The 57,671-nt window shown below is 30.7% G+C and carries 65 protein-coding genes (2 of these 65 cut by a window edge); 51 read left to right on the plus strand and 14 right to left on the minus strand.

The genetic code is table 11. The features are described from left to right. Both JAO71_RS10785 and JAO71_RS10790 read right to left on the minus strand, forming a co-directional pair. A protein-coding gene (locus JAO71_RS10785) for a hypothetical protein (RefSeq protein WP_028289818.1) crosses the window boundary here: on the minus strand, nt 1-60 show its beginning. The gene continues 315 nt to the left of window position 1, outside the view; the window shows 60 of its 375 coding nt (coding positions 1-60); its start codon is at nt 58-60; its stop codon lies off the left edge, out of view. Nucleotides 61-297: 237 nt separating this feature from the next. Then, nucleotides 298-744, minus strand: a complete 447-nt coding sequence (locus JAO71_RS10790) for a helix-turn-helix domain-containing protein (protein ID WP_054850936.1) — start codon at nt 742-744, stop codon at nt 298-300. A gap of 313 nt (nt 745-1,057) precedes the next feature. Between JAO71_RS10790 and JAO71_RS10795 the strand changes: the two genes are divergently transcribed. The 3 genes from JAO71_RS10795 (at nt 1,058) to JAO71_RS10805 (ending at nt 3,341) form a co-directional block, all read left to right on the plus strand. Next, nucleotides 1,058-2,194: a M14 family zinc carboxypeptidase gene (locus JAO71_RS10795; RefSeq protein WP_203000777.1), complete on the plus strand. Its 1,137-nt coding sequence runs from the start codon at nt 1,058-1,060 to the stop codon at nt 2,192-2,194. Nucleotides 2,195-2,267: 73 nt separating this feature from the next. Further along, nucleotides 2,268-2,747 (plus strand): Lrp/AsnC family transcriptional regulator, encoded by a 480-nt coding sequence (locus JAO71_RS10800; RefSeq protein ID WP_028289815.1) that lies wholly within the window; start codon nt 2,268-2,270, stop codon nt 2,745-2,747. 78 nt (nt 2,748-2,825) lie between these two features. After that, nucleotides 2,826-3,341 carry a DinB family protein gene (locus tag JAO71_RS10805; RefSeq protein ID WP_116822689.1) on the plus strand — a complete coding sequence of 172 codons (516 nt, stop codon included), beginning with the start codon at nt 2,826-2,828 and terminating at the stop codon, nt 3,339-3,341. Here JAO71_RS10805 and JAO71_RS10810 read toward each other — a convergent pair whose 3' ends face one another. Continuing rightward, nucleotides 3,342-3,638 (minus strand): hypothetical protein, encoded by a 297-nt coding sequence (locus JAO71_RS10810; RefSeq protein ID WP_203000779.1) that lies wholly within the window; start codon nt 3,636-3,638, stop codon nt 3,342-3,344. A gap of 85 nt (nt 3,639-3,723) precedes the next feature. Then, a complete protein-coding gene (aroB, locus tag JAO71_RS10815) occupies nt 3,724-4,788 on the minus strand; it encodes a 3-dehydroquinate synthase (RefSeq protein WP_203000781.1) in 1,065 nt (354 codons plus the stop codon). 95 nt (nt 4,789-4,883) lie between these two features. On the opposite strand from aroB, the gene JAO71_RS10820 reads away from it, so the two are divergent. After that, nucleotides 4,884-6,059 (plus strand): proline dehydrogenase family protein, encoded by a 1,176-nt coding sequence (locus JAO71_RS10820; protein ID WP_203000783.1) that lies wholly within the window; start codon nt 4,884-4,886, stop codon nt 6,057-6,059. Between the two features lie 40 nt (nt 6,060-6,099). Here JAO71_RS10820 and JAO71_RS10825 read toward each other — a convergent pair whose 3' ends face one another. The 6 genes from JAO71_RS10825 to porX all read right to left on the minus strand — a co-directional run bounded on the left by JAO71_RS10825 (nt 6,100) and on the right by porX (nt 10,747). Next, nucleotides 6,100-6,483 carry a DUF4258 domain-containing protein gene (locus tag JAO71_RS10825; protein ID WP_116822693.1) on the minus strand — a complete coding sequence of 128 codons (384 nt, stop codon included), beginning with the start codon at nt 6,481-6,483 and terminating at the stop codon, nt 6,100-6,102. 24 nt (nt 6,484-6,507) lie between these two features. Beyond that, nucleotides 6,508-7,707, minus strand: a complete 1,200-nt coding sequence (locus JAO71_RS10830) for an alanine dehydrogenase (RefSeq protein WP_028607446.1) — start codon at nt 7,705-7,707, stop codon at nt 6,508-6,510. Nucleotides 7,708-7,962: 255 nt separating this feature from the next. Continuing rightward, entirely contained in the window at nt 7,963-8,484 is a 522-nt protein-coding gene (locus JAO71_RS10835; RefSeq protein WP_236011255.1) for a hypothetical protein, read from the minus strand. Continuing rightward, the gene (locus tag JAO71_RS10840; RefSeq protein WP_162874822.1) at nt 8,447-8,590 is read right to left on the minus strand and encodes a hypothetical protein; all 144 of its coding nucleotides are present in this window, start codon (nt 8,588-8,590) and stop codon (nt 8,447-8,449) included. The genes JAO71_RS10835 and JAO71_RS10840 overlap by 38 nt, the downstream gene beginning before the upstream one ends. A gap of 169 nt (nt 8,591-8,759) precedes the next feature. Further along, on the minus strand, nt 8,760-9,173 hold the full coding sequence (gene tsaE / locus JAO71_RS10845; protein WP_116822695.1) for a tRNA (adenosine(37)-N6)-threonylcarbamoyltransferase complex ATPase subunit type 1 TsaE: 414 nt from the start codon (nt 9,171-9,173) through the stop codon (nt 8,760-8,762). A 20-nt stretch (nt 9,174-9,193) separates the two neighbouring features. Beyond that, nucleotides 9,194-10,747, minus strand: a complete 1,554-nt coding sequence (gene porX, locus JAO71_RS10850) for a T9SS response regulator signal transducer PorX (protein WP_203000785.1) — start codon at nt 10,745-10,747, stop codon at nt 9,194-9,196. 37 nt (nt 10,748-10,784) lie between these two features. On the opposite strand from porX, the gene JAO71_RS10855 reads away from it, so the two are divergent. From JAO71_RS10855 to JAO71_RS10965, 23 genes are all read left to right on the plus strand, one after another. Next, complete coding sequence (locus tag JAO71_RS10855; protein ID WP_203000787.1) at nt 10,785-12,014, plus strand: HD domain-containing protein; 1,230 nt, start codon at nt 10,785-10,787, stop codon at nt 12,012-12,014. Nucleotides 12,015-12,039: 25 nt separating this feature from the next. Beyond that, nucleotides 12,040-13,068, plus strand: coding sequence for a UDP-3-O-(3-hydroxymyristoyl)glucosamine N-acyltransferase (gene lpxD / locus JAO71_RS10860; RefSeq protein ID WP_028289804.1), 1,029 nt, complete (start codon nt 12,040-12,042; stop codon nt 13,066-13,068). Next, on the plus strand, nt 13,055-14,461 hold the full coding sequence (locus JAO71_RS10865; protein WP_028607440.1) for a bifunctional UDP-3-O-[3-hydroxymyristoyl] N-acetylglucosamine deacetylase/3-hydroxyacyl-ACP dehydratase: 1,407 nt from the start codon (nt 13,055-13,057) through the stop codon (nt 14,459-14,461). The genes lpxD and JAO71_RS10865 overlap by 14 nt, the downstream gene beginning before the upstream one ends. Before the next feature lie 10 nt (nt 14,462-14,471). Further along, nucleotides 14,472-15,257, plus strand: a complete 786-nt coding sequence (lpxA, locus tag JAO71_RS10870) for an acyl-ACP--UDP-N-acetylglucosamine O-acyltransferase (RefSeq protein WP_028289802.1) — start codon at nt 14,472-14,474, stop codon at nt 15,255-15,257. Nucleotides 15,258-15,278: 21 nt separating this feature from the next. Further along, nucleotides 15,279-15,845 carry an elongation factor P gene (efp, locus tag JAO71_RS10875; RefSeq protein WP_028289801.1) on the plus strand — a complete coding sequence of 189 codons (567 nt, stop codon included), beginning with the start codon at nt 15,279-15,281 and terminating at the stop codon, nt 15,843-15,845. A gap of 11 nt (nt 15,846-15,856) precedes the next feature. Next, nucleotides 15,857-16,792, plus strand: coding sequence for a UDP-3-O-(3-hydroxymyristoyl)glucosamine N-acyltransferase (locus tag JAO71_RS10880; RefSeq protein ID WP_054850946.1), 936 nt, complete (start codon nt 15,857-15,859; stop codon nt 16,790-16,792). Then, a complete protein-coding gene (locus JAO71_RS10885) occupies nt 16,793-17,182 on the plus strand; it encodes a nuclear transport factor 2-like protein (protein ID WP_203000789.1) in 390 nt (129 codons plus the stop codon). A 98-nt stretch (nt 17,183-17,280) separates the two neighbouring features. Then, entirely contained in the window at nt 17,281-18,153 is an 873-nt protein-coding gene (gene sucD, locus JAO71_RS10890) for a succinate--CoA ligase subunit alpha (protein ID WP_028607438.1), read from the plus strand. A 106-nt stretch (nt 18,154-18,259) separates the two neighbouring features. After that, on the plus strand, nt 18,260-21,229 hold the full coding sequence (locus tag JAO71_RS10895) for a M16 family metallopeptidase (protein WP_203000791.1): 2,970 nt from the start codon (nt 18,260-18,262) through the stop codon (nt 21,227-21,229). Nucleotides 21,230-21,391: 162 nt separating this feature from the next. Beyond that, nucleotides 21,392-22,138: a 3-oxoacyl-[acyl-carrier-protein] reductase gene (gene fabG / locus JAO71_RS10900; protein ID WP_028289796.1), complete on the plus strand. Its 747-nt coding sequence runs from the start codon at nt 21,392-21,394 to the stop codon at nt 22,136-22,138. Between the two features lie 286 nt (nt 22,139-22,424). Further along, complete coding sequence (locus JAO71_RS10905) at nt 22,425-22,610, plus strand: hypothetical protein (RefSeq protein ID WP_203000793.1); 186 nt, start codon at nt 22,425-22,427, stop codon at nt 22,608-22,610. Between the two features lie 269 nt (nt 22,611-22,879). Beyond that, nucleotides 22,880-23,419 (plus strand): hypothetical protein, encoded by a 540-nt coding sequence (locus tag JAO71_RS10910; protein ID WP_203000795.1) that lies wholly within the window; start codon nt 22,880-22,882, stop codon nt 23,417-23,419. After that, nucleotides 23,419-25,452: a VWA domain-containing protein gene (locus tag JAO71_RS10915; protein WP_203000797.1), complete on the plus strand. Its 2,034-nt coding sequence runs from the start codon at nt 23,419-23,421 to the stop codon at nt 25,450-25,452. Before JAO71_RS10910 ends, JAO71_RS10915 begins: the two co-directional genes overlap by 1 nt. Nucleotides 25,453-25,466: 14 nt before the next feature. After that, a complete protein-coding gene (locus tag JAO71_RS10920; protein ID WP_203000799.1) occupies nt 25,467-26,279 on the plus strand; it encodes a prohibitin family protein in 813 nt (270 codons plus the stop codon). A gap of 269 nt (nt 26,280-26,548) precedes the next feature. Then, on the plus strand, nt 26,549-27,406 hold the full coding sequence (gene hisG / locus JAO71_RS10925; protein WP_054850949.1) for an ATP phosphoribosyltransferase: 858 nt from the start codon (nt 26,549-26,551) through the stop codon (nt 27,404-27,406). After that, nucleotides 27,407-28,690 carry a histidinol dehydrogenase gene (hisD, locus tag JAO71_RS10930; RefSeq protein ID WP_203000801.1) on the plus strand — a complete coding sequence of 428 codons (1,284 nt, stop codon included), beginning with the start codon at nt 27,407-27,409 and terminating at the stop codon, nt 28,688-28,690. It begins immediately after the preceding gene. 160 nt (nt 28,691-28,850) lie between these two features. Continuing rightward, complete coding sequence (gene hisC / locus JAO71_RS10935) at nt 28,851-29,897, plus strand: histidinol-phosphate transaminase (RefSeq protein ID WP_203000803.1); 1,047 nt, start codon at nt 28,851-28,853, stop codon at nt 29,895-29,897. 33 nt (nt 29,898-29,930) lie between these two features. After that, complete coding sequence (gene hisB / locus JAO71_RS10940) at nt 29,931-31,070, plus strand: bifunctional histidinol-phosphatase/imidazoleglycerol-phosphate dehydratase HisB (protein WP_203000805.1); 1,140 nt, start codon at nt 29,931-29,933, stop codon at nt 31,068-31,070. Further along, the gene (gene hisH / locus JAO71_RS10945) at nt 31,070-31,651 is read left to right on the plus strand and encodes an imidazole glycerol phosphate synthase subunit HisH (protein ID WP_203000807.1); all 582 of its coding nucleotides are present in this window, start codon (nt 31,070-31,072) and stop codon (nt 31,649-31,651) included. Before hisB ends, hisH begins: the two co-directional genes overlap by 1 nt. Nucleotides 31,652-31,794: 143 nt before the next feature. Continuing rightward, entirely contained in the window at nt 31,795-32,529 is a 735-nt protein-coding gene (gene hisA, locus JAO71_RS10950) for a 1-(5-phosphoribosyl)-5-[(5-phosphoribosylamino)methylideneamino]imidazole-4-carboxamide isomerase (RefSeq protein ID WP_203000809.1), read from the plus strand. A gap of 1 nt (nt 32,530) precedes the next feature. After that, nucleotides 32,531-33,286: an imidazole glycerol phosphate synthase subunit HisF gene (gene hisF, locus JAO71_RS10955; RefSeq protein ID WP_203000811.1), complete on the plus strand. Its 756-nt coding sequence runs from the start codon at nt 32,531-32,533 to the stop codon at nt 33,284-33,286. 118 nt (nt 33,287-33,404) lie between these two features. Beyond that, nucleotides 33,405-34,007 (plus strand): bifunctional phosphoribosyl-AMP cyclohydrolase/phosphoribosyl-ATP diphosphatase HisIE, encoded by a 603-nt coding sequence (gene hisIE, locus JAO71_RS10960; RefSeq protein WP_203000813.1) that lies wholly within the window; start codon nt 33,405-33,407, stop codon nt 34,005-34,007. 43 nt (nt 34,008-34,050) lie between these two features. Next, nucleotides 34,051-35,466 carry a right-handed parallel beta-helix repeat-containing protein gene (locus JAO71_RS10965; protein WP_203000815.1) on the plus strand — a complete coding sequence of 472 codons (1,416 nt, stop codon included), beginning with the start codon at nt 34,051-34,053 and terminating at the stop codon, nt 35,464-35,466. A gap of 69 nt (nt 35,467-35,535) precedes the next feature. On the opposite strand, the gene JAO71_RS10970 is transcribed toward JAO71_RS10965, so the two are convergent. After that, nucleotides 35,536-35,952, minus strand: coding sequence for a hypothetical protein (locus tag JAO71_RS10970; RefSeq protein WP_028607429.1), 417 nt, complete (start codon nt 35,950-35,952; stop codon nt 35,536-35,538). 52 nt (nt 35,953-36,004) lie between these two features. Between JAO71_RS10970 and JAO71_RS15865 the strand changes: the two genes are divergently transcribed. The 8 genes from JAO71_RS15865 to JAO71_RS11005 all read left to right on the plus strand — a co-directional run bounded on the left by JAO71_RS15865 (nt 36,005) and on the right by JAO71_RS11005 (nt 39,959). Next, entirely contained in the window at nt 36,005-36,148 is a 144-nt protein-coding gene (locus tag JAO71_RS15865) for a hypothetical protein (RefSeq protein WP_236011257.1), read from the plus strand. Then, a complete protein-coding gene (locus tag JAO71_RS10975; protein WP_236011258.1) occupies nt 36,141-36,824 on the plus strand; it encodes a tRNA pseudouridine synthase A in 684 nt (227 codons plus the stop codon). Before JAO71_RS15865 ends, JAO71_RS10975 begins: the two co-directional genes overlap by 8 nt. A gap of 177 nt (nt 36,825-37,001) precedes the next feature. After that, nucleotides 37,002-37,505 (plus strand): Dps family protein, encoded by a 504-nt coding sequence (locus JAO71_RS10980; RefSeq protein ID WP_028289782.1) that lies wholly within the window; start codon nt 37,002-37,004, stop codon nt 37,503-37,505. Between the two features lie 44 nt (nt 37,506-37,549). After that, nucleotides 37,550-38,455, plus strand: coding sequence for a mechanosensitive ion channel family protein (locus JAO71_RS10985; RefSeq protein ID WP_116822708.1), 906 nt, complete (start codon nt 37,550-37,552; stop codon nt 38,453-38,455). Between the two features lie 51 nt (nt 38,456-38,506). After that, nucleotides 38,507-38,668 carry a DUF1328 domain-containing protein gene (locus JAO71_RS10990; RefSeq protein ID WP_028289780.1) on the plus strand — a complete coding sequence of 54 codons (162 nt, stop codon included), beginning with the start codon at nt 38,507-38,509 and terminating at the stop codon, nt 38,666-38,668. Between the two features lie 96 nt (nt 38,669-38,764). Beyond that, entirely contained in the window at nt 38,765-38,974 is a 210-nt protein-coding gene (locus tag JAO71_RS10995; protein ID WP_116822709.1) for a hypothetical protein, read from the plus strand. A 53-nt stretch (nt 38,975-39,027) separates the two neighbouring features. Continuing rightward, nucleotides 39,028-39,168 (plus strand): hypothetical protein, encoded by a 141-nt coding sequence (locus JAO71_RS11000; protein ID WP_162874823.1) that lies wholly within the window; start codon nt 39,028-39,030, stop codon nt 39,166-39,168. Nucleotides 39,169-39,287: 119 nt separating this feature from the next. Further along, nucleotides 39,288-39,959, plus strand: a complete 672-nt coding sequence (locus JAO71_RS11005) for a DUF2461 domain-containing protein (protein WP_116822710.1) — start codon at nt 39,288-39,290, stop codon at nt 39,957-39,959. Nucleotides 39,960-39,989: 30 nt separating this feature from the next. Here JAO71_RS11005 and JAO71_RS11010 read toward each other — a convergent pair whose 3' ends face one another. Continuing rightward, nucleotides 39,990-40,406, minus strand: a complete 417-nt coding sequence (locus JAO71_RS11010) for a glyoxalase (protein WP_116822711.1) — start codon at nt 40,404-40,406, stop codon at nt 39,990-39,992. A gap of 118 nt (nt 40,407-40,524) precedes the next feature. On the opposite strand from JAO71_RS11010, the gene JAO71_RS11015 reads away from it, so the two are divergent. Continuing rightward, nucleotides 40,525-40,914, plus strand: a complete 390-nt coding sequence (locus JAO71_RS11015) for an acyl-CoA thioesterase (RefSeq protein WP_028289776.1) — start codon at nt 40,525-40,527, stop codon at nt 40,912-40,914. A 2-nt stretch (nt 40,915-40,916) separates the two neighbouring features. On the opposite strand, the gene JAO71_RS11020 is transcribed toward JAO71_RS11015, so the two are convergent. Next, nucleotides 40,917-41,192, minus strand: coding sequence for a DUF3817 domain-containing protein (locus tag JAO71_RS11020; protein ID WP_028289775.1), 276 nt, complete (start codon nt 41,190-41,192; stop codon nt 40,917-40,919). Between the two features lie 92 nt (nt 41,193-41,284). Here JAO71_RS11020 and JAO71_RS11025 point away from each other — a divergent pair, with 92 nt between their 5' ends. After that, entirely contained in the window at nt 41,285-42,226 is a 942-nt protein-coding gene (locus JAO71_RS11025; protein ID WP_116822712.1) for an EamA family transporter, read from the plus strand. Between the two features lie 185 nt (nt 42,227-42,411). Continuing rightward, on the plus strand, nt 42,412-42,867 hold the full coding sequence (locus tag JAO71_RS11030; RefSeq protein WP_028289773.1) for a cold-shock protein: 456 nt from the start codon (nt 42,412-42,414) through the stop codon (nt 42,865-42,867). Nucleotides 42,868-42,932: 65 nt separating this feature from the next. On the opposite strand, the gene JAO71_RS11035 is transcribed toward JAO71_RS11030, so the two are convergent. After that, entirely contained in the window at nt 42,933-43,664 is a 732-nt protein-coding gene (locus JAO71_RS11035; protein ID WP_203000817.1) for an NUDIX hydrolase, read from the minus strand. 261 nt (nt 43,665-43,925) lie between these two features. Between JAO71_RS11035 and JAO71_RS11040 the strand changes: the two genes are divergently transcribed. From JAO71_RS11040 to JAO71_RS11100, 13 genes are all read left to right on the plus strand, one after another. Continuing rightward, nucleotides 43,926-44,744 (plus strand): hypothetical protein, encoded by an 819-nt coding sequence (locus JAO71_RS11040; protein WP_236011259.1) that lies wholly within the window; start codon nt 43,926-43,928, stop codon nt 44,742-44,744. 55 nt (nt 44,745-44,799) lie between these two features. Then, nucleotides 44,800-45,858, plus strand: a complete 1,059-nt coding sequence (locus JAO71_RS11045) for a substrate-binding domain-containing protein (RefSeq protein ID WP_116822715.1) — start codon at nt 44,800-44,802, stop codon at nt 45,856-45,858. A 10-nt stretch (nt 45,859-45,868) separates the two neighbouring features. After that, nucleotides 45,869-47,392 carry a sugar ABC transporter ATP-binding protein gene (locus JAO71_RS11050; protein ID WP_203000819.1) on the plus strand — a complete coding sequence of 508 codons (1,524 nt, stop codon included), beginning with the start codon at nt 45,869-45,871 and terminating at the stop codon, nt 47,390-47,392. Nucleotides 47,393-47,412: 20 nt separating this feature from the next. Continuing rightward, on the plus strand, nt 47,413-48,381 hold the full coding sequence (locus tag JAO71_RS11055) for an ABC transporter permease (RefSeq protein ID WP_028289768.1): 969 nt from the start codon (nt 47,413-47,415) through the stop codon (nt 48,379-48,381). Nucleotides 48,382-48,395: 14 nt separating this feature from the next. Further along, nucleotides 48,396-49,880 (plus strand): mannitol dehydrogenase family protein, encoded by a 1,485-nt coding sequence (locus JAO71_RS11060; protein ID WP_203000821.1) that lies wholly within the window; start codon nt 48,396-48,398, stop codon nt 49,878-49,880. A gap of 12 nt (nt 49,881-49,892) precedes the next feature. Next, nucleotides 49,893-50,780, plus strand: a complete 888-nt coding sequence (locus JAO71_RS11065; protein WP_203000823.1) for a carbohydrate kinase family protein — start codon at nt 49,893-49,895, stop codon at nt 50,778-50,780. A gap of 138 nt (nt 50,781-50,918) precedes the next feature. Beyond that, nucleotides 50,919-52,259, plus strand: coding sequence for a DEAD/DEAH box helicase (locus tag JAO71_RS11070; protein ID WP_203000825.1), 1,341 nt, complete (start codon nt 50,919-50,921; stop codon nt 52,257-52,259). A gap of 2 nt (nt 52,260-52,261) precedes the next feature. Continuing rightward, nucleotides 52,262-53,572: a DEAD/DEAH box helicase gene (locus JAO71_RS11075; RefSeq protein ID WP_203000827.1), complete on the plus strand. Its 1,311-nt coding sequence runs from the start codon at nt 52,262-52,264 to the stop codon at nt 53,570-53,572. A 219-nt stretch (nt 53,573-53,791) separates the two neighbouring features. Beyond that, a complete protein-coding gene (locus JAO71_RS11080; RefSeq protein WP_203000829.1) occupies nt 53,792-54,298 on the plus strand; it encodes a peroxiredoxin-like family protein in 507 nt (168 codons plus the stop codon). Between the two features lie 52 nt (nt 54,299-54,350). Beyond that, nucleotides 54,351-55,745 carry an NAD-dependent succinate-semialdehyde dehydrogenase gene (locus JAO71_RS11085; protein ID WP_203000831.1) on the plus strand — a complete coding sequence of 465 codons (1,395 nt, stop codon included), beginning with the start codon at nt 54,351-54,353 and terminating at the stop codon, nt 55,743-55,745. A 310-nt stretch (nt 55,746-56,055) separates the two neighbouring features. Next, nucleotides 56,056-56,247 carry a cold-shock protein gene (locus tag JAO71_RS11090; protein WP_028289761.1) on the plus strand — a complete coding sequence of 64 codons (192 nt, stop codon included), beginning with the start codon at nt 56,056-56,058 and terminating at the stop codon, nt 56,245-56,247. A gap of 197 nt (nt 56,248-56,444) precedes the next feature. Continuing rightward, complete coding sequence (locus JAO71_RS11095) at nt 56,445-56,840, plus strand: hypothetical protein (protein ID WP_203000833.1); 396 nt, start codon at nt 56,445-56,447, stop codon at nt 56,838-56,840. Between the two features lie 463 nt (nt 56,841-57,303). Continuing rightward, nucleotides 57,304-57,671, plus strand: the start of a protein-coding gene (locus JAO71_RS11100) for a T9SS type A sorting domain-containing protein (protein WP_203000835.1). Its footprint extends 403 nt past the window's final position; 368 of the gene's 771 nt are visible here — the first part of the coding sequence; it begins with the start codon at nt 57,304-57,306; its stop codon lies off the right edge, out of view.

Here is a 57,671-nt window from a genome sequence, read left to right on the forward strand (position 1 = left end):
AATAGTGTAGCAACTAAAAAATGTAGTTATTAATAATAGGTATAAAATTTTTACTTTCATTAAAAAACGGTTTACTACAAAATTAATCAAATGTTTGTTTATTTAATCAAAAAAGTAACCTTTCTATAAATCGCGTATTTGAAAAATTTGTGTACCTAACATCAAATTCGAGAAATTTGAAAAAACTAATTTATTTAGTAAAAAGTGTATTTTTAATTAAAAAAGAGAAAATATCTCTGATTTTAAAAAAATGAAATTTTTTAGATGATATTTAAAATTAAGTAAGATTCACAAATTTTAATTTTCATAATTTGAAAAACTACCATCAGAATAAAAAATGACGATACGATCAATTTTTTTTCCTTTTGAAATATTATGATTTAAATTTTGAAAAGCCTCAACATTTTTTAATTCTGGATTTTTAGGAATTTCTGAATCTAAGTTTTCAGAATTTGTAAATAAGTCCTGATTCATTTTTTTTGGAGTAGGAGGTTTTTCAATTTTTGGAATCGATATACTTTTTGGAAAATGTCCTTTTCCATTCATCAACCAATATAATTCTACTTCAGGAAAAGTGTCTAATACCTTCAAAACAAATTCTAAACTTGGTTTGTTTCTACCTGATAATATATGTGAAATACTAGAGCGTTGTACACCTACTTTTTCAGCAAAAGAAGAGGCGCTTTCACTGTAATAATCGATGACTTTTTGAAGTCTTTTAGAAAATTCTGCATTGTTTATCATGGTGATACAAATGTAAACAATTCAATTGAATAAACAATGTTACAATTGTAAAAAGAGGTGTGTATGTTACAATTGGAATCGTTTTTAAGGAGCGTTATATATAAAGTTAAACTTTAAATACATGTGTTTAACTAATTGATTTAAAGTATTTTAGTTTAAATACTAATAAGGTTGTAACTATTTGTGTTTAAAGCACTTATTTTAAAATACTTTTAAGAGTAAATAGTTTACAAAAGTAAATTACAAATGTAAAACACCTTGTTTACAAATGTAAATAACTAAAGTGTTACATTTGTAAACGAAATAAACACCTATGGATAATACACTTTTAAATACTTTATATGATACGTATAAAGAACCCAAAATTTTTGGTCGCTATATTACCTTAAAAGACCTTACTCCATTAATGGATAAACTGTCTGATGTTTTTACAATTGATTGTATTGGTCAATCTGTGTTGAGTAAAAACATTTATTCTATAACTTTAGGTAAAGGACCAAAAAAAATCTTGATGTGGTCTCAAATGCATGGTAACGAGTCTACAACTACTAAAGCTTGTTTTGATCTTTTAAACACCCTTTATGATGGTCAATTAATATCTATTTTAGATAAATGCACTATTAAAATCATCCCAATGCTTAATCCAGATGGATCTGAAGCTTATACTAGACTAAATGCTAATCAAGTTGATTTAAATCGTGATGCACAAGCTTTAACTCAGCCAGAAAGTCAAGTATTACAAGACTGTTATACTGCTTTTAAACCTGACTTTTGCCTTAATTTACATGGTCAGCGTACTTTATTTAGTGCTGGACAAACCAATAATATAGCTACATTATCTTTTTTATCGCCAGCTGCTGATGTAGATCGTAGCTTAACATTAGCAAGGAAACAAGCAATGGAGATTATTAATGCTATAAACCAAACGCTTCAATTAGACTTACCTGACCAAATAGGACGTTATGACGATGGTTTTAATATAAATTGTGTTGGTGATACGTTTCAAAACTTAAACACACCTACTGTCTTATTTGAAGCTGGGCATTATAAAGATGATTATGAAAGGGAAGAGGTAAGACGTTTTGTATATAAATCTTTGGTAGTTACATTAAATTATATTGCAAATCATGACGTTACAGGCGATAATTATCAAGATTATTTTAAAATTCCAGAAAACGGAAAGCTTTTTTACGATATAATAATCAAAAATGCACAGTTTGATAATGGTGTTTTTGACATTGGAATTAACTATCAAGAACGTTTAGTTGATAAACAACTGAAATTTATTCCAAAAATTATTGCTATTGAGGATTTATCAGATTTTCATGCTCATAAAGTGCTGATTGCTAATAATAGTAAGGTTTTTACTTCAAATAATGAAGTTGTGTCAATTAACTACGAAAACGATTTCGTAATCATAAACAATGTGAAATTATCATTAAATCTTTAAAATTCTTGTTTTTTAATATAGATAATTCATTAAAAATGTTTTAATTTTGCTTATTATTTAACAAAAACACAAAATGGCAAAGTTTAAATTGGATGAAATTGATCATCAAATTCTTGATATGTTAATCGAAAACACAAGAGTACCTTTTACTGATATCGCAAAAAAATTATTGATTTCTGCTGGTACAGTTCATGTTAGAGTAAAGAAAATGGAAGATGCAGGAATAATCAAAGGGTCATCATTGACTTTAGATTATAAAAAACTTGGGTATTCTTTTATTGCTTATGTTGGTGTTTTTCTTCAAAATACATCTAAAACATCATTTGTTTTAGAGCGTATTAGTGAGATACCTTATGTAACTGTTGCACATGTAACAACCGGTAAATTTAATATCTTTTGTAAGATTAGAGCAAGAAATACAGAGCATGCAAAGGACGTAATCTTTATGTTGGATGACATTGAAGGTGTGTACAGAACAGAAACTATGATTTCTTTAGACGAAAGCATAAATGACAAAAAACGTTTAATGCATAGTATTTTTAACGATTTATAAGTCGTTTTAATTTATTATAATCTAAAAACGCTTCATTTTTGAAGCGTTTTTTGTTTAAATTACTTAAAAATTCAATTTATGACAATTTTAGATTTGAAAAGTGATGAGTATATTCCTTATTTTAAGGGTTATATAGATTTAGCTGTTGATGTAGAATTAATTCCAGGTTTGATTTCGGGTTTAAATACTAATTTAGACTTTTATAAGTCTATTGAAGACTCTAAGCTTGATTATCGATACGCTAAAGGTAAGTGGTCTATTAAGGAGATTATAAGTCATCTTATAGATACAGAGCGTATTTTTTGTTATCGTGCATTACGTTTTGCTAGACAAGACAAAACAGCATTATTGGGTTTTAATGAAAATGATTATGTAGATGTATCAAATGCATCTAACCGTTCTTTAGATAGTTTGTTAAAGGAGTATGAGAGTGTGAGGCAAGCAACATTAACGTTGTTTAAAAGTTTTGATAATCAAACTTTAAAAAGTAAAGGAATTGCTGGAGCAGGAGAAGTGTCTGTAAGAGCTTTAGGTTTTTTAATTATTGGTCATGAAATACACCATAATAACGTTATAAGAAGACTTTATTTGTAATTATTCTTCTTCATTATCTAGTGTTTTATTGTCTAAATCTGTGATAATATATCCATTATCATTGGTTTGAAAGATTTCTGTGTTGTCAAAATTTATCATTGTATAGTGAAGTTTACTGCTAACTTTGACAAGGTAAATAGTGTCTTCTGTTTTAACTTCTACAGCTTCTATAGTCTCATTTCTGTGATTATCAAAGGTTATGATATCATTATCACCATAACCATCAGGAAATTTTGAAGCTAAAATATTAAGTACTTCTGGAGTCAATTTTTTGTAATCTACAATAATTTTTCGCATACCAATATAGTTTTATTTAACTGATTGGAGAGTCTTGCAATTTTTGCAATTACTTAAAATTACGATTTTTTATAATACAAAAGTGTTAATTGCTGTAAAACTTAAATGATTTGATTATCAGATCATTAGTTGTAGTTTGATTAATTTTTGGGTCACCTATGCTGTTTAGTAATACAAAGTTAATATTGCCTTTTATATTTTTCTTATCAAACTTCATCAATTCTATAATAGGAAGGTAGTCTGCTTCAGGAATATCAATTTTACCATAAACCTTTATGGTGTTTTCTTTTATAAGCTGCATTTTATCTTCCGGAAAATCTAATAATTTATTAGATAAATAAGTTTCTAAAATCATACCAATAGCTATAGCCTCACCATGTAATAAAGCCTTAGATTTATGGTTTAAATAAAACGACTCAATTGCATGTCCTAGTGTGTGTCCAAAATTAAGAGATTTTCTTAAATTTTGTTCGGTTGGATCTTGTTCAACAATGTCTTTTTTTATTAAAATCGAATCGTAAATTAACTGATCTAAATCTTCAAGTGTTAGATTAGATAATCTCGACAACTTACTGTAATATAATTCGTTGTGAATTAATCCGTGTTTTAGCATTTCTGCCAATCCAGATCTCATTTCTCGGCTTGATAATGTAGATAAATAATCTGTGTCAACCAATACCATGTTTGGTGTTTTAATAATCCCAATTTGGTTTTTAATAGCTCCTAAATCAACACCGTTTTTACCTCCAATTGATGCGTCAACCATGGATAGAAGAGTGGTAGGTATATTTATAAATTTAATACCTCTTTGGTAAGTACACGCGACAAAACCACCTAAATCTGTGACCACTCCACCTCCTAAATTTAGCATTAAAGATTTTCGGTCTGCACCTAATTCAGATAAGGTTTCCCAAACACCTAAGCAAGTTTCGATGGTTTTGTGTTGTTCTCCTGCTTCAATCTCGATAACTTCTATAGTTAATTCTGTATTTAATTGTGCTAAAAGTTTAGGTAAGCAAAGATCAGACGTATTACTATCTACTAGTATAAATATGTTTGAAAATGTGTTGTTTTGAATGTAATTGCTTAAGGCTGAATAGCAATCGGAGTTAAACTGAATACTATAGTCTTGAGTTGTAATTGGCGTCATGAAAAACTTAAAAACGTTAAGCTGTAAAATTAATAGTTTTTTTAAAAACTATTGGTAATACATAGTATATTTGTTTCGTCTTAAAAAATATAAATATGATAAAGGACTCTTTTTTTGAAAATACAGAAGTGGCTTTTAAGTTAAAAAGTGATTCAGAGTTAGAACGCGCTTACTTTTTATTTAAAATGATTTCTAATCAACCGCTTGTTAGAATTGGTACAGCTGCTACTAATTTTGCTTTAAAAGCACATTTACCAGTAGAAGGTTTGATACGTGCTACTGTATTTGATCATTTTTGTGGAGGTGTTAATGAGGATGATTGTATAAGTGTTATAGACAAAATGTATACAGCAGGTGTTTGTTCTGTTCTAGATTATTCAGTTGAAGGAAAAGCAGTTGAAAATCAATTTGATTCCGCTAAAGAAAAAATCATAAAACTAGTTCATTTTTGTGATGAAAAAGAAGCAATGCCAATAGTTGTGTTTAAGCCAACTGGTTTAGGACGTTTTTATTTGTTTCAGAAAAAAGGGGAAGGAAAACCTTTTACTAACGAAGAAGCTGCAGAATGGAGTAGGATTGTAGAGCGTTATCATGCTATATGTAAGTTAGCTAAGGCTAAAGATGTAGAGGTTTTAATTGATGGTGAAGAAAGCTGGATGCAAGAAGCTGCAGATGAGTTAGCTGAGGACATGATGAAAGTTTACAATACAGGTAAACCAATTGTTTATAATACACTTCAAACTTACAGGCATGATAGACTTGGATATTTAAAAGCTTCGCATAAAAGAGCCAAGCAAGGTGGATATACTTTGGGTTATAAAATAGTACGAGGTGCTTACATGGAAAAAGAACGTGAGCGTGCGCTTGATAAAGCGTATGATTCACCAATATGTAAAGATAAAATTACAACCGACAAAAATTTTAACGATTGCTTGCATTATATCATGGAAAGCTTAAGTGATATTTCAATTTTTGTTGGAACGCATAACGAAGAAAGCACTTATTTAGCCATGAAGATAATGGATGATTTAGGAATAGATAAAAAAGATAATCGTGTGTGGTTTGGGCAGTTATACGGAATGAGTGATCATATTAGTTTTAATTTGGCAGATCAAGGCTATAATGTTGCAAAATACTTACCATTTGGACCTGTAAAAGACGTAATGCCATATTTAATTAGACGTGCAGAAGAAAACACATCTGTTGCAGGACAAACTGGTCGTGAGTTAACTTTGTTAAAAGCAGAGCGTAAACGAAGAAAGAGTAAATAGGAATATTTACTCTTAATTTTTGATTTGTTTTCGGATTTTATTAATCTAATTGTTTAATGGATTGCATTGTTGCAATACTGTCACAATTTTGAACTAATAATTCAAATTGTTTTTTGTCTTTTGTAGTACCAGAAATATAGTAAATTCCACAAGGTTCTTGTCTTGGTTGGCTTTTAGAAAAGTCAACATCTCCTTCTTTTAATAAATAGCTAATAGCTGCTGTATCAATAGTTCTTGTTGCAATGGTGGTTTTGCTGGCTTCAGAAAATTGAAGTGTTTTAGTTCTTATGTTTTTTAATACACGACCTTCTGGACCGTAATTATACTCGCAAGAAACACCTCTTCCGTTTAAAAAAAAAGCTAATAATACTAATCCTATTGCAAAACCTCCTAAATAATAACCAATACGTTGTAATATTTTCATTTTAAATTTTTTCGAATTGCAAATTTAAAATATTAAAAGGTTAATATCACTATGTTTTAAGTCAAACCATTCTCCGACTGCACGATTTGTTAAAATTCCGTGATAAAAATATAGTCCGTTTTTTAAACCTTTGTCAAATCTAATAGCGTGTTCAAGTCCACCGTTATCTGCTATTTCTAATAAATATGGTGTGAAAATATTACTTATAGAAGCAGAAGCAGTTCTAGAGTATCTTGCAGGAATATTTGGTACACAATAATGTATAACTCCGTTTTTTCTAAAAGTAGGGTTGTTGTGAGATGTGACTTCACTAGTTTCAAAACATCCACCCATATCAATACTAACATCAATAATTACGGACCCTTTTTTCATGGTTTCAACCATCGTTTCGGATACAATAATAGGAGCTCTGTCTTTACCTCTAACAGCACCAATAACCACATCACAGCGTTTTAAAGCTTTGCCTAAATATTTAGGTTGTAATGTTGATGTGTAAATTGTACGACCTAAATTAGCTTGTAAACAACGTAATTTTGTAATAGAATTATCAAAAACCTTAATATTTGCACCAAGTCCAATAGCACTTCTTGCAGCAAACTCTCCAACAGTTCCTGCTCCAAGTATTACTACTTCTATTGGAGGAACACCACTTATATTACCAAACATTAATCCGTTACCATTGCTAGAATTACTTAATAATTCAGATGCAATTAATACAGATGCTGTTCCTGCTATTTCGCTTAATGCTCTAACTGCTGGATAAGCACCATCTTCATCACGAATAAATTCAAAAGCTAAAGCGGTAATACGTTTTGATGCTAATTTTTCAAAATATTTTTTTGATTGTGTTTTAAGTTGTAATGCAGATATTAAAGTAGTTTGTGGATTAATTAAGTCTAGTTCTTCAAGAGTAGGAGGTTCTACTTTTAAAATCATAGGGCAAGAATAAACTTTTGCTGTGTCTTTTGTGACTTCAGCTCCAGCTTCACTATAATCCTTATCGCTAAAATTTGCACCTTTACCAGCTTCAGATTCTATTAGTACACGATGACCATTGCTAACGATAGCAGATACAGCATCAGGTGTAAGGCAAACACGTTTTTCTTGGAAAGCTGTTTCTTTGGGAATTCCTATAAAAAGACTGCTTTTGTGCTTAAAAATCTCTAAAGTTTCTTCTTGAGGGATTAATTCTGCTTTAGAAAATGGAGATAGTGGTTTGGACATAATTTAGTTAAGTTTAAAAAAACAAATTACAAAATTATTGTAACTTATTGTACTAAAAATAAAGTCTTATTTTTTCCCACAGGTTGGTCGGTTTTCTTAATAAATCTTCTTCCTGTTGTTGTAGTGTCTGATTAGATTTATTTTTGGTTGTTTTTAATTTAAATTTTATAGCTGTATTTAGTAGGTTGTTTAGCATGTTTAGGGTTGTGATCTATAAAAAAAACATTTGGTAATCGTATATAAGCAATAGGCTAGTTAAAAATATTGCCTAATTTTTCCCCAAAGTGTTTTTGGTTTTATGGTTAGTTCATCTTCTAAATCTTGAAGTGATTTGTTTACTGTGTTTATTTTATTAAAAATCCTTGCTCTAACTAAGTAAATAGATGGTATAACTATAGCCATCATAATCACTAGATACAGAAATTGGTTTGTATCTACGTATTTTAAATCCTCGTTTATTACAGTTGCAAATTGAAAAAAATACATGATTATAGGTATCAATAATGCATGGTACCACCAATGACGACAGGTGAAAAACCAGATTATTAATAAATATAACGGAACAAATTTTCCAATTATAGTCCATATTCCTACTTGTGCACTTAAGTAGTATTTGCTATCGTAATTAAACAAAAAAGTATTCCAAATTTTTACGTCTGGAACACTTTCATAGTAATAGAAAATATATGGAGTTATAGCTATAAATGTTGCTATAATACTGCCTATTATAAAAGATTTATTATCCGTGAGTTGGGATTTTGATTCTATTTCTGTCAATTTCTGTTGTTTGTTGTTCATTTAAATCAATAAGATTTGACGCTTGTGCAGAGAATATAACTCCACCAAAAATAGCAATCGCTATTACATACTTTTTAGTTCTCATTTTGCTAGGGATTAAATTAGTTACATCTCGAATTTAGATAAAAAGTTAATTCAAAAACTTGATAAATGTTAAAAGTATGTTAAAAAATGACTTTTTTGAATTTTTTACTGTGGTTAAAACCGCAATTGATTAAAAAAACACTCTTAATTGAAAGAAAAAAATGCTGATTTTAGCTAAAATTCTCTATGGTAAGATTGCGTGTAGAGTTTTCTGACAGTTTTATGCGGATAATACTGTAGTTGTCTTGAATTAAAGGTTTTAATAGATCTGGCCATTCTACTAATACATAATTATTACTGTACAGGTAAGTGTCAATACCAAAATCGTATAACTCTGTTTCGTCTTCTATTCTATAAAGATCAAAATGATAAATAGTATCATTTTGACCTTTGTATTCATTTACTAAAGAAAAGGTAGGACTGCTAACATTGTCAATACTTCCTAAAAGTTTAACTAAAGTTTTAATAAGTGTAGTTTTGCCAACACCCATTTCTCCTTCAAATAATATTGTTTTGGAAGTAGTAGTTTCTAAAATTTGTTTAGCAATAGCCTCTACGTCCTCTAAGTTATAATTTAGTTCCACTTTTTTTAAGCAAAAATAGTTTATTTAGGATTTAATACAACAAATGGTATTATCATTTCTTCTAAAGACACTCCTCCATGTTGGTAGGTGTTACGATAATAGCTAACATAGTGGTTGTAATTATTTGGGTAAGCAAAAAATAAATCGTTTTTAGCAAATATAAACGAACTATTCATGTTGATAGAAGGAAGATGTATTGATTTTGGGTCTTTAGCAGCTAAAACGTCTTTGTTTTCGTAGCTTAAACTACGTCCAGTTTTGTAGCGTAAATTTAAACTTGTATCTCTGTCTCCAATAACTTTAGATGGGTTTTTAACATTAATAGTACCATGGTCTGTGGTGATAATTAATTTGAAACCTAATTGTTGAGCCTGTTGTATCATTTCTAGTAAAGGAGAGTTTTTAAACCAGCTTTGCGTTAAACTTCTATACGCTTTGTCGTTTGACGCTAATTCTTTAACCACGTCCATTTCTGTTTTGCTATGTGATAACATATCTACAAAATTATATACCACTACAGTTAGATCGTTGTCTTTAAGACCTTTGAAGTTGTCTGCTAATTTTTTTCCTGCAGTTAAATTTGTGATTTTGTAATATTCATGTTTAAGTTTTGTTAAACCTAAACGTTTCATTTGTGCGTTTAAAAAATCAGCTTCATGAAGGTTTTTTCCACCTTCATCAGTATCATTTTTCCAATACTCAGGATGTAAGCTTTCCATGTCTCGTGGCATTAATCCTGAGAATATGGCATTTCTAGCATATTGTGTTGCTGTTGGTAGGATGCTGTAAAAAGCTTCTTCTTTAGTTTTTTTGTAATGATTATTTACAAAAGGTTCAAAAGCTTTCCATTGGTCATAACGTAAATTGTCTACAACAACTAATAATGTAGGTTGTTCTTTACTTAATTCTGGAGCAATTTTTTCTCTAAACAATGTATGTGATAGAGTAGGAGCATCTGTGTTTGGCTCAAACCAAGATGGATAATTTTTATCTATAAATTTTCCGAATTGTGTATTGGCTTCGTTTTTTTGAGATTCTAAAATTTCAAACATACTAGGGTCTTCAATGTCTTCTAACTGAATTTCCCAATAAATTAACTTTTTATATAAATCAGCCCATTCTTCATAACTATTTACCATAGCCATGTCCATTGCTATTTTTCGGAATTCTTGTTGGTAATTAGAAGTCGTTTTTTCAGACACTAACCTAGAGTGGTCTAAATTCTTTTTAAGACTTAAAAGTATTTGGTTTGGGTTTACGGGTTTTATAAGGTAATCGGCTATTTTATTACCTATAGCTTCTTCCATAATGTATTCTTCTTCACTTTTAGTAATCATTACTACTGGAAGTGTGTCTTGCTTTTCTTTAATTTCATGTAGCGTTTCCAAGCCTGTTAATCCTGGCATGTTTTCGTCTAAAAAAACAATATCAAATTTTTTGTCATCCAGAATTTCTATAGCTTCTGTACCACTATTACAAGTTGTGACATTATAGTTTTTTTTCTCTAAAAACAGGATATGAGGTTTTAGTAAATCTATTTCGTCGTCAACCCAAAGAATATTTATATTGTTCATGTATATTTGTGTATATTAATTAAATAAAGGCTTAAGCTTGAAACCAAGTAACAAACTTAAAATATTAAACGACCCAATTTACGGATTTATTACTATTCCAAATTCTATAATTTTTGATTTAATTGAGCATCCATTTTTTCAAAGACTTAGACGAATCTCACAAATGGGATTGTCATATCTAGTATATCCAGGAGCGCATCATACTAGATTTCATCATGCAATTGGTTGTATGCATTTAATGCAAAAGGCAATTCAAGTACTTAGATTTAAAGGTGTTAAGATTTCTGAAGAAGAAGAAAAAGCACTATGTATAGCCATTTTGTTACATGATATTGGTCATGGTCCTTTTAGCCATGCAATGGAGCATAGTATTGTTAGTGGTGTTTCTCATGAAGAGATTTCATTGTTATTTATGCAAGAATTAAATGCTGAATTTAACGACGATTTAACACTAGCCATCCAAATCTTTAAAGGAAAGTACCATCGTAAATTTATGTTACAACTTATATCAAGTCAAATTGATATGGATCGTGCAGATTATTTAAAACGTGATAGTTTTTACACAGGAGTATCTGAAGGCAATATAAATAGTGAGCGTCTAATTACTATGTTACATGTAAAAGATGACCATTTAGTTATTGAAGATAAAGGTATTTATAGTATTGAAAAATTTTTGGTAGCTAGACGTTTAATGTATTGGCAAGTGTATTTACATAAAACAAGTTTAGTAGCAGAGCAATTGTTAATACGAGTATTAAAAAGAGCTAAAGAGTTAGTTAAAAACGGAGTAAAATTACAAGCAAGTAAACCATTGTCATTCTTTTTAGAAAATGAAATTACTTTAAATGAATTTAACTCAGATTGTCTTGAAACCTTTGCGAAACTAGATGATTATGATATTGTTTCAGCAATGAAAAACTGGCAATATCACGATGATTTTGTGCTAAAAAATCTTTGCGATATGATTATTAATAGACATTTATTAAAGGTTAAAATAAAAAAGAAACCAATTAAGCAAGATGTGTTAGATAATCATAAAAAAACTTTGCAACAAAAACATAGTATTTCCGATCATGAAGCTAATTATTTTGTGTTTACTGGACAAATAAGTAATCAAGCTTATACTAGAAAAAAACAAAATATAAATATTTTGTACAAAAACGGTAAAGTAGAGGATATAGTTAAGGCTTCAGACCAACTAAATTTAAAAGCACTATCAAAAACAGTGACTAAATATTATATATGTTATCCAAAAGACAAACTTTAGTACATTTTTTCTATTTTTGCTAACAATGAAATTTACAGCAGAACAAATCGCTGGTATTTTAGATGGTGTCGTAGAAGGCAATCCTCAGGCAGAGGTATCTAAATTATCAAAAATAGAAGAAGGAGTAGAAGGTGCTTTAACCTTTTTAGCGAACCCTAAATACACGCCCTATATATATACCACAAAAGCAACAATAGCTATTGTTGGTAAAGACTTTATGCCAGAACAAGATATAACTTGTACGCTAATTAAAGTAGAAGATGCATACAAGTCATTTTCAAAATTATTAGAATACTATAATCAAGTTAAGCTAAATAAGTTTGGTATAGAGCAACCAACATCAATATCAGATTCGGCTAAAATCGGAAAGGATATTTACATTGGTGCATTTACCGTAGTTGGAGATAATGTAACAATAGGTGATAATGTTAAGATTTTTCCTAATAGTTATATTGGTGACAATGTAACTATACAAGATAACACAGTCGTGTTTTCTGGAGCAAAAATCTATTCAGACTGTATTATTGGTAAAAATTGTGTTATAAACTCTGGAGCTATAATAGGAGCTGATGGATTTGGTTTTGCGCCAAATGAAAACGGAGAATATAGCAAGGTGCCACAAATAGGTAATGTTATATTGGAAGACTTTGTAGATATTGGTGCAGCTACTACAATTGACAGAGCAACATTAGGATCTACAATTATAAGAAAAGGTGTAAAATTGGATAATCAAATTCAGATAGCACACAATGTAGAGATTGGTAAAAATACTGTTATTGCTGCCCAAACAGGTATAGCAGGTTCTACCAAAATTGGTGAAAATTGCCAAATTGGTGGACAGGTTGGTATTGTAGGACACATTGTTATTGGTAATAATGTAAAAATACAAGCACAATCAGGTATAGGACGTAATGTTAAGGATAACGAGGTGCTTCAAGGGTCACCAGCTTTATCTTATGGAGATTACAATAAATCCTATGTATATTTTAAAAACTTACCAAAATTGGTAAAAACCATAAACGAATTAGAAAAAAAAGGAAATGGGAATAGTTAGTACTGACATAAAGCAAAAAACAATTCAAAAGGAAATATCCTTGACAGGAGTTGGCTTACACACAGGAAAAGAGGTAACATTAACTTTCAAACCAGCTTCAGAAAATACAGGATTTGCTTTTAAACGCATTGATTTAGAGGGTACTCCAGTAATTGAAGCAGATGCAAACTATGTAACTAGCACACAACGTGGTACTTGTTTAGAAAAAAACGGTGTTACTATTCAGACCTGTGAGCACGTATTAGCAGCATTGATTGGTTTAGATATTGACAATGCTATCTTAGAATTAGACAACTCTGAGCCACCAATTATGGATGGTTCATCAAAGTTTTTTGTAGAAGCTATTGAAAAAGCAGGTATCCAAGAACAAGAAGCATTCAGAGAAGTTTATGAGGTTACTGATGTTATATCTTACACTGACGAAGAGTCTGGAAGCGAGATTTTAGTCATGCCTTCTAAAGAATATCAAGTAACAACAATGGTTGACTTTGGTACTAAAGTTTTAGGAACTCAAAATGCAACTTTAAATAAAATATCTAACTTCAAAAAAGATATATCAGACTCAAGGACTTTTAGTTTCTTACATGAATTAGAAGCATTACTAGAGCATGGTTTAATTAAAGGAGGCGATTTAAATAATGCTATAGTATATGTAGATAAAGAATTATCTGATTCTACTATGGAAAAACTTAAAGAAGCTTTTAATAAAGAAGCAATAGCAGTTAAACCTAATGGGATTTTAGACAACCTTACTTTGCATTATCCTAATGAAGCTGCTAGACATAAATTATTAGATGTTATAGGTGATTTAGCTTTAATCGGAACACGTATTAGAGGTAAAGTAATAGCTAATAAACCAGGACATTTTGTAAACACACAGTTTGCAAAAAAAATGTCTAAACTCATTAAAAACGAAAGACGTAATAACGTACCAAATATTGATTTAAACCAAACTCCAGTTATGGATGTAAATCAAATTATGGATATGTTACCACATAGACAACCTTTTTTATTACTTGATAAAGTTTTTGAATTATCTGAAAACAAAGTTATAGGAATGAAAAATGTGACCATGAATGAAGAGTTCTTCAAAGGTCACTTTCCAGGAGCTCCAGTAATGCCAGGAGTTTTAATTGTGGAAGCTATGGCACAAACAGGAGGTATTTTAGTACTTAGTACTGTTCCTGATCCAGAAAATTATTTGACATTTTTCATGAAAATGGATAAAGTTAAATTTAAGCAAAAAGTAGTGCCAGGAGATACATTAATCTTCAAATGCTCGTTAATAACACCTATAAGACGTGGTATTTGCCATATGCAAGGTTACGCTTATACTAATGGTAAATTATGTGCAGAAGCCGAATTAATGGCACAAATAACTAAAGTAAAATAATACAATAAAAATGAACCAACCTTTAGCATACGTACATCCAGGTGCGAAAATTGCCAAAAATGTGGTTATAGAACCATTTACGACTATTAGCAATAATGTAATTATTGGAGAAGGTACATGGATAGGTAGTAATGTCACTATAATGGAAGGCGCAAGAATAGGAAAAAATTGTAATATTTTTCCAGGTTCAGTGATTTCTGCTGTACCACAAGACCTTAAATATAACGATGAAGACACATTAACTATAATAGGTGATAATGTGACCATTAGAGAATGTGTAACTATAAACAGAGGGACAACTGACCGAATGAAAACGGTTGTTGGTGACAATTGTTTAATCATGGCTTACTGTCACATTGCTCATGATTGTATTGTAGGTAACAACTGTATATTTTCTAATAACAGTACATTAGCAGGACACATTAATATCGGAGATTATGTTGTACTTGCAGGTATGACTGCTGTACACCAATTTTGTTCAGTAGGTAGTCATGCTTTTGTAACAGGAGGGTCTTTAGTACGTAAAGATGTACCACCTTTTGTAAAAGCAGGTAGAGAACCATTATCTTACGTAGGTATTAATTCTGTTGGATTAAGACGTAGAGGGTATTCCACAGAAAAAATTAGAGAAATTCAAGATATATTTAGAATATTATATCAAAAAAACTATAATAATACACAAGCAGCAGCTATTATTGAAGCAGAAATGGAAGCGACAACTGAGCGTGACGAGATACTTCAGTTTATCAAAAACTCTCATAGAGGTATTATGAAAGGTTATTTTAAATCAAATTAAAAATTAAAACAAAATTATAAAATGGTTACAACATCAGATATTAGAAACGGATTATGCTTAAGATATAATAATGATATCTATAAAATAATTGAATTTTTACATGTAAAACCAGGTAAAGGTCCAGCTTTTGTTAGAACAAAATTAAAAAGTGTAACTAACGGAAAAGTTATTGATAACACATTTTCAGCAGGTCACAAATTAGAAGATGTTAGAGTAGAAACTCATAAATTTCAATATTTATATAATGATGGTGAATTTTATCATTTTATGAATGAAGCAGATTATACTCAAATTAGATTATTAGAAGCAGCTTTAGATCGTCCAGAATTAATGAAAGAAGGAGAAGTTGTAACAGTAATTATTAATACAGAAGATAATAGTCCTTTATCAGTAGAATTACCAGCAAGTGTTGTTTTAGAAATTACAGCTACTGAGCCAGGTGTTAAGGGTAATACAGCAACTAATGCTACAAAACCAGCAACAGTTGAAACAGGAGCTATTGTTAATGTGCCTTTATTTATAAATGAAGGAGATAAAATTAAAGTAGAAACTGTAAAAGGAACTTACAAAGAACGTGTTAAAGAATAGTTAGTTAACACATGAAGTTTCCTAAACCATATACATTAAAAGCAATTGCTTCACTTATTGATAGCACCTTTGTTGGAGACGAAAATTTTCAGGTTTTAGGCATGAATGAAATTCATGTTGTCGAACCAGGAGATATCGTATTTGTTGATCATCCTAAATATTACGATAAAGCTTTAAATAGTAAAGCTACAATTGTTTTAATTAATAAAAAGGTTGATTGTCCAGAAGGTAAAGCATTATTAATTAGTGATGATCCGTTTAGAGATTTTAACAAATTAACCTCTCATTTTAAGCCTTTTCAAAGTGCTAATTCAGCTATTTCAGCTTCAGCTAAGATTGGTGAAAATACTATAATTCAACCCAATTGTTTTATTGGTCATAATGTTGTTATTGGCGACAACTGTGTCATACATTCCAATGTAAGTATATATGATGATACAGTAATTGGTAATAATGTAACTATACACGCTGGTACAATTTTAGGTGCAAGCGCCTTTTATTACAAAAATAGACCAGAAGGATTTGATCAACTTAAATCTGGAGGTAGAGTTGTAATAAAAGATAATGTAGATGTTGGAGCCCTATGTACTATTGATAAAGGGGTTACAGGAGATACTATTATAGGAGAAGGCTCTAAACTAGATAACCAAATTCAAGTTGGTCACGACACTGTAATTGGTAAAAAATGCTTAATTGCATCACAAACAGGGATTGCAGGATGTTGTATCATAGAGGATGAAGTGACACTTTGGGGACAAGTTGGTACTACCAGCGGAATTACAATTGGTAAAAAAGCTAATGTTTTAGGTCAAACAGGTGTTACAAAATCTATCGAAGGTGGTAAATCTTATTTTGGTACTCCAATTGAAGAATCACGAGTAAAATTAAAAGAATTGGCTTACATTAAGCGAATTCCAGAAATTATCAAACATTTAAAAAATAAATAGATGTCAGCAAGAGCGGTTGTTAAAGCCTTTTATAATTTAGATTTAGCAAAATCAGAAGATGCTATAAATATGTTTGACAAAGATTGTCAATTACATTGGAATAGTAGTAAAGGCTATATAGCTTTAGATCATGATGGTATTAAAGCCAAATTACAAGATATAAGGCAGTCATTTGTAACGTTTACATATAAATTAAGCCATTTATTAAAAGAAAACGATACAATTACTGCAAGATATACTGCTTATGCAGCAACAATTGAAAGATCAGATGAAATCGAACCAATAGCACATTTTATTTCCATTTGGGAAGTCAAAAACGGTCTATTATACAAAGGATACGAAATTAGTCAGTTGTTTGACGAGAATCCTCAAAGCTTATCATCATTTTAATAAATTAAATATTAAATTCGTTTTCAATTAGCAGACAAAAACTTACTTTTGTAAAGTAAATAACAATTCAACATAAAACTTCTTAATCAATACAAAACATGAGCGTTTTAGTAAACAAAGATTCAAAAATAATAGTTCAAGGATTTACAGGTAGTGAAGGTACTTTTCACGCTGGTCAAATGATTGAATACGGAACAAATGTAGTAGGTGGTGTTACACCAGGTAAAGGTGGACAAACGCACTTAGACAGGCCAGTTTTTAATACAGTTCAAGAAGCTGTTGATAAAGTAGGTGCAGATACAACAATCATTTTTGTGCCACCAGCTTTTGCTGCAGATGCAATTATGGAAGCTGCCAACGCTGGAATTAAAGTAATTATTACTATTACAGAAGGTATTCCTGTTGCAGATATGATTAAAGCTGCAGATTATATTAAAGATAAAGATTGTCGTTTAGTTGGTCCTAACTGTCCAGGAGTTATTACTCCAGGTGAAGCTAAAGTTGGTATCATGCCAGGTTTTGTTTTCAAAAAAGGTAAAGTAGGTGTTGTATCTAAATCAGGTACTTTAACTTATGAAACTGCAGACCAAGTTGTAAAACAAGGTTTAGGTATCACAACTGCAATTGGTATTGGAGGAGATCCAATTATTGGTACAACTACTAAAGAAGCTGTTGAGTTATTAATTAACGATCCAGAAACTGAATGTGTTGTTATGATTGGTGAGATTGGTGGTCAATTAGAAGCTGATGCTGCTAAATGGTATAAAGAGTCTGGTAGTAAAAAACCAATCGTAGGATTTATAGCAGGTGAAACTGCTCCAGCAGGTCGTACAATGGGTCACGCAGGTGCAATTGTAGGTGGATCTGATGATACAGCTCAAGCTAAAAAAGCGATTATGAAAGAATGTGGTATCCACGTTGTAGATTCTCCAGCTGAAATTGGTAAAAAAGTAGCAGAAGTATTAGGATAAGAAATCTGTTGATTTTCTGTTAAAATACTCAAAATATAATACCCTTTAAAGTTCGTTAGCTTAATTTAGCTAACGAACTTTTTTTATTAATATAATCAATCAAAAAATGAAACACTTAAAATTAGTCTTAGCTATTGCTATGATTACTTTAGTTGCTAGTTGCAAAAAAGGTAATACAGCGTCTTCGGTAGCTAAGTCAGAAACCCAAAAAGACGCTAATGGATTTAGTTATCAAACCGTTGCAAATGACCCAACAGGATTACGTTTATACACTTTAGATAATGGATTAAAAGTCTATTTAAGTAAAAACACAGACGAACCTAAAATACAAACATACATTGCAGTAAGAGCAGGTTCTAACTACGATCCTAAACAATCTACAGGATTAGCTCACTATTTAGAACACATGGTTTTTAAAGGAACAGATAAAATTGGTACTGTTAACTGGGAAACTGAAAAAAAATATCTAGATACTATTTCTAATTTATATGAAAAACATAGAGCAGAAAAAAATCCAGATAATAAATTAGCTATTTATAAAGAAATTGACCGTGTATCATTAGCAGCTTCAAATTTTTCTGTAGCTAACGAGTATGATAAAATGTCAAGTTCACTTGGTGCCACTGGTACAAATGCTTACACATGGTTTGAGCAAACAGTTTATACAAATAAAATTCCTGCAAACGAGCTTGATAAATTTTTAAAGCTTGAAAGTGAACGTTTTGGACAAGTCGTGTTACGTTTATTTCATACTGAGTTAGAAGCTGTTTTTGAAGAGTTTAATAGAGGCCAAGATAGTGATGGACGTAAACGTTATGCAGCAATGCTTAAAGGTTTGTTTCCTAACCATCCATATGGTCAACAAACAACTATTGGTACTGCCGAGCATTTGAAAAACCCATCGATGGTTGATATTCATAATTATTTTGATAAATATTACGTCCCAAATAACATGGCTGTAGTATTGGTTGGAGATTTAGATTTTGATGCTACAATAAGTAAAGTAAATGAAAGCTTTGGTAAATTAGAGAAAAAGGAAGTTAAACATCCAGAATTACCTAAAGAAGAAATGATAACAAGTGTAGTAGAAAACGAAGTTTTTGGACCAACATCAGAAAGTATTTCTATTGCATATCGTACTGGAGGTGTAAAAACAGAGGATGAAAAACTGGTAACTTTAGCAGATATGATTTTAGCTAACGGAAATGCTGGTTTAATGGATTTAAACTTAAATCAAAAGCAATTAGTGCAATATGCAGGATCGTCGCCTACATTTTTAAATGACTATGGTTATCATGTTTTAAGCGGAGCACCAAAAGAAGGTCAGTCTTTAGATGAACTTAAAGAATTACTTTTAGAGCAAATTGAAAAGCTAAAAAAAGGAGAGTTTGAAGATTGGATGATTGATGCTGTAATTAATGACTTAAAAAAATCTCAACTTAAACAATACGAAAGCAGTACAGCTGTTGCAGATGCGTATGTAAATGCTTTTATCCATGATGAAAACTGGGAAGATAAAGTTAAATTTTTAGATGATCTTAAAAAGATAACTAAGCAAGAATTAGTTGATTTTGCTAATTCATTTTATAAAGACAATTACGTAGTAACTTACAAACGTAAAGGTGTTGATGAAAATATTGTAAAGGTTCAAAACCCAGGAATAACTCCAGTAAATTTAAACAGAGGATCTAATTCTGAATTTATAGAAGCGTTTAATAGCATTCAATCTGAAGCTCTTAAGCCTGTCTATGTGGATTATGCTTCAGCTATTAAAAAAACTAAAACTGATAGCGGAATTACAGTATCTTACATTGAAAACGAAACTAATGATTTGTTTGATATGAATATCATTTTTGACATGGGAAGTGATAATGATAAAAAATTAGACTTAGCTGTTGGCTATTTAGAGTATTTAGGAACAGAAAAATATTCTAATGAGCAACTTAAAAAAGAGTTTTATAAGTTAGGAGTAGAATATTACGTTAATACTGGTAACGAAAAAACATACATTGGTTTAAGTGGTTTAAAAGAAAATCTTCCAAAAGGATTAGAATTACTAGAACATTTATTAGATAATGCTGTTGCAGATCAAGAAGCTTATGAAAAATATGTACAATCTATAGCTAAAGGAAGACAAAATACTAAGACTAATAAAGGGAGTATTTTAAGACGTGGTTTACTTAACTATGCCAAATATGGCGAAAATTCTAGTTTCCGTAATATAATTTCGGTATCAGAGTTAAATAAAATTAATCCTGAAGAATTGGTTGCTTTAGCTAAGGATTTAAAAAATTACAAGCAACGTATGTTTTACTATGGTAAAGATATAGACAATGCTGTATCTGCCTTAAATGCATCACATAAAGTTAATGCACAATTAAAAGATTATCCTGAAGCTATGACTTTTGAAGAAAAAGAAACAGGTGGAAATGTGTATTTTGTAGATTTTGATATGGTACAATCAGAAATGATGTTTTTAGCTAAAGGAGAGCCTTTTAAAGCTGAAAATATGGCTGCTTCAACATTATTCAATACTTATTTTGGTGGTGGATTATCTTCCATTGTATTTCAGGAAATTAGAGAGTCTAAATCATTAGCATATTCTGCCTGGTCAAGCTACAGTACAGCTAGAGAAAAAGATGATGCTAATTACGTGATGGCTTACATTGGTACTCAGGCTAATAAAATGCCAGAAGCTGTTGATGCTATGATGGGATTAATGAATGATATGCCAGAATCTGAAGCACAATTTAATGCTGCTAAAGAGTCTACGCTTAAAAAAATAGCTGCACAGCGTATTAATAAATCAAGTATTTTCTGGAATTATGAAAGACTTCAAAAATTAGGAATCTCTGAAGATAACAGAGAGGCTATGTATAATGCTATTAAAGATATGACTTTAGCAGACTTACGCGAGTTTTTTAATAAAAACATAAAAGGTGAAGATTACAACGTCATGGTAATTGGTAATAAAAAAGACGTTGATTTAAAAGCTTTAAATAAATTAGGAAAAGTTCAAGAAATGGATATTGACCATTTATTTAATTACGAAAAATCTGAAGACGTGAAAATGTAACTTTAATAGTCTATTGACTAAAAAGAATTAGAATACAAAAACCTCATAATTACTATAAATTATGAGGTTTTTTTATACATAACAAATTGTAATTACTATATTTGAAATAGTAAACTAACAATGTGTTTTCGTGTAAACAAAAACAAATCAAATATTATTTTAATGAAACTTTTAGAAGGAAAAACAGCAATAATTACAGGTGCTTCAAGAGGTATTGGTAAAGGTATTGCTCAAGTATTTGCTCAGCAAGGTGCTAATGTTGCATTTACATACAGCTCATCTGTAGACGCAGCAAATGAGTTAGAAAAAGAATTAATAGCTTTAGGTGTTAAAGCAAAAGGATATAAAAGTAATGCAGCTAGTTTTGACGAAGCTCAAACTTTAGCTCAGGATGTACTTACAGAATTTGGTAGTATTGATGTATTAATAAACAATGCAGGAATTACTAAAGATAATTTGTTAATGCGTATTAGTGAAGAGGACTTTGATAAAGTAATCGAAGTTAACCTTAAGTCTGTATTTAACATGACAAAAGCTGTACAACGCACAATGCTAAAACAACGTAAAGGGTCTATTATTAACATGAGTTCTGTAGTTGGTGTTAAGGGTAATGCTGGACAAACTAATTATGCTGCATCAAAAGCTGGTATTATTGGTTTTTCTAAGTCTGTTGCTTTAGAGTTAGGGTCAAGAAACATTAGAAGTAACGTAATTGCTCCAGGTTTTATTGAAACCGAAATGACAGCAAAATTAGATGAAAACACAGTTAAAGAATGGCGTAATGCAATTCCTTTAAAACGTGGTGGTACACCAGAAGACATCGCAAATGTATGTGTGTTTTTAGCATCAGACATGTCTGCTTATGTTACTGGTCAGACATTAAATGTTGATGGAGGAATGTTGACTTAAAATAGTATAGTGAATGAGGAATAAAATACTTGTAATTTTCTTATTTTTTTGTTTCACTCCATATTGAAGCACAAGTAAGAATAGGAAATTTTAATGTAGCTCAATATTCTCATAGCAAAGTTTCTAAATCACAAGTTTAAACGCAAAAGGTTAGGAGCTCTTTATTTTACTATTGATTTTGATGGTAGAAAAGAAGTTGTAGATTAAAAAAAAGAAAATTACAGGAGATATATTTAACTATAAAAAAGGTTACCTAAAAAATGCATTTCAAAATATTGTTTATAAATTGTCTAAAAATAAAACTTTAGATATTTATGATGATTTTATTAACAAGCCTAAAGTAAAAACACTCAAGGATAAAACATTATATTTTTCAGAAGAACTAATTTATGGATATGACGCTGGATTTATAGACAAAAAAGATGCTGTTTCTAAAGAAGAGTTATTTGCTGATTATAAATATAGTTATTAGTAATCAAGAACTTAACGACATGATTTTAAATACTAAAACCCCATTTTGTTATTTGCTTTACAGTCAAGTAAATTCCAATAAAATTTTAAATATTATTAATGGTATTACAGAAGAAATAATTTTTCTAAAACATAAAAAAATGTCGTTTACTCTTAAACCAAAGGATTTAAAACAGCTATCTAAAACTGTTGTCTTCTTATAACGTAAAATCTAGACACATAAAGAATATTGATAGTAAAATAATGAAATCACCAAAAAAATAACTAACCATGAAAAAACTTTTTTATTTATTTCTATTGTTCTTTGTAGTTACTTTAGGTGTAGACGCTCAGGAATGGGTAAATTACAAATCAGAAGAGCTCGCATTTATTGCAGAGTTTCCAAATCAACCAGAATACACTTTTAAAGATATTGAAACAGAGGATGGTACTTCAGATATGCATATGGTAACATATTATCCAGATTCTAGAGATGAAAACATTGGATATTCTATAATTAGGTCAGATTTTTCTAAATCTCAATTCGAAAATGCAACTATAGAATATAATAATTCTATATTAAATGAAGCTGTAGAAGGTGCTGTTTCAAGTCTAAATGGAGAATTGCAATTTGTTAATAAAATTAGGTTTAATGGATATCCTGGTAGAAATGTCAAAATAAAAATGGATGATGCATTTATTTATCTAAACTTATATTTAGTTGAAAATAAACTGTTTTTAATTCAAATTATGTGTCTTGCTCAAAATGATAAGAATGAATCTATTACACGCTTTTTTCAGTCATTCGATTTATTAAAAATTAAAGAATAGTGCCAACAGAAACAGTATTATTTATCATTTTAGCAGGAGTAGTAGCACTTTTACTAGCTCTGTATCAATATAAATATAAAGCAAAAGGCGCATCAACATCTAATGCGCTTTTTGCTTTTTTGCGTTTCATTACTTTGTTTTCAGTATTGTTATTATTGATTAACCCAAAGTTTGAGCAAGTTAAATATGATATTGTAAAACCAAATTTAGTAGTTGCTGTAGATAATTCATCGTCTATAAAGCACTTAAAACAAGATGTAAAAGCTCAGGAGTTTGTAAATTCTATATCAAATAACGCAGAATTAAATAATAAGTTTAATATTGAATTGTTTTCATTCGGAAACACATTAAATTCTAATGATAGCTTATCATTTAATCAAAATCAAACCAACTTAGATAAGGTTTTTAAGCAGTTATCTCAAGTCTATAAAAATAGTACTGCACCAACAATTGTTGTGTCTGACGGAAACCAAACCATAGGTAATGATTATCAATTTTCGGCTAAAAAATACAATCAACCTATTTATCCTATTATTTTAGGTGACACTGTTGTGTATTCAGACCTGCAAATTAGTAAGCTTAACGTTAATAAATATGCTTATTTAAAGAATAAATTTCCTGTAGAAGCTATAGTTGTATATAATGGAGATCAAGCTATTTTAAGTAAATTTGTCGTTACTAAAGGAAATACTACTGTATTTTCTAAAGTCATTATCTTAGATAAATCAAAAAACAGTGAGGTTTTAAACTTTAATTTATCAGCTAATAGTGTTGGAGTACAGGATTACAAAGCGCAAGTAATTCCGTTATCAACTGAAAAAAATAAAACCAATAACTATAAAAATTTTGCAGTAGAAGTCATTGATCAAAAGTCTAAAGTTGCAATTGTAAGTACTGTTTTACATCCTGATTTAGGTGCTTTAAAGAAGAGTATTGAAAGCAATGAACAGCGTGAGGTTGTATTTTTAAACCCTAATAAGGTTTTAAATCAATTAAATGATTTTCAATTAGTTATATTGTATCAACCAAACAATTTGTTTAAGACTTTATTTGCTGAGTTAGAAAAACAAAACAAAAATAAATGGGTAATATCAGGACCCAAAACAGATTGGTTATTTTTAAATGAAATCCAAACAGATTATAATTTAGAAGTAACGTCTCAAACCGAAGATTACCAACCTAATTTAAACACTAATTATTCAGCTTTTATAATTGAAGATTTAGATTTTAATAATTTTCCGCCTCTAAAATCTACTTTTGGTGAAGCAGATTTTAATTTACCATCTGAAACAATTTTGTATAAAACCGTTTCAGGTATTCAAACTAAACAGCCATTATTAACAACTCTAGAAATTAATGGCAGGAGAGAAGCTATATTATTTGGAGAAGATCTTTGGAAGTGGAGAGCGCAAAGTTATTTAAACGAAGATAGTTTTCTGAAATTTGATAATTTTATTGGTAAACTAGTACAGTATTTAGCATCTAACAAGCGAAAAAACAGATTAAACATCGATTATAATTCGTTTTATAATGGAAGCGATAATATTATAATTAGTGCTCAGTTTTTTAATAAAAATTACGAGTTTGATGACAGTGCATCACTATCTATCGTTGTAAAAAATAACCAATCTTTAGAAACAACAACAAGACCTTTAATTTTAAAAGGGAATAATTACCAAGTAAATTTAAATGGTTTAGCTTCTGGAAGCTATAGTTTTACAGTTAAATCTTCCTCAGAAAACATTTCAGTCTCTGGTAATTTTAAGATAATAGAATATAACGTCGAGCAACAATTTTTAAATGCAGATGTAACAAAACTACAACAAGTTGCTACTAATAGTAACGGAAACGCTTTTTTTATAAATAATTACCAAGGATTAGTTAATGACTTATTAAACGACAAGCGTTACCAACCCATTCAAAAAAGTAATAAAAGTGTCGTACCTTTGATAGATTGGTATTATTTACTCTTTATTATCGTGCTTAGCTTAGCATTAGAGTGGTTTATCAGAAAATATAAAGGATTAATTTAAATTAAAAAATTACAATGGATAAATTACCAAAAGTGGCTTTCCCTGTTTTATTTGCAGTTATAGTCGGAATTATTATTATCACCAAATCTGTTAAAACTATTGACTCTGGTCATGCAGGCGTTTTATATCAATTAGGAGGAGGTGTTGACCCTAATAGCGAGCCTTTAGGAGAAGGCATTAATTTTGTTGCACCTTGGAACAGTGTTATTGATTATGAGGTTAGACAGCAAGAGTTACCAGAAAAAATGTCTGTATTGTCTTCTAACGGATTAGATATCAAACTAGATGCGTCTGTATTATATCAGCCAGATTACAAAAACTTAAGTAAATTACATAAAGAAAAAGGTAGAGAGTACGTTAGTCGTGTATTACAACCAGCTATACGTAGTGCAGCTAGAAGTGTTGTAGGTCGTTATACACCAGAACAATTATATTCTAGTAAGCGTGATGCTATTCAAGATGAAATTTTTGAAGAAACTAAAAAAATAGTCGAATCTCAGTACATTCAATTAAACAATATTTTAATTAGAGATGTAACATTACCACCAACAATTAAAGATGCTATTGAGCGTAAATTAAAACAAGAACAAGAATCTTTAGAATATGAGTTTAGGTTAGTTACAGCAGCTAAAGAGGCAGAAAAAGTAATAATTGAAGCACAAGGTAAAGCAGATGCAAATAAAATTTTAAGTGCATCTTTAACAGATAAAATATTACAAGATAAAGGTATTGAAGCTACTGTAAAGCTTTCAGAATCAAACAATAGTAAAGTTGTAGTTATTGGTTCTGGAGACTCTGGTATGCCAATTATTTTAGGTAACCAATAAGGCTTAACATTAATTTAAGGTACTTAAATTTGGATTTGTAATATTATTTTTACAATCTTTGTTAAGACAAAAAAAGAAACATGAATTTTATTCAATTACATCATCATCATTTCCATACTAGCACTCAAGCCAGATAGAAATGTATTGAATAAATCCAAAATATTTTTAAAACCGTTTGAGTAAATCAAGCGGTTTTTTTGTTTTTAAAAACGTCGTTTTAAGATTTACTCAAATTTTCAAAAAAAATAAAAAATAAAAAAGAAACTAAAATGAGTAAATTAAAAATTGCAGTTCAAAAGTCAGGAAGATTAAACGAGGATTCAATGAAAATCCTTAAAGCTGTTGGTATTTCAATAGACAATGGTAAAGACCAACTAAAAGCTTCAGCTAAAAACTTTCCACTAGAAATTTTTTACCTACGTAATGGAGATATTCCTCAATATCTTAAAGATGGAGTGGTAGATGTTGCTATTATTGGAGAAAATGTTTTAATAGAAAAAGGAAATGATATTAAAATTGCCGAAAAATTAGGTTTTTCTTCATGCAAAGTTTCTGTTGCTGTACCAAAAGGTGCATCTTACAATTCGATTAAAGATTTAGAAGGAAAGCGTATAGCAACCTCTTATCCAAACACAGTAAATCAATTTTTAGATAAAAACGGAATTAAAGCAAACTTGCACATAATTAATGGTTCTGTTGAAATTGCACCAAATATTGGCTTAGCAGATGCAATTGTAGATATTGTGTCAAGCGGAAGCACATTATTTAAAAACGGTTTAAAGGAAGCAGAAGTTATTTTAAAATCGGAAGCAGTATTGGCTGTATCTCCTAAAATTTCTCAAGACAACCAAGCCATTTTAAATAAATTACAATTTAGATTACAGTCTGTTTTAAAAGCTAGACAATCACGTTATGTATTGCTAAACGCACCAAATAATAAGGTAGACGATATTATAAGCATTCTTCCAGGTATGAAAAGTCCAACGGTTTTACCTCTTGCTAAAGAGGGTTGGAGTTCAATTCATTCTGTAATTAACAAAAATGATTTCTGGGAAATTATTGACGAGTTAAAAGAAAATGGTGCAGAAGGTATCCTTGTTTGTCCAATCGAAAATATGGTGATATAAATGAAAACTATTAGCAATCCAAACCCATCGACATGGTCAGACATTTTAAAACGACCAACGCAAACCGTTAATGATATTGAAACTACGGTAACTCAAATTTTTGATGATGTACAACGTAACGGAGACCAAGCAGTAGCAAAATACACGCAATTATTTGATGGAGCAGAATTAGCGTCAAACACTGTAACTACTGAAGAAGTAGAATTAGCAAGTGCTAAAATTTCTACTGAATTAAAACAAGCCATACAACAAGCAAAAACAAACATAGAAAACTTTCATAAAGCACAAAAAACAGAAAAAGTTAGTGTGCAAACTGCAAAAGGTGTTAACTGCTGGCAAGAGAAAAGAGCTATTCAAAAAGTTGGGATTTACATTCCTGCTGGTACTGCACCTTTATTTTCAACAGTTTTAATGTTAGCTGTTCCTGCACAAATCGCAGGATGTAAGGAGATTGTTTTATGTTCTCCTCCAAATAAAGAAGGAAAAATAGCTAACGAAATTTTATACACAGCACAATTATGCGGTGTCACAAAAATTATTAAAGTTGGAGGTATTCAAGCCATTGCTGGACTAACTTTTGGAACAGCATCTATACCTCAAGTTTATAAGATTTTTGGTCCAGGAAATCAGTTTGTTACTGTCGCTAAACAATTAGCAACCAAATATGGTGTGGCAATCGATATGCCAGCAGGTCCAAGTGAGTTATTGGTCGTTGCAGATGATACTGCAAAGGCTAGTTATGTAGCTTCAGATTTGTTGTCTCAAGCAGAACATGGCGCAGATAGTCAAGTCATTTTAGTGTCTACCTCTCAAAATTTAATTAACGCTGTAGCGGAAGAAATAGAGGTTCAAATTAAAGCACTTCCTAGACAGGATATTGCTAAACAAGCGATTGAAAATTCTAAATCTATTTTAGTTGAAACGGATGCAATAGCTCTAGATTTAATTAATCAATATGGACCAGAACACTTTATTGTATGTACAAAAGACGATGACTTTTATGTTAACGGAATTGAAAACGCAGGCTCAGTATTTATAGGTAATTACACACCAGAAAGTGCAGGAGATTATGCCTCAGGAACCAATCATACTTTACCAACAAACGGATTTAGTAAAGCGTATTCAGGAGTTAATTTAGACAGTTTTACAAAAGCTATCACGTTTCAGAAAATTACTAAAGAAGGTATTCAAAATATAGGTAGAACTATAGAGTTAATGGCTGAAGCCGAAGGATTACAAGCACACAAAAACGCAGTTTCAATTAGATTAAAAGATTTAAAATAATGAGACACTGAAACAAGTTCAGTGTGACGCAAGATTTAAAGTTAATAATTAGAAATAAGAGGTAAAGTTTAAATACTATCGTTACGTCATACTGAACTCGTTTCAGTATCACACAAAATGAATATAATAGAGAACTGTAATTTATTCAGTAATTATAAAAATGAATACAACATTCAACATAAACAACCTAGTTAGAGCAAATATTAAAGCTTTAAAACCGTATTCATCTGCAAGAGATGAGTTTAAAGGTACAGCAGATGTGTTTTTAGATGCCAACGAAAATCCGTTTGGAGAATTAAACCGTTATCCTGATCCTCAACAATCAGAAATTAAACAAAAGTTATCAGCTATTAAATCGGTAGAATCTAACCAAATTTTTATTGGTAACGGAAGCGATGAAGTTATCGATTTAGCTTTTCGTATTTTTTGTGAACCTGGAAAAGACAAAGTCTTAACCTTTACACCAACTTACGGAATGTACGATGTGTCTGCAAACATCAATAATATAGAGGTGATTAAGCAACCATTGATTAATGATTTTCAAATAAACTTAAATCAATTACAACCGTATTTAGATGTTGAAGAGGTTAAAATCATTTTTATTTGCTCGCCAAACAATCCAACAGGAAATACAATTAATACTGATGATATTGAATATATTCTAGAGAATTATAATGGTATCGTGATTGTAGATGAAGCTTATATCGACTTTAGCTCTCAAGCATCATTTATTAAAAATATCAATAAATACAACAATCTAATTGTAAGTCAAACCTTTAGTAAAGCTTGGGGATTAGCAGGTGTTAGAGTAGGAGTTGCCTATGCTAGCGAAGCAATAATTACGCTTTATAATCGTGTAAAGCCTCCTTATAATGTAAGCACTTTAAATCAGGAAGCAGTTTTAAATAGTTTAAACAATCAAACTAAAGTTTCTGAAAATATTGACACTATTCTTTTAGAAAGAACGAAGTTAAAAGACGCTTTAAGTCAATTACCTATCGTAAAAAAAATATATCCTACAGATGCTAACTTTTTATTAGTTGAAGTTGATGATGCAGATAAAACCTATCAATATTTAATTGATAAAAAAGTAATTATTAGAAACAGAAATACTCAGGTCGAGAATTGTATTCGAATTACTATTGGAAATGCTGTTGAAAACAAAAAACTAATTGAAGCTTTAAAAAAATATATAACGTCATTCTGAACTTGTTTCAGAACCTCATAAGAACATATAAACATGAAAAAAGTACTATTCATAGACAGAGACGGAACCTTAGTATTAGAACCACCTGTAGATTATCAATTAGATAGTTTAGAGAAATTAGAGTTCTACCCAAAAGTGTTTCAATACATGGCTAAAATAGCTTCAGAGTTAGATTTTGAACTAGTTATGGTAACTAATCAAGATGGTTTAGGAACCGATTCTTTTCCTGAAGAGACCTTTTGGCCTGCACAAAACAAAGTGATTTCTGCATTTGAAAAAGAAGGTGTTGTATTTTCTGAAGTTTGCATAGACAAAACATTTCCGCATGAAAATGCCGAAACTCGCAAGCCAAGAACAGGTTTACTAACAAAGTATTTTGATAAAGCTGAATACGATTTAGAAAATAGTTTTGTTTTAGGTGATCGAATTACAGACATGGAATTGGCTAAAAATCTTGGAGCAAAAGGTATATTTTTATCTGAAGATCCAGAATTAGGAGCAGATGAAATTGAAACATCAAAACAAGTCATTTTCGATTCTATCGCTTTAACAAGCACAGATTGGAAAGCGATTTACGAATTTTTAAAACTTAATGATCGCGTAGAAGAAATCACACGTAACACCAACGAAACCAAAATATATATTAAATTGAATCTTGATGGTTCTGGTAAAAATGATATTGATACTGGTTTATCATTCTTCGATCACATGTTAGATCAAATTGGTCGTCATGGTGCAATGGATTTAACTATAAAAGTTGATGGTGATTTAGAAGTTGATGAGCACCACACGATTGAAGATACCATGATTGCTTTAGGCGAATTATTCAACAAAGCTTTAGGTAATAAATTAGGGATTGAGCGTTACGGTTTTTGTTTACCAATGGACGATTGTTTAGCACAAGTAGCAGTTGACTTTGGAGGTAGAAATTGGTTAGAATGGGAAGCCGATTTTAAACGCGAAAAAATAGGAGATATGCCAACCGAAATGTTTTTCCATTTGTTTAAGTCGTTTACCGATGGAGCAAAATGTAATTTAAATATTAAAGCAGAAGGTACTAATGAGCATCACAAAATAGAAGGTATTTTTAAAGCTTTTGCAAAAGCAATGAAAATGGCTGTAAAACGTGATGCTAATAAAATGTTTTTGCCATCTACAAAAGGAGTATTGTAATGAAATTAGTGATAATAGATTACGGAGCAGGTAATATAAAAAGCATTCAGTTTGCCTTTAAACGTTTAGGTTACGATGCTATTTTATCTAATAATCCAGATGAAATTAAAGCAGCAGATAAAGTTATTTTTCCTGGTGTTGGAGAAGCAAGTTCTGCAATGCAAATGCTAAAAGAAAGTGGTTTAAATACTTTAATTCCAACTTTAAAACAACCAGTTTTAGGAATTTGTTTAGGTATGCAACTCATGTGTAAATCTTCAGAAGAAGGTAATACTAAAGGTTTGGGTATTTTTGATGTAGACGTCAAGCGTTTTAACAATACTGTTAAAGTGCCACAAATGGGATGGAATACGATAACAGATTTAAAATCGGAGTTGTTTAAAGATATTAAAGACGAAGCGTTTATGTATTCTGTACATAGTTTTTATGCTGAAGCTTGTAAAGAAAGCATTGCCACAACAACATATTGTTTAGACTTTGCTTCAGCTTTACAAAAAGATAATTTTTATGGTGTACAGTTTCATCCAGAAAAATCATCTGTAGCAGGAGAGCAAATTTTGAAGAATTTTATAGAATTATAAAACGTTATTCTGAACTTGTTTCAGATTATAAAACAAAATATAATGTATTGTCATTCCGCACTTGATGCGAGATTCACAATAAAACAGCAAATATTAATTAAAGAAATCCTGAAATAAATACAGGATTGATTAACAAATTAATCATGAGAATAATACCAGCAATAGATATCATAGACGGTAAATGTGTACGCTTAACAAAAGGCGATTACAATACCACTAAAATTTATAATGAAAATCCTTTAGAGGTTGCAAAACAGTTTGAAGGTTCAGGAATCGAGTATCTACACATGGTAGATTTAGATGGAGCAAAAGCCGATCATGTTGTAAACTACCGAGTTTTAGAGCAAGTTGCATCTAAAACCAACTTAAAAATTGATTTTGGAGGCGGTTTAAAGTCTGATGACGATATCATTACAGCATTTAATTCTGGTGCAAAACAAATTACAGGAGGTAGTATTGCTGTTAAAAATAGAGATACGTTTGAGCGTTGGATTAGTAAATATGGTTCTCAAAAAATCATTTTAGGAGCAGACTGTAAAAACGAAAAAATAGCCATTAGTGGTTGGTTAGAAGAAAGTAGTTTAGAGGTAATTCCGTTTATAAAAGAGTATCAAAAACAAGGCATTCAATATGTAGTTTGTACAGATATTTCAAAAGACGGAATGCTAGAAGGTCCATCGATTGACTTGTATAAAAACATCATTGAAGAGTGCACAAACGGTAGTTCTGGTCAGTCAATAAAGCTTATAGCTTCTGGTGGAGTAACGACTATTCAAGATTTAGAAACGCTTTCAGAAATTAATTGTGAAGGTGTAATTATTGGTAAAGCGATTTACGAAAACAGAATCTCTTTAAAAGAATTAGAACGATTTTTATAATATGCTTACAAAACGAATAATACCATGTTTAGACATTAAAAACGGAAGAACCGTTAAAGGTGTCAATTTTGTAAACCTTCGTGATGCTGGAGATCCAGTAGAATTAGCGAAACAATACGCAGTAAAAGGAGCAGATGAGTTGGTTTTTCTAGATATTTCGGCTACATTAGAAGGTAGAAAAACCATGATTGACATGGTTTTAAAAGTAGCAGAACACGTCAATATTCCGTTTACAGTTGGTGGAGGAATTTCTTCTATTGAAGATGTAGATGTGCTTTTAAAATCTGGAGCAGATAAAGTGTCTGTAAACTCTTCAGCAGTAAAAAGACCAGAATTAGTTAACGAATTAGCAAACAAATTTGGAAGCCAATGTGTTGTTGTTGCTATAGATGCTAAGCAAATTAATGGTGAATGGATAGTCCATTTAGCAGGAGGAAGTATTCCAACCGAATTAAATTTGTTTGATTGGGCAAAAGAGGTTGAAAGTAGAGGAGCAGGTGAAATATTATTCACGTCTATGAATAACGATGGTACCAAAGCAGGTTTTGCAAACGAAGCTTTAGCCAAGCTGTCTGAAACTTTAAATATTCCTATAATCGCTTCAGGTGGAGCAGGTACCGTTCAACATTTTGTAGACACCTTTAAAGATGGTAAATCAGACGCTGCATTGGCTGCAAGTGTTTTCCATTTTGGTGAAATTGCAATAAAAGATTTAAAAGAAGAATTAAGAGATAATAATATAGCAGTACGACTATAAATCGTCTTGTTGAATTCGTTTCAGCATTTCATAAAAATTAATGTCTTCTCGAGCGCAGTCGAGAGGTTATTTGAAATATAGAGGTCTCGACTGCGCTCGACCAGACAAAACAAAAAAAATGAACATAGATTTTAATAAAAATAACGACGGATTAGTACCAGCAGTAATCCAAGACGCAACAACAAAAAATGTATTGATGTTGGGTTACATGAACGAAGAAGCGTTTAATAAAACAAAAGATACTAAATTAGTTACCTTTTTTAGCAGAACAAAAAACCGTTTATGGACTAAAGGAGAAGAGAGTGGTAACGTTTTAAATCTGGTTGACATTAAATTAGATTGTGATAATGATACGTTATTAATTCAAGTAAATCCAAAAGGTCCAACATGTCATACAGGAAGCGATACCTGCTGGAACGACGCAAATACTGAAAATTTTGGATTCATTTCTAAATTAGAAAACACAATTGAAAGTCGTGTAAAAAGTGGAGATTCTTCTACATCCTATGTAGCTTCATTATTTGCAAAAGGTATTAATAAGGTGGCTCAAAAAGTAGGAGAGGAAGCTGTAGAAGTGGTTATTGAAGCAAAAGATGATAACGACGATTTGTTTTTAAACGAAAGCGCAGATTTATTGTTCCATTACTTAATGTTATTACAAGCTAAAGGTTTTAAAATCAAAGATGTAGTTAGTGTTTTAAAAGGACGTGAAAAAAAATAAAGTCTTTTTTCGGGTTTTGTACGTATAATAATTAAACTGAAAAATGATCAACCAAATCAATTTTAGAAACTACTTCCTAGCTTTAAGTTTGGCTTTATCTTTAACATCTTGTTTTGATGATATAGATGATGACCAAACAGCTACGGTTGTAACACCTTTAAGTCCAACAGATCCTGACAATCCAAATCCGTTTAATGGAGTCATGACACCAATAGACGTTATGCCTTACGATCAAATTTCTAATGAGCGTTATTGTATTGACCTTCAAGCTTGGGACATACCAAACAATAGAACAGAACCAGTTAAAACAACAGATAATATTCAAGCAGCTATTGATTGGGCTATTTCACAAGGTTATGGTGAAGTTTGTTTGCCTGCAGGACATTATTTAATTGGTAAATATGGTAATGATATTTATCAAGCAGGAATAGTTTTGGATAGCAATATGGCGTTGTTATTAGATCAAAATGCCATAATTGAAATGGCACCAAATAATAAATGGAATTACTGTGCAATAGCTGTTCGTGGTAAATCTCATGTTGTAATTTCTGGAGGAACTATTCTTGGAGATAGAGATAATCATGAATATACTCCAAGAACTAGTGATGGTGCTGTAGCTCATGATGAAGGTCATTTAATTTGTATTGAAGATGAAAGTGAATATGTTACCGTTGAAAATGTAACTTTAGGTAAAGCTAATGGTGACGGAATATTATTGGTTGGTAGTCCAAGTGATGCAGATCAACAATTACTAAAAAATATTGATATTAGAAGAAACAACTTCTCAGATAATAGACGTCAAGGTATTTCACTTGTTGGAAGTGCTGAAGTTTTGATAGAAAACAATGAAATTCATCATACAAATGGAGTTGCTCCTCAATTTGGAATTGATTTAGAAGGTGCTGGACGATTAAATGAAAATATTACAATTAGAAATAATTATTTTCACAATAATAGAGGTGGAGACATTGTAAATACGGATGGGAAAAATGTTTTACTTGAAGATAATATTTTATTACAAGGAGAAGATAGCCAGTATATTGATGGACCAATAGTCTATTGGAAAAATGCAGATTGGACTATTAGAAATAATAGCATAACCATGCGTACAGTATCTGTTAATAACTGGAATGGTATTATAATGTATTCCAACGATAGTCCTAAAACTAATCCTGCAACCACTTACATATACGATAATGCATTAAATAACTGTGGTATGTATATGTATAAAGGTGCTGATTTAGAAATATCAAATAACTTTATGGATAATGGTCACCTGGCATTTAAAGAGATGACTAATCTTACGTTGACAAATAATATAGTTGAACATCCAAGTCAATGTTGGGCTTATCGTTTTTTAGAAGTTAGCGGTAGTGCTTCTGGTAATACTTATAATCAAGAACCATTTGATATACCTTTAGAAGAAAACACTCCATGGGATGGTTGTTGGATTAATTAAAATGTTTAATTAATTTATGAATTAAAAAAACATCAGCTAAATGCTGATGTTTTTTTATTAGTTATAATTTTAAGACAGCCATCCTTTTTTTGTAGCATAATCTGATAACCAAACTAAGGCTATACCAACTAAAATTATCATTGGTGTCATAGCGTTAGTCATTTTTATTACAAAAGCCAAATAACACATTTGTATTATTGCTGCTACTAATGATATTAATAATACATTAAATGCCCATTTCTTTTTTAATACAAGAGCTAAACTTCCAATAGTTCCAGCAAAAACAGCTATAGCAAATGCACCAAGGTACCAAGAAGGTAAATTAGCATACATGTCTTGTTCTGCTTTAGGTAATTGTGCAATCATCTCATCTGTCATTAAAGTTTGTCCTAGGTAAGCCATAACACCTAGTGCATTCCATATTAAAGCAATAATGCTAATAACTAAAAACCACATTGGTGGTTTTTGAGTGGTTACGTTAGTCATAATTTAAGTTTTTAGTTAGTTAAAGTGTTTCAAGGTATAAAATTTTTGCGATATGTGGCGTAAAGCAGTATTTTCGGCATTCAAAATTAGATATGCAGAAAAAGTTTTTTTACGTGATAAGCGTACAGTATTTAGGATACAGGTTTCATGGTTGGCAAAAACAACCAAACTTAAAGACGTTGCATTTAATGATTGATAGGACATTAAACTTCATTTTAGAAAAAAAGAAATTTAAAACGTTAACTTCTGGTCGTACAGATGCTATGGTTAGTGCAGAAAGTGCAGCTTTTGAGCTTTTTTTAGAAGAACCTATTGAGGATGCTGAAGCATTTTTAGCACTGTTTAATACCAACTTACCACAAGATATCAGAGCCTTGCAAATACGTGAGGTAGATAGTAAGTTTAATATTATACAACACTCTAAAGTAAAAGAATATCTTTATATGTTTGCTTTTGGAGATAAGTTTCATCCATTTTGTGCTCCAATTTTAACAACTATACTAGATCCTTTAGATATAGACTTAATGAAAGAAGGAGCTAAACTGTTTGAAGGTGAGCATTATTTAAAAAAATATTGTTACAAACCAACAGATAATGGTATTTATAATCGTACCATCTTAAAATGCGAAATTGTAGAGAATACCATTTATACTGCTAGCTTTTTTCCTGAGAAAAGCTACATATTACGTGTAAAAGGAAAAGGTTTTATGCGAAACCAAATACGATTAATGATGGGAGCTTTAATACATTTAGGACAAGGTAAACGTACTTTACAAGATATTGAAGCTAGCTTAAAACCAGATTTTACAGGAGATGTGTATTACGTTGCCCCTGCTTCGGGACTGATTTTAAATAGTATTCAATTTGAGTAAAAGTTCTAAAACTAGTCATTTTTCTTCATTTTAACACTAATTTATTAAGAAAACACCCTGTTTTATACCTATTTGTTGTAATTCTATAACATTCTAAAAAAATCATATAACATGTAAACTGTATTCGTGTTGCATCTTTGTACCAGAGATAATTAACAACCTAAAAAAACAGAACACATGAATTATTTGAATATGCAAGATGAAAAACTATTACCTGTAGTTATAGAGTTAAATACCTTATTAGCAGATTACAATATATATTATCAAAAACTAAGAAGCTTTCACTGGAACGTGTTAGGTAAAAACTTTTTTGACCTACACGAAAAGTTTGAAAACATGTACAATGAAGCTAAAGTAAAAGTTGACGAAATAGCAGAACGTATTTTAACCTTAAGACATCATCCGGTTAGTAAATTTAGCGACTATTTAAAATTATCATCTTTATCTGAAGCATCAAGTATGATTACGGATCAAGAAATGATAGATGAGTTGTTAAATGACCACAAAACAATGTTATCTCAAATGACACAAGTTTTAAGTAAGTCTGAAGATGCTGGAGACGAAGGTACAATTGACTTAATAGGAGCTTATATCAGAGAATTAGAAAAATCTAGTTGGATGTTAAATGCTTGGTCAAAAACCACTTCAGATCAACTTAAAAAAGTGGTAACAAATAGCTAATACTTTAAGTTTTACTTAAATATTAACTAATAATACCAATTACTATGAAAAATCAATTATCAGAAGCCTATAATTTGTTAGTAGGCAAATTAGAAGGATGGTTAAATGCCATAATATCTAACATACCAAATTTATTACTTGCAATTGTAGTCTTATTTGTCTCTTATTTTATTGCAAAATACGTTAATAAATACGTTACAAAATTAGTATCAAAACGTGTACATCAAAATTCTATAACTAACATGATTGGACGTTTGTCCTCTGTAGTTGTAGTGCTTGCAGGATTGTTTTTAGCTTTAGGGATTTTAAACTTAAGTAAAACATTAACCTCTTTATTAGCTGGTGCAGGTGTTGCAGGTTTGGCAATTGGTTTAGCCTTACAAGGGACTTTATCTAACACTTTTGCTGGTATTGTGCTATCCTTCAGAAAAAAGATTCAAATAGGACATTGGGTAGAAACCAATGGGTTTTCTGGAGAAGTTATAGATATTAACTTAAAAGATTTTACCATAAAGGAAGCTGATAATAACATGGTTGTTATACCAAATAAGATGATTTTAGAAAATCCATTAAAAAATTACACACTAACTACTAAAATGAGAGTTTTCTTGGAGTGTGGAGTAGGATATGAGTCAGATTTAGACCATGTAGAACAATTAACAAAACAAACTATTTGCAACACATTTGATCAAATAGATTCACCCGATGACGTAGAGTTTTACTTTACAGAATATGGTGGAAGCTCGATTAATTACTTATGTAGATTTTGGATTGATGCAGAAAATGCACTTGAAAAAATGCGATCTAAAAGTAAAGCTATAATCGAGATCAAAAAAGCTTATGACAAAGAAAATATAAACATACCTTTTCCTATTAGAACGCTTCAATTTGATAACAAATTATCTTTTGATGCACCTCAGGAAGTCGAGAATTCATTCTCAAATAACTAATAGTAAAGTACTTTTAGTTACTAATATTAATCATTTAAAACCAAAAAAATTATGTTACGTTGGACAATCACATTTATTATTATAGCACTAATCGCAGGAGTCTTAGGATTTGGCGGAATTGCAGGAGCATCTGCAGGAATTGCTAAAATTTTATTCTTCATTTTTATAGTACTGTTTGTACTATCATTAATTAAAGGAGCGGTAAAATCATAAATACAATTAAATAAAAAACTAATCAGTCATTATATATAGTTTAGAAGCAAAAATAAGTCGACTGATTAGCTTTTATTAACCCTTAAACCAAAAACAATGAAAAAGTTATTATATACTTTTCTAATTCTATTTTCACTGTCACTAGTGGTTACAGGATGTAGAGAAGAAAAATCAACTGAAGAAACAGTCGAAGAGGCTATTGATGATGTTGAAGATGGACTAGAAGATGCTTCAGACGAAGTTGAAGACGCTATGGACGATGTTGAAGACAACATTGATGACACTGGAGATGACATTGAAGATTAATACCTTCAATTAAAAAATCAACCAAAATATTAACCACACAAAAAATACAAACCATGAAAAAATTAGCATATACCTTTATTTTATTATTCTCTTTATCTGTAGTATTAACAGGTTGTAGAGAAGAAACAACAGGAGAAAAAGTAGAAGACGCTGTAGAAGATGTAGCAGATGACGTTGAAGATTCAGTAGATTAAATCACATTGCTGTGAAAAGAAAAAATAATTATCACATATAAATTATATGTTAGATTAACAGTAACAAAAGCCTCAGTTTATTTGAGGCTTTTGTATTTTTACAAATAAATAAACAGGTTATGAGCATTAAAACAGCTTTAAATTTTCTTAATAAATTAAAATCTAATAATAATCGTGATTGGTTTGCAGATCAAAAGACAGAATATGATAAAGCTTTAAAAGCAATTAAAATATTGTTTAATGAAGTGTACACTAATTTGCAATCCCACGACGAATTTGAAAAACTTAAAATATTCAGAATTTACAGAGATGTAAGATTTTCTAAAAATAAATTACCATACAAAAATAATTTTGGAGCAGCTTTCCATCGTGTCAAACCTAGATTACGAGGTGGATATTATATGCAGATAGAACCAAGTAATAATTTTATTGCTGTCGGATTTTGGAATCCAGAAAAAGACGATTTACTGCGTATTAGAAAAGAATTTGAAATGGACGATCAAGAGGTTAGAGATATTATTAATGAAAAGTCTTTACAACAGGTTTGGGGAAATTTACAAGGTGAAGAGTTAAAAACAGCTCCAAGAGATTTTGATAAAAATCATCCAGCTATTGATTTAATAAGAAAAAAACAATTCATTTTTACTAAGCAATATACTGATGCAGAGATTACTGCACCAGATTTTGCAAAACAAGTTAGTGATGATTTTAAAACCATCAGACCATTTTTTGATTATATGAGTGATGTTTTAACTACAGACTTAAATGGTGAATCTATAATTAAAGATTAAACAACATCAGTTATAGTGTATTTGTTCAGGCTAAACAGCCTTTAAAGTTTTTGGTTTTTCAAATAGTTGAATATTACTCTGTAAACGTTGTTTAACAATATTCATCATTCGCTTATTTAAAGCGGACGAGTTTAGTATATATTTTTGATATTCATCTATGGTAAATTGCCCAATAACCATTCCTTTTAAACTGTTTCTAAATTTGATGTCTTTGTGTATAGCGTTTTCAATGTAAGTCATTCGTTTTTCAATAGTTAACTGGTAAAATACATTTTTGTGTTTAGCGATGTAATTTCTAAAAACAGCTATAAACAAATCGTTTTGAAGCTTGATAATTGGACGTAATGTGGAGTTTTGGAAACGCTCATCATCACTCATATCTGGACTAATAGTAATACTTTTAATAATTGGTCTAATGGCTAATAGTTGTGTGTCTCTTGTAGTCATAATTATTAAGTTTTAATAAAAATATCGATAATAAAGACTAATAGTCGTATCAATAAATATAGTTTTTAACTGTGTTGTTAACAATTAAGATTATTTATCTTTGAGGTAAAGATTTAATATGAGATTTCACACAAGAAAATGGGTTAAACCCGAAGATTTAAATCCAAACGGAACACTGTTTGGAGGTCAGTTATTAGCATGGATTGATGAAGAAGCTGCTTTATACACCATCATACAACTAGAAAACAACAAAGTGGTTACAAAATATATGAGCGAAATTAACTTCATGGCTAAAGCTGTAGAAGGTGATATTGTCGAAATTGGTATGGAAGTACAAAAATTTGGACGTAGCTCCATCACTTTAAATTGTGAAGTACGAAACATGCGTACACGCGAAACTATTATTACTGTAGAAAATATTATTATGGTAAATTTAGACCAAGATGGTAATCCTAAACCACACGGAAAAACTAAAATAGAGTTTGTTAAAGACCGTCTAAATAATTAGTATTAAGATTTTAGATATTTCTTATCTACATAAAACGTCCCAAACGGTAGGATAGAAGCTAATAATACTATCCCAAATACTTTATTAGACCATTTTTGTTCTGGCTTAATTAAAAAAGCTAATGCAATATAGGCTACAAACAGTAATCCATGTGGCATACCAAGTAGTCTGACGTAATAGTCATCTCCTCCAGGTAACCGTTTGTATATAGCAGCAGCCATTAAAAATAGATATGATAAACCTTCTAATAAAGCTACAATTCTAAATGTATTTAGCATAATAATTATCTTTTTTGTAAAGATAATTTATAGTTTTCTTTTTTTAGGTTTTATCAAGTGATTTATCACTAAATTCGTTTAAAATTAACGTTATGGATAGTACAAGAAAATCTATACTAATTATACTGGCATTTTTCTCTATTTACTGTATTTGGGGATCAACATATTTACTTAATAAGGTTGTGGTGTCAGAGGTTTCACCATTATTTTTGGCATCCATCAGGTTTTTTTGCGCAGGGATTTTAATTTTTGGTATTGCTAAAATTTTAAAAATATCTCTTAAAGCAAGTACAATACAATTAAAAAATTCGGCTTTAGCTGGATTTTTATTTTTAGTGTATGGTAACGGTGTTTTTGTATGGGCTTTAAAATATGTAGATAGCGGTTTTGCAGCACTTATTGCAGCAACACAACCGTTATTCGTTATTTTTTTAATGCGTATTTTACAAGGCTCTAAAATTCAAACAAAATCTATTATTGGTGTTGTTTTGGGTGTTATAGGTATGTATTTATTGGTTAGTCAAGATACATTGCAATTAGACCAAAACGGTATCATTGGTATAGTCGTTATTTTTACTTGTGTTTTAAGCTGGAGTTATGGTAGCATTTTTGTGTCTAAAGCAGATTTGCCAAAAAACTTTTTTGTAGCTACTGGTTATCAAATGGTTTTTGCTAGTTTGTTTTTAGTCATTTTTAGCCTAACAGTTAAAGAAGTTTGGACGTCACCTTTAAAATGGAGTATAAATGCACAAGGCGCCATGCTGTTATTAATTGTTTTTGGTGGTATTGTTGCTTTTACAGCATTTAATTATTTATTAAAAGAAGTCTCTACAGAAAAGGTGTCTACTTCTGCTTATGTTAATCCAGTAATTGCTTTATTTTTGGGATGGTATGTTTTGGATGAGCAGATTACAAAGCAGTCTATTGTTGCAGCTGTTGTTTTATTAACAGGAGTATATTTTATAAATTCTAAGAAAAAAATCATTATTTTCTCTAGATTTAAACGTAAAAAGCTACAAAATTTAAAAAAATAGTCTAAATAGCTTAAAGACTTAACATACAATTAATTAAAAAGTTAGTATCTTTGTAACTCATAAAAGCAGGTAAACCATTTGTAACAGTCGCTTTCTACGACGTTAAAATTGTTAAGCAGAACATAGCTTTTTATTACTTTCTGCTTTTTATGAATTCATTTTAATACACACATTTAAAAACGCTAATGGCAAAATCGCAACAAACATTTAATAAAAGTGAAAAAGAAAAAAAACGCTTAAAGAAAAGAGAAGATAAGCGTAAGAAGATGGAAGCTCGTAAAGCCGAAAAAGAGGCTAATGGAGGTTCTGATGGTATCCAGTTTGCATATGTAGACTTTAATGGTAATTTGGTAGATACTCCACCAGATCCAGAGATGAGAGAAAAGATTGATGCAGAAGAAATTGTTTTAGGAGTTCCTAAAAAAGTTGAAGGAGAAGAAGAAGATCCAGTAAGAAAAGGTAAAGTATCATTTTTTGATACCTCTAAAGGTTTTGGATTTATTATTGACACAGAAAATAACGAAAAGTATTTTTGTCACGTCAGTGGTTTAATAGACCAAATTGCTGAAAATGACAAAGTATCTTTTGAACTTGAAAAAGGTATGAAAGGTATGAATGCTGTAAAAGTGAAAAAAATCTAATAATTAGCTAGATTTAGCACATATAAAAAACCCATTAAGAGTTAATCTTAATGGGTTTTTTATTTTTAAATAGTTATTAAATAGTTTTTCTGAAAAACTTTATCATAAATATCCTTACTAAACATATATAATTGCGCAGGTTTTTTGGATACACCTATTTGTTTTTCGTCTAAAGCAATAATATATTTTTTATTTATTAGTTTACGTCTAAAATTTCTGTTGTCAATTTCAATACCTAATATAGATTGGTATAAATCTTGAACTTCATTAATAGTAAATTTATCAGGTAAAAGCTCAAATATAATAGGCTCTGACAGACATTTTTCTTTTAAATCATCATATGCTTCCATGATAATTTTTTCATGATCAAATCCAACTTGCGGTAACTCATTCACCGGAAACCATTCGGCATCATTAGTGTTCTTGCTTAAATCTACATCTTCAGTTTTTAGTAAAAAATAATAGGCAACGGTAATGGTTCTTAAATTAAACTCTTCATTTTTAATCCAAATTAAATCTTTTTCATTTGACAAACGGTTTGGGTCTCCAAATACCTTAAATTGTTTTTTATACTGATCTGTTAACCCAGTCAATTCCTTCAAGACTCTAGTGGCTGTATCATCCAGTTTTTCATGCGTATATACATGATAACCAGTTAATACATAGTCATTAACTAAAATTTTTTGTTTATCTTTTAGGTAACGCTTTATCATTAAAACGTTTAAAGATTTAGTAGTTGTATCATATCCAAATACAACGCAATCTACCGATATGTTTAATATTTTTTCAGGCTTCATAATTATCTCAGCTTCAATAAATAACGAAAAATTAATCTAAAAAACTTGTATTAACTTTAATTAAACGTCAAATTCACATTAGCAATAATAACACTTTTTATTTGAATAATAGACACCATAAAGTCAATATAGCATACATAAATGTTAATTTAACATACTTTTTTTGCTATTTATTAGGTTTTGTAATTTTTTTTATAATACATTTGAAAAACAAACGTAATTATGACGTTTATAAATAAACTAACTAAAACTACTTTAATTATGAACCAAAAATCAAAAACAACTACAATCGTTTTATGTCTTTTAGCCTGTTTCACTTTAAATATAGTTTCTGCCCAAGAAGAAGAAAAGGAAGAGTATTCTCCGTTTAGTATTAGTGCACATCTAAAAAATATGCATACTTGGCACGGATTTGTAGTACATCCAGGAGCTATGATAGCGAGTAGTTTAGAATACAACTCTAAAAATAAAAAATTCACTTTTGGTTTTTGGGGAGGAGCAAGTTTCTCTACCGTAGATGTAGATAATATAGTTACTGGTGAAAACGAAAGTGCTTATTATAAAGAAGTTTCAATTTATACAAAATACCGTTTTTCAGATAAATTTTTTATTGAAGCTGTAACTCATAATAACTATACAGGAGTTGAAGAAAGAGGTGATAAGTTAAGTTACTGGAGTTACGACAAAACACAAGGTTACAACTTTGTAGATTTAAATTTTGGTTATAATGTAACACCAAACACATTATTATATTTTGCTACTATTATAAATGGTGGTTCTGGAGATTATGAAGTACAAGATAATGGAGATTTAGAAAACTCTTGGACACATTATTTTGAGGTTAGCAGCAAAGTATGGCAAAATAGTAACTCTAGCTTGTCTCTATTTGCAGGAGGAGCTTGGTCTTTTATTACAGATAAAACGTTTTATACTCAAGGTGCAGGAAACCTTATTAATGTTGGTGCTACATTTAATAAACAATTAGAGATTTATAAATATAAAGTACCTGTGGATGTGACTTTAATGTGGAATCCTGAACAAGAAAAAACAGTCATCCAATTAGACCTTACTTTATTTTAATAGCTAAATATAATCCCTTAACTTTCATTGTGTTAAAATCATAAACAAACTAATTATGAAAACTAAAACTACTATAGTTAATACTTTTAAATTGACATTGTCAATGGTTGTACTTGTATTATTGTGCTCTGGTTGTGCAGAGCAATTAAATGATGTAAACACATCTTCAAATTCTCATGAAGACATTGGAGATGTGTTTAAAAGCGAAATCGATTTAGTCGGTAAAAAAATAGGCTATTGTTCACCTTCACTAAATGCGCCTTACTATCAAGCATTATGGCAAAGCATAAAATCTACTACAGAAAAAAATGGAATGACATTTTTATCGGCTGATGGTCAAGATGATATTAATAAGCAAATTGCTGCTGTTGAAGATTTAATTACCAAAGGCGTGGATGCTTTATTATTAAACCCTAAAGATCCAGATGCCTTGGTTGGCGTCACTAAATTGGCAGAAGCTGCTGGTATACCTGTTTTTATTATTGATAGTTCTATTAGTCCTGAAGCAGAATTTGTAACCACTATACAATCTAATAACTTGGCTAATGGTGAATTAGCAGGAGAATGGTTAGCAAAAAAGTTTGGAAACAAACCTATGAATATTGCTTTATTAAGCGGAAATGCAGGAAACCCAGTGGGTCGTACACGTAAACAAGGTTTATTACAAGGGATTACCGAAGAACAATTACGTACGCTTGGTAAAATTAACTTAAATGTAAAAACACAAGCGTATACAGAATGGTCTTATGCAGGAGGACTGAAAGCTATGGAAGATATTTTAGTAGCACATCCAGATGTTAATGTAGTCATTACAGAATCGGATGTTTGTGTATTAGGTGCTATTAAAGCGATTGCACAAGCTGGTAAAACCGATGATATTTTAATTGTTGCTGGTGCAGATGGTCAAAAAGAAGCCATTAAATATATCATGGAAACCGATTTTTATGGTTGTACAGCAATGAATAGTCCTGTACAAATTGGTAAAAATGCAGTACAATATGCTGTAGAATATATGAATGGTAAAACCGATTTTGATAAAAAATCATACACAGCACCTTTATTAATTACCAAAGAGAATGCTGCTAAGTACTACAATCCAAACGCAATCTTTTAATTTATTAGACATGAAAAATTCAACAAACGAATATCGTCTAGAAATGTCAGGAATTTCCAAAAGTTTTGGAGTTGTTTCTGTACTTAAAGATGTGAATTTAAAAGTAAAGTCAGGAGAAATTCATGCATTATTAGGTGAAAATGGTGCTGGAAAATCTACTTTAATTAAAATATTAAGTGGTGTGCATCAAAAAGATGCTGGTAAAGTGGTTTTAAATGGAGAGGAAATTAAACCTAAAAACACACATGAAGGTCAGGTTTTAGGGATTAATGTAGTCTATCAAGAATTGTCTTTAGTGAATGATTTATCGGTTGCAGAAAATATTTATTTACACAAATTAGGTGCTAGTAAATCTTGGATGAACTGGAAAGGCTTAATTCAGGATGCACAAGAATTATTAGATTCTTTGGACTTTAAAATTGATGCTTCCGCAAAAGTAAAAGACTTAAGTATTGTACAAAAGCAAGTGGTTGAAATTGCTAAAGCTATTTCAGAAGACACTAAAATTTTGGTTTTAGATGAACCGACAACAGTTTTTGATCCTAAAGATGTAAAAAAATTATTTCAAATTCTTTTCAAATTAAAAGAACAAGGTATTTCCATTATATATATATCGCATCATTTAGACGAAATCTTCAAAATAGCAGATACAGTAACTGTACTTAGAGATGGTTTAGATACAGGAAGTATGCCTATTTCAGAAACAGATAAAGATGGCGTAATTCACTTAATGATTGGTCGTGAATTAAAAGATTTGTATCCAAAAAGAGAGAATAAAATTGGAGAGGTACCAATATTTCAAGTAAAAAATTTAACTGCCAAAGAAACTATAGTAAATGATGTTTCTTTTAATGTAAAACCAGGTGAAGTTCTTGGTATTGCTGGTTTAGGTGGAAGCGGAAGAACAGAAACTGCAAAATTAATTTTTGGTGCAGATAAAAAGAAATCTGGAACTTTAATTTTAGAAGGAAATGAAATAAAAACGAATTCTCCTGTAGATGCTGCTGGTTATCAAATTGGTTTTGTTTCCGAAGATAGAAAAGAGGAAGGTGTGTTTTTACCACTATCTATAAGAAGAAATATTAGTGTGACTAGTTTTAAATCTATTTCTAGTAAACTAGGTTTTATAAATGTAGAAAACGAATACAAAAAGGTATTAGGTTTAATTGAAAAATTAAACATCAAAACACCTAACTCTGAGGTTAATGTGAAAAATCTTAGTGGTGGAAATCAACAAAAAGTAGCTTTAGCGAAATGGTTAAGTATTGATAGTAAAGTCATTTTTATTGATGAACCAACTAGAGGAGTGGATGTAGGTGCAAAAATTGAAATCTATAACCTTATTAATGAGGTTGCTAAAAAAGGGGTTGGTGTTGTTGTAATATCTTCCGATATGCCAGAAATTATGGGCATTTCTGACCGTATTTTGGTAATGCATGAAGGTACTATTTATGGCGAATTGCAAAAAGAACAATTTTCAGAAGAAAACATTTTACGATACTCCATTGGAGAACCTTTAAAACAAAATAACTAAACTAATTAAACATTAACGTTATGGCTTTAACATTAAAACAACAACTTAGTACTCCAGGAGGCATACTAAAGTTCTTAGTCAAGTATAATACAATATTCATTTTTATATTATTAGTAATTTTTTCTGCACTAATTTCGGATGTGTTTTTTACATCTGTCAACCTTTCAAATTTATTAAAACAAGTATCTGGTATTGGTATTATTAGCATAGGTATGCTAATCGTAATACTTACAGGTGGTATTGATTTATCGGTTGGGTCTATGGTAGCATTATTAGCGGTTGCCTTTGCTATTTTGGTTAATATTTTTGCTTTACCATTGGCTATTTTAATGACTATAGTGATTGGCTTTGGTTTAGGAAGTGTTTCTGGTTACCTCGTTGCTTATCAAAAAATGGCACCTTTTGTGGCAACTTTAGCATTAATGACTATTGCTAGAGGTTTAAGTTTTATCTATTCTAAAGGGTCTCCTGTTACATTCACAACAGTTGGAGGACAATACATGTCTAACTTTGCAAACAACTCAACTTTGGGTATTCCTAATATTGCAATTGTATTTTTTATCATCGTTATCTGCACTATGGTTATGCTACGTTACAATGTTTTTGGACGATTAATAATCGCTATTGGTAGTAATGAAGAAGCGTCTCGTTTATCTGGTATTAAAGTCAATAAATATAAATTTTTAGTCTATGCCATTTCTGGTGCTTTAGCTGCAACTGCTGCTATTATTGTGGCTTCTAGAACCAACTTAGGATCTCCAAACATGGGAATGGCTTGGGAGCTAGACGCTATTGCTGCTGTAGTTATTGGTGGAGCAAGTTTAAACGGAGGAAAAGGAACTGCAATAAACACCTTAATGGGTGTGCTTATTTTAGGATTAATAGGAAACATTTTAAACTTATTAAATGTGCCTTCCTATCCACAACAAGTGGTTAAAGGCGCTATCATCATTTTCGCAGTATTATTACAAAGATTCGAAAGCAAATAAATATATATTCTGTAATGGAAAACTTAAAATTAAATACGAAAAACCTTTCTGCAATTGGAGAACGAATTGCAATACCAAAGTATAGTAGATCTGATATTAAAACAGGAATCGTACATGTTGGTATTGGCGGATTTCATAGAGCGCATGAAGCTTTTTATACCGATCAACTATTACAAGACGAAAGCGTAAAAGATTGGGGAATTTGTGGTGTAGCTTTATTAGATTTTGACACTAAAATATACAACACACTAAAGGAACAAGATGGTTTGTATACTTTAATTGTTAAAGAATTAGATGGCACACATACTAAACGTGTTATTGGTGCGATAACAGAATATCTGTTTGCTCCAGAAAATCCAACAAAGGTCATTGAGAAAATGGCGAGTCCAGAGGTTAAAATCATCACTTTAACCATTACGGAAGGTGGTTATAATTATAACGAAGCAACCAAAACATTCGATTTTACAAATCCGTTAATTATTCACGATTTAGAACACCCTAATGCACCAAAAACAATATTTGGTTACCTAACACAAGCTTTAAAATTAAGACAAGAACGTGGATTAAAAGGAATCACTATTCAGTCTTGTGATAATATTCAAGGTAATGGTTACATGACACAAAATATGCTATTAAGTTATGTGTCTAAAGCAGAACCAGCTTTAGTAGATTGGATTAACGAAAATGTTTCTTTTCCAAATGCAATGGTAGACAGAATTACACCTGTAACTGCAGCAGAAGATATTACACATCTTAAAGAAACGTCTGGTATCGATGATGCTTGGCCTGTAGTTTGCGAACCTTTTAAACAATGGGTTATTGAAGATGATTTTATTGCAGGACGACCAGCTTGGGAAAACGTAGGAGCACAGTTTGTTGAAGATGTTGTGCCTTATGAGAAAATGAAACTAAGTTTATTAAATGCTGGACATTCAGTATTAGGGATTTTAGGTGCATTAATGGGTTACAATACTATTGATGAAGCGGTTAATAATCCAAATATCAGAGCCTTTTTAAAGCATTATATGGATGAAGAAGTAACGCCAACTTTAGGGGATTTAGAAGGTGTTGATTTAGAAGCCTACAAGCAATCATTGTTAGAGCGCTTCGGAAACATCAATATTAAAGATCAAATTGATCGTATTTGTTCGGAAACTTCAGCAAAATATCCAATTTTTATTCTACCAACCATTCAATCACAATTAGAAAATAAAGGAGATATAGGATTGGCAGCATTTGTAACAGCAGCTTGGGCTATTTATAGTTTGGGTACTAATGAAAATGGAGACGCTTTAATCATAAAGGACGCTTTAAAACAAGAATTAGGTGAAAAAGCGAAAGAGGCAAAACATAATCCTATTGCATTTTTAGAATTGGGATCGGTTTTTGGAACTTTAAAACAGAATCCTGTCTTTACTAAAGCATTTGTAAATGCCTATGAAGATATCACAAATAAAAATATTGAAGATAATTTAAAAAGTATTAATAGTACTTATTAATAATAAAGTAGTATGAAAAATATAGTTTGTTTTGGAGAAGTATTATGGGATGTTTTTCCTACTCACAAAAAAATTGGAGGTGCACCTCTAAATTTTGCAATTAGATTAAAATCATTAAATAATAATGTCTCTATCATTAGTAGAATAGGTAAAGATAAATTAGGTAAAAAAGGAGTGTTTTTTATTGTAGACAAAGGGATTAATACCGAAAGCCTTCAGATTGATGACACACTTCAAACGGGAAAAGTAAAAGTAGCCTTAGATTTAGATGGTCAGGCAACTTATGATATACAATATCCTAGAGCTTGGGATAATATCCAGTTAACCGAAGCTTCTAAACAAGCTACTTTAGATGCAGATGCTTTTGTTTATGGTAGTTTAGCTGCAAGAGAAAGTACGACAAAGCATACCTTGTATGAGCTTTTAAAAATTGCAAAAAACAAGATATTTGATGTCAATTTAAGACCACCTTATTATGATATAGATATTGTTAAGGATTTAATGGATGAAGCTGATTTTATTAAATTTAATGATGACGAGATTGATATGGTTTGTGCTGATATGCAATTTGATAAACAATCCTTAGAAGATAAAATCAAATATATTGCAGAACAGACAAATACCAAGTCTATTTGTGTTACAAAAGGAGATAAAGGTGCTATTCTGTATTATTATGATGAGTTTTATTATAACGAAGGTTACCCAATTCAAGTCATAGACACAGTTGGAGCAGGAGACTCATTTTTAGCAACTTTAATCAATAAGTTATTAAATAATGATAATCCACAAGAAGCTATAGATTTTGCATGTGCAATTGGAGCTATTGTAGCAGGTAGTGAAGGTGCAAACCCAAAAATAACAGTAGAAGATATTACTAACTTTATTGAAAGTAATAGTTAGGTTTTGTAAATAGATTGATAGCAAATCCTTTAAAGCTTTATGGTAACTCATAAAGCTTTTTTATTTACTATACTTAAACTACTGTTGCTTTGTGTGTTCTTTTAAATTTACAAGCTATCTTTGTACAAAATTTAATATATGTCAAATTCGTTTTCTAGTTTAGGAATTAATAGTGTAATAAATAACACGTTATCTAATTTAAACATCACTGTTCCTACAGATATTCAATCTAAAGCAATTCCTGTAATCCTTAATTCTAAGGATGATATTGTCGCTATTGCAAAAACGGGTACTGGTAAAACCGCAGCATTTGGATTACCGCTATTACAACTTGTAAATCCAGAGAATACCAACATTCAAACAGTTATATTAGCTCCAACAAGAGAATTAGGACAACAGATTTTAAAAAATTTAGACAGTTTTAATTCTGAAGAGTTAGCAGTGTCAATTACAGGTGTTTTTGGTGGTATACCTATAAAACCTCAAATAGAAAGACTTAAACAGCAAACCCATATTGTAGTTGCTACTCCAGGTCGTTTAGCAGATGTTATAGATCGTAAAGCTATTGATGTCAGTCAAATTAATTATTTTGTTTTAGATGAAGCAGACGAAATGGTTAGCGCACATAAAGAAGGGCTTGAGGCTATTATTAAAGCCTTACCAAAATCAAGGCGTACGTTGTTATTTACTGCAACAATGCCAGGAACCATAAAACAATTGGTACAAAACAGCTTGGCTAAAACAGTAACTACAATTGAAGCGGATATGCAAACTGTAGGGCATCAAGGTATAGAGCATCAGTTTGTAGTTGTACAGCCTATTGAAAAACTAAATGTTTTAATGCATTTTTTAAACTCCAACGATGGGCAACGTGGTATCATTTTCTGTAAAACCAAAGCGGCAGTTAACAAATTAGCAAAAAACTTAGCAATTAATAAATTTTCATCAGGTGCTATTCACGGAAGTTTATCACAAGGAATTCGTGATCGTATTATGGGACAATTTCGTGAGGGTCACATTAATATTTTAGTAGCAACAGATTTAGCTGCTCGTGGTATAGATGTTAAAGATTTAGCTTTTGTTGTAAATTATCATTTACCAGATACTTATGAAGCTTATGTCCACAGAAGTGGTCGTACAGCTAGAGCAGGAGCAAAGGGGTTAGCGTTAAGTGTAATTCAAGAAGATGAAGTACAAGATATTCCAGAATTTGAAGATGAGTTAGGGATCACGTTTAAGCAATATCAAAAAGCAGATGCTAAAAGCATCGAGCAAAATAACGGATTATTATGGGCAAGAAAGATCTTTAAAACAAAACCTAATCGTGATATTCCTGAAGATTTTAAAGCAAAAGTCAAAACTATATTTCATCATTTAACAAAAGAAGAATTAGTAGATAAAATCTTGGCTAATTATATAGCAGAAAGCAATACTATTGTAGAAAAGCAAACCACTAAAAAGGTAAAAAAGAAACAATAATTATGTCTAATTATTTAAAGATACAACAAGATATTTTAGATAAATTAAATATCAAAGCACTTAATCCAATGCAGGAAGAAGCACTGTTATCTATTGCTAATACAGAAAACACTGTGCTATTATCACCAACAGGGACAGGTAAAACACTAGCCTTTTTATTACCTACCATTACAGCTTTAGACCCTAATTGTAATGAGGTTCAATTATTAATTTTAGTGCCTTCACGTGAGTTAGCCATTCAAATAGAGCAAGTTGTGCGCACAATGGGTTCTGGTTTTAAAGCCAATGCAGTGTATGGAGGACGTCCTTTTAGTAAAGATAAAATTGACTTAGCACATACACCTGCTATAATTATTGGTACTCCTGGTCGTATTGCAGATCATTTACGTCGCGAGACTTTTGCTGTAGATAATATAAACACGTTGGTTTTAGACGAGTTTGATAAGTCTTTAGAAGTTGGTTTTGAAAAGGAAATGAGTCAAATTATCAATAATTTGCCTCACATAAAAAAACGAATCCTTACTTCTGCAACTCAAGATATGGACATTCCACGTTTTGTAGGTTTAGAAAACCAAATCATTATAGATTATTCGGATACTAAAATTTCAAAATTACAGATTAAGCACGTATTGTCTCCTGACAAAAATAAGCTTCAAACCTTAGTCGATCTTTTACATGACATTGGTAACAAACCTGGTATTGTTTTTTGTAATTACAAAGACACCATACAATATGTAAGCGATTTTTTAAATAAAAATAATATTGCGCATGGTTGTTTTCAAGGCGGTATGGAACAAATAGATAGAGAGCGTGCTTTAATTAAGTTTAGAAACGGGACACACCAAATTATAATTGCTACAGATCTGGCTGCACGTGGTTTAGATATTCCAGAGCTTAATTATATCATTCATTATCAATTGCCTTTAAAAGCCGAAGAATTTACCCATCGTAATGGTCGTACAGCTCGTATGAATACAGAAGGGACAGCTTACGTATTACAATGGGAAGAAGAGCGTTTACCAGATTTTATCACTGTTGATGACACAGTAACACCAAAAGGAAAGCTTACCAAGATGGCTACGGATTGGACCACCTTATTTATTTCAGGAGGACGAAAAGATAAAATATCAAAAGGAGATATTGCTGGAGTGTTATTTAAACAATGTCATCTTGAAAAATCAGAAATTGGAGTCATAGAGCTTAAACAAGATTGCGCATTTGTAGCAGTACCAAAGGCTAAATCAAACAGTATTATTGACAAAATAAACAATACACGACTTAAGAAAAAGAAAGTACGTGTGTATACTATATAAAATAATTTTAGTTCTAAATTTTAAAAGCCTCAAGATATCAATAATATCTTGAGGCTTTTTTATATTCTAAAAACATGATAATCCTATAACACACTTGTATAATTGTATAATGCTTTTACTGGTAATACTTAAGACCTTTGTGTAAACAAAATTATAATCACAAAAGCCTAAGGTTTCGGTTAACCAATCAACTTTCGCTTTTAATAAAAATACAATACAATGATAAAACCAAGAGAAAAAGCACCAGAACTAGAAATACAATTAGTAAACGACACCACTTGGAAGTTAAGTGACCAATCGCCAAAAAATTTCACCTTAATATTATTTTACAGAGGTAAACACTGTCCAGTGTGTAAGTCTCAGTTAGAAGAACTTCAAAAAAAGGTGAGCAAGTTTACAGAGCGTGGTGTAAATATCATAGCCATAAGTAGTGATACAGAAACGGTTGCAAAAGCAACACATGACGAGTGGGAGATAGCAAACATACCATTAGGTTATGGTTTGTCTATAGACGAAGCAAGACAATGGGGTTTATTCATTTCGGAAGGGATTAAGGACGAACCAGAACTGTTTACAGAACCAGGCTTGTTTTTACTAACACCTGACCAAACCGTGTATTGGGAATCTTTACAATCTATGCCATTTGGACGTCCAAGTTTTAATGACGTATTAGGAGGTATTGATTACATCTTAAAAGCAGATTATCCTGCTAGAGGAGAGGCGTAATACCTAACAACCCGATAGACTAGTATTAATTAAAAAGAAAATGAAAAAGAATATGACAAAGACATCAAATAAAGGATTTTCAACTATAAATCCAGCAACAGAAAAAGAAATACAGCATTATGATTACATGACAGAAGAAGACGCTTTAAAAGCAGTCAACAACTGTGATAAAGCCTATCAAGACTGGAGACTTAAATCTTTAGATCATCGTGCTGAAATAGTAAAATCCATTGGCGAAGAACTTAAAAAAGTAAAAGACGATAACGCAAAACTTATGACCCAAGAAATGGGTAAATTAGTCAAGCAAAGTCATGAAGAAATTGAATTGTGTATTGGTATTTGTGAGTATACTGCAACCGAAGGTAGAAAAAAACTAGAAGACGAAGTCAGAACCATGGAAAATGGTGGTAAAGGTATCATACAACAAGCACCTCTAGGTGTTATTTATGGTATTCAACCATGGAATTTCCCATTATATCAAGCCATAAGATATGCCATAGTTAACCTAATGGCAGGAAACGGAGTCCTATTAAAACACGCTAAAAATGTTACTGGTTCTGCCTTAATGCTTAAAAAAGTATTTGAAGACGCTGGTTTACCTAAAAACCTATTCACTGTTTTAATTATAGATCATGACACGTCAGATAAAATTATAGAGCATAAACTAGTTAGAGGTGTAACGCTTACAGGTAGCTCTAAAGCAGGTGAGTATATCGCACAAAAAGCAGGAAAAGCTTTAAAAAAGACGGTTTTAGAATTAGGGAGTAACGATGCTTATTTAGTTTTAGAGGATGCAGATGTGGATTTAGCTGTAAAAACTAGTGTGTTTGGTCGTACTTACAATAACGGAGAAACCTGTGTTGCAGCAAAACGTTTTGTAGTTGTAGACAAAGTCTATGATCAATTTAAAGAAGCTTTTGTAAAGGGCATGTCGCAAATTAATCATGGAGACCCAATGGACAAGGACTCTAAATTAGGTCCTGTAGCCAGAAAAGATTTAAGAGACAAACTACATAATCAAGTTGAAGAAAGCGTTAATAAAGGCGCAGAGGTCTTATGTGGTGGTACAATACCAGATACAAAAGGATATTATTACCCATCTACTGTATTAGGAAACGTTAAACCTGGACAACCAGCTTATGATGACGAGCTTTTTGGACCAGTAGCATCACTTATAAAAGCTAAAGATGATCAGGATGCCATGAGAATAGCTAACGATAGTCGTTTTGGACTAGGAGGCGGAATTTTTAGTAAAGATGAGGACAAAGCAATACAATTAGCCAAAAATCATTTTCATACAGGTATGATAAACATTAATTCTTACGGATTAGCACATCCAAATATGCCATTTGGTGGTATTAAAGATTCTGGTTATGGACGCGAGCATGGTGGTTTTGGTATCACAGAGTTTGTTAACACCAAAGCAATAATGCTTAACAATAGTTAATAATACCAATTAAATAGTAACAATTATAAAAGACCAAGCTTAATACTTGGTCTTTTATGTATTTTAATAATACCATTGTACTTTAAACAGATTAATTACTAATAGGCTTAAATAAACACGTAATCACTAGTAAAATATAAGTTATGCAAACAATACCTAGTAATAAAGGTTAATTTAATGCATATTTAAAATGAATTTAAAGTTATCATTGTAATAAAAATGAAAAATAATTGAATAAAAAAATTGAAGTATCAATATTTGGCATTATACTTGTAAACTATTAAGTATTAATAAAATAAATTATATTACAATGAGTAGAGGTACAGTAAAATTTTTCAACGACACAAAAGGATTTGGTTTCATAACTGAAGAAGGAGTTGATAAAGACCATTTTGTACATATTTCTGGATTAATCGATGAGATTAGAGAAGGAGATGAGGTTGAATTCGATTTAAAAGAAGGAAACAAAGGATTAAATGCAGTAAACGTAAAAGTTATCTAATATATATCCATTACAATTAAAAAAGGCTACCTAAGAAGGTGGCCTTTTTTTGTGCCTAAATTTTAGTATTATGTAATAATGACTAATTTAGAAGCCTAATTTGTTAGTCACTTTATCTTTTTGATGTAAAAAGGTGAGTATAACACAAGTTGGCAGTAATTAAAACGACCAGAAAATAATGAAAGAACACTTTAAACTTGCAATCTCTATTAGATTTTCAAGGAAGTTTTGCTAAATTAGAAATAGAAAAAGACGAACACAAAGTGTACGATGTAAGTCGTAAAAAGTATAAAGGAAACACAACAAGCGGAAAAACAGAAATAAAATACGAAACTTATGCTTATGCAAACTCCTTTGGAATTAAACTAAAAGGAGAATATTATTATTTAAACCTAATTGATGGTGCTTGTGATTTCATAATTAAAGGACTTAAATACACTTATATATCTGAAAAAAGTACTGAATATCTAATGCTACAATTTACACAAGAAGTAAAACTAATGAATAATTACGAGAATAAAATTAGAAAAACTATAAAGGTATTACCTAATTCAACTCTGATATTCGCCATAAGTAGAAACAAAAAACTATAGCTAACAATAGTAACCGTTGCACAAGCCAATAAATTTTAAAAACAGACTTCTATAATTGCCTTGTAAGGCGTTTTCTTTATTTTTAGTACAATTTATAAATAGTTATTTTAAGGTTACTTAAAAACAACTGTCCTGTCATAAAAGGTCTAATAATTAAACACTTAATTACAACTACCTATCAAAACACAAAATAAACACAGGCAAAAAAATACGTAGTTATACGTATTGTACTTGCAAGTGCATTATTGTAATTTAGCCTTTAATAATACAACTATAATAAAATAAAACTTATTTAATATAAGTTACTAAAAGTTGTCATAACGGGAAATATAACCCCAAAAACAACCATGTTAGTTGTTATATAAACAGTTAGCAAACATTTGAAAAAGATAAAGTCTATTTAATAACTTGATTTATTTTTTTACATTTAATTTATTTTTTAATTATAAAAACCTATTCTACTATGAAAAAAACTACTTACCTACTATCTTTTCTTTTACTAACTATTTTTTCAATTTCTAATTCTTATTCTCAGTGCTCTTTTGATTCAAATGATGGAGGCACGGTTACTGATGCTAATTTTACTACCCTTACTTCTGCTTTCTCTCCTACTATTGGAATAGGAAATAGCTGGACTGCTTGTGGAAATGGTACATTAGATAAAATATCTGTTTTAGCAATTACAGATGGGCAAACTGCAACTATAGGAGTATATTCTGGAGCAGGAAACGGAGGAACTCTATTAGGCTCTGCTACCGCTACTACAACTGCGGCGACTTCAACTACTGAACGTAATTTAGTTTTTGATTTTTCTGCTTTAAATATTTCGCT

Origin of the sequence: Olleya sediminilitoris (genome assembly GCF_016785945.1) — a bacterium.
In the GTDB taxonomy this organism is placed as follows: domain Bacteria; phylum Bacteroidota; class Bacteroidia; order Flavobacteriales; family Flavobacteriaceae; genus Olleya; species Olleya sediminilitoris.

Coding starts and splice junctions, on each gene's coding strand:
- JAO71_RS10790 (WP_054850936.1), bottom strand. CDS start 744: ATGATAAACAATGCAGAATTTTCTAAAAGACTTCAAAAAGTCATCGAT.
- JAO71_RS10795 (WP_203000777.1), top strand. CDS start 1,058: ATGGATAATACACTTTTAAATACTTTATATGATACGTATAAAGAACCC.
- JAO71_RS10800 (WP_028289815.1), top strand. CDS start 2,268: ATGGCAAAGTTTAAATTGGATGAAATTGATCATCAAATTCTTGATATG.
- JAO71_RS10805 (WP_116822689.1), top strand. CDS start 2,826: ATGACAATTTTAGATTTGAAAAGTGATGAGTATATTCCTTATTTTAAG.
- JAO71_RS10810 (WP_203000779.1), bottom strand. CDS start 3,638: ATGCGAAAAATTATTGTAGATTACAAAAAATTGACTCCAGAAGTACTT.
- aroB (WP_203000781.1), bottom strand. CDS start 4,788: ATGACGCCAATTACAACTCAAGACTATAGTATTCAGTTTAACTCCGAT.
- JAO71_RS10820 (WP_203000783.1), top strand. CDS start 4,884: ATGATAAAGGACTCTTTTTTTGAAAATACAGAAGTGGCTTTTAAGTTA.
- JAO71_RS10825 (WP_116822693.1), bottom strand. CDS start 6,483: ATGAAAATATTACAACGTATTGGTTATTATTTAGGAGGTTTTGCAATA.
- JAO71_RS10830 (WP_028607446.1), bottom strand. CDS start 7,707: ATGTCCAAACCACTATCTCCATTTTCTAAAGCAGAATTAATCCCTCAA.
- JAO71_RS10840 (WP_162874822.1), bottom strand. CDS start 8,590: ATGAGAACTAAAAAGTATGTAATAGCGATTGCTATTTTTGGTGGAGTT.
- porX (WP_203000785.1), bottom strand. CDS start 10,747: ATGAACAATATAAATATTCTTTGGGTTGACGACGAAATAGATTTACTA.
- lpxD (WP_028289804.1), top strand. CDS start 12,040: ATGAAATTTACAGCAGAACAAATCGCTGGTATTTTAGATGGTGTCGTA.
- JAO71_RS10865 (WP_028607440.1), top strand. CDS start 13,055: ATGGGAATAGTTAGTACTGACATAAAGCAAAAAACAATTCAAAAGGAA.
- lpxA (WP_028289802.1), top strand. CDS start 14,472: ATGAACCAACCTTTAGCATACGTACATCCAGGTGCGAAAATTGCCAAA.
- efp (WP_028289801.1), top strand. CDS start 15,279: ATGGTTACAACATCAGATATTAGAAACGGATTATGCTTAAGATATAAT.
- JAO71_RS10880 (WP_054850946.1), top strand. CDS start 15,857: ATGAAGTTTCCTAAACCATATACATTAAAAGCAATTGCTTCACTTATT.
- JAO71_RS10885 (WP_203000789.1), top strand. CDS start 16,793: ATGTCAGCAAGAGCGGTTGTTAAAGCCTTTTATAATTTAGATTTAGCA.
- sucD (WP_028607438.1), top strand. CDS start 17,281: ATGAGCGTTTTAGTAAACAAAGATTCAAAAATAATAGTTCAAGGATTT.
- JAO71_RS10895 (WP_203000791.1), top strand. CDS start 18,260: ATGAAACACTTAAAATTAGTCTTAGCTATTGCTATGATTACTTTAGTT.
- fabG (WP_028289796.1), top strand. CDS start 21,392: ATGAAACTTTTAGAAGGAAAAACAGCAATAATTACAGGTGCTTCAAGA.
- JAO71_RS10910 (WP_203000795.1), top strand. CDS start 22,880: ATGAAAAAACTTTTTTATTTATTTCTATTGTTCTTTGTAGTTACTTTA.
- JAO71_RS10920 (WP_203000799.1), top strand. CDS start 25,467: ATGGATAAATTACCAAAAGTGGCTTTCCCTGTTTTATTTGCAGTTATA.
- hisG (WP_054850949.1), top strand. CDS start 26,549: ATGAGTAAATTAAAAATTGCAGTTCAAAAGTCAGGAAGATTAAACGAG.
- hisD (WP_203000801.1), top strand. CDS start 27,407: ATGAAAACTATTAGCAATCCAAACCCATCGACATGGTCAGACATTTTA.
- hisC (WP_203000803.1), top strand. CDS start 28,851: ATGAATACAACATTCAACATAAACAACCTAGTTAGAGCAAATATTAAA.
- hisB (WP_203000805.1), top strand. CDS start 29,931: ATGAAAAAAGTACTATTCATAGACAGAGACGGAACCTTAGTATTAGAA.
- hisH (WP_203000807.1), top strand. CDS start 31,070: ATGAAATTAGTGATAATAGATTACGGAGCAGGTAATATAAAAAGCATT.
- hisA (WP_203000809.1), top strand. CDS start 31,795: ATGAGAATAATACCAGCAATAGATATCATAGACGGTAAATGTGTACGC.
- hisF (WP_203000811.1), top strand. CDS start 32,531: ATGCTTACAAAACGAATAATACCATGTTTAGACATTAAAAACGGAAGA.
- hisIE (WP_203000813.1), top strand. CDS start 33,405: ATGAACATAGATTTTAATAAAAATAACGACGGATTAGTACCAGCAGTA.
- JAO71_RS10965 (WP_203000815.1), top strand. CDS start 34,051: ATGATCAACCAAATCAATTTTAGAAACTACTTCCTAGCTTTAAGTTTG.
- JAO71_RS10970 (WP_028607429.1), bottom strand. CDS start 35,952: ATGACTAACGTAACCACTCAAAAACCACCAATGTGGTTTTTAGTTATT.
- JAO71_RS15865 (WP_236011257.1), top strand. CDS start 36,005: ATGTGGCGTAAAGCAGTATTTTCGGCATTCAAAATTAGATATGCAGAA.
- JAO71_RS10975 (WP_236011258.1), top strand. CDS start 36,141: ATGATTGATAGGACATTAAACTTCATTTTAGAAAAAAAGAAATTTAAA.
- JAO71_RS10980 (WP_028289782.1), top strand. CDS start 37,002: ATGAATTATTTGAATATGCAAGATGAAAAACTATTACCTGTAGTTATA.
- JAO71_RS10985 (WP_116822708.1), top strand. CDS start 37,550: ATGAAAAATCAATTATCAGAAGCCTATAATTTGTTAGTAGGCAAATTA.
- JAO71_RS10990 (WP_028289780.1), top strand. CDS start 38,507: ATGTTACGTTGGACAATCACATTTATTATTATAGCACTAATCGCAGGA.
- JAO71_RS10995 (WP_116822709.1), top strand. CDS start 38,765: ATGAAAAAGTTATTATATACTTTTCTAATTCTATTTTCACTGTCACTA.
- JAO71_RS11000 (WP_162874823.1), top strand. CDS start 39,028: ATGAAAAAATTAGCATATACCTTTATTTTATTATTCTCTTTATCTGTA.
- JAO71_RS11005 (WP_116822710.1), top strand. CDS start 39,288: ATGAGCATTAAAACAGCTTTAAATTTTCTTAATAAATTAAAATCTAAT.
- JAO71_RS11010 (WP_116822711.1), bottom strand. CDS start 40,406: ATGACTACAAGAGACACACAACTATTAGCCATTAGACCAATTATTAAA.
- JAO71_RS11015 (WP_028289776.1), top strand. CDS start 40,525: ATGAGATTTCACACAAGAAAATGGGTTAAACCCGAAGATTTAAATCCA.
- JAO71_RS11020 (WP_028289775.1), bottom strand. CDS start 41,192: ATGCTAAATACATTTAGAATTGTAGCTTTATTAGAAGGTTTATCATAT.
- JAO71_RS11025 (WP_116822712.1), top strand. CDS start 41,285: ATGGATAGTACAAGAAAATCTATACTAATTATACTGGCATTTTTCTCT.
- JAO71_RS11030 (WP_028289773.1), top strand. CDS start 42,412: ATGGCAAAATCGCAACAAACATTTAATAAAAGTGAAAAAGAAAAAAAA.
- JAO71_RS11035 (WP_203000817.1), bottom strand. CDS start 43,664: ATGAAGCCTGAAAAAATATTAAACATATCGGTAGATTGCGTTGTATTT.
- JAO71_RS11040 (WP_236011259.1), top strand. CDS start 43,926: ATGAACCAAAAATCAAAAACAACTACAATCGTTTTATGTCTTTTAGCC.
- JAO71_RS11045 (WP_116822715.1), top strand. CDS start 44,800: ATGAAAACTAAAACTACTATAGTTAATACTTTTAAATTGACATTGTCA.
- JAO71_RS11050 (WP_203000819.1), top strand. CDS start 45,869: ATGAAAAATTCAACAAACGAATATCGTCTAGAAATGTCAGGAATTTCC.
- JAO71_RS11055 (WP_028289768.1), top strand. CDS start 47,413: ATGGCTTTAACATTAAAACAACAACTTAGTACTCCAGGAGGCATACTA.
- JAO71_RS11060 (WP_203000821.1), top strand. CDS start 48,396: ATGGAAAACTTAAAATTAAATACGAAAAACCTTTCTGCAATTGGAGAA.
- JAO71_RS11065 (WP_203000823.1), top strand. CDS start 49,893: ATGAAAAATATAGTTTGTTTTGGAGAAGTATTATGGGATGTTTTTCCT.
- JAO71_RS11070 (WP_203000825.1), top strand. CDS start 50,919: ATGTCAAATTCGTTTTCTAGTTTAGGAATTAATAGTGTAATAAATAAC.
- JAO71_RS11075 (WP_203000827.1), top strand. CDS start 52,262: ATGTCTAATTATTTAAAGATACAACAAGATATTTTAGATAAATTAAAT.
- JAO71_RS11080 (WP_203000829.1), top strand. CDS start 53,792: ATGATAAAACCAAGAGAAAAAGCACCAGAACTAGAAATACAATTAGTA.
- JAO71_RS11085 (WP_203000831.1), top strand. CDS start 54,351: ATGACAAAGACATCAAATAAAGGATTTTCAACTATAAATCCAGCAACA.
- JAO71_RS11090 (WP_028289761.1), top strand. CDS start 56,056: ATGAGTAGAGGTACAGTAAAATTTTTCAACGACACAAAAGGATTTGGT.